Here is a 42,797-nt window from a genome sequence, read left to right as displayed (position 1 = left end):
AGCACGTGCTCTCGATCTGGAAGGACGAGCTCGACGAGATCCGCGACTGGGGCGCGATGGTCACCACCGTGCTGCATCCGCAATGCAGCGGACGTCCCATGCGACTTCGTCTGTTGCGCGAATTTTTGACCTACGCAAAATCCTGTCCGGACCTCTGGATCACGACCGGCGAGGCCATCGCCGCCAACTTCCAGCGCCATGAGGCTGCCAAGCGTTGAGCCAAGCATGACCCGCCGTCGCATCCTCACGATCAACCCGAACTCGTCCGCGGCGGTCACGGCGGCGATCGACGAAGCCGTCGCGCCACTGCGGATTCCCGGCGGGCCCGAGATCGTGGTGGTGGGCTTGCCCGAAGGCCCGCCCAGCATCACCTCGCAGCGCGACGCCGACAGTGTCGTGATGCCGCTCGTCAATCGCGTCGCGCGCGAGGATGCCGATGCCTTCGTGCTTGCCTGCTTCAGCGATCCCGGCCTGCACGCGGTGCGCGAGGCGGCCGGCGGCCGCCCGGTGATGGGCATTGCCGAATGGGGCATCTTGCGCGCGCTGACGCTCGGCGAGCGCTTTGGCATCATCGCGCTATCGCCGCAAAGCATTCGCCGCCAGCAGCGCATGGTGCGGCAGATGGGGGTGGACGGTCGCTATGCCGGAAGCTGGTCGGTCGGCGCGAGCGCGGCGGAAACGGCGAGCGCCGATATCCGTGGACGCCTGATCGAGGCGGGCCGCGCGCTTGTCACGCAAGTCCGCGCCGATGTCGTCGTGATGGGTTGCGCAGGCATGGCCTCGCATCGCGCCGCGATCGAGGACGCGATCGGCGTTCCCGTGGTCGAGCCGGCGCAGCAGGCGGTCGCTGCGGCGATCGGCGCGGTGTTGTTGAAAGCATGAAGGGCGAACGATGCATTTTGATCTCCTGATCCGGAACGGCACCTGCGTCACGCCCTGGGGCGAGGACGCAGCCCACGTCGGCATCTCCGGCGGGCGCATTGCGACGCTATCCGCGACTCCGGCCGACACGGCCGATCAGGCCATCGACGCCAGCGGCCTTCACGTCCTGCCCGGCCTGATCGACAGCCACGTCCATCTGCGCGATCCTGGCGACGCGACGGTGGAAACGCTCGGCACCGGCACGCGTGCCGCCGTGCTCGGCGGCATCGCCACGCTGTTCGACATGCCCAACACCAATCCGCCGATCGTAGATCAGGAGCGGCTCGACTGGAAACGCGGTTACGCGGAAGCGCAGAGTTATTGCGACATCGGCCTCTACATCGCCGGCGCCAAGACCAATATCGGCGAGCTCGCGCATCTCGAAAGCGAGACCGGCGTATGCGCCATCAAGGTGTTCGCCGGCTCGTCCACGGCGTCGCTGCTGGTCGAGGACGACGAGCATCTGGAAAAGTTGATGCGAGCAGGGCGTCGCCGCATCGCCTATCACAGCGAGGACGAGTATCGCCTCCAGGCGCGCAAGCCGATGTTTTCGCGCGGCATGCCGCATCGCTCGCACATGGAGTGGCGCGACGAGGAATGCGCCTTCCTCGGCACCCGCCGCCTGATGGCGCTGGCGCGCAAGACCGGTCGTCCGGCGCACATCCTCCATGTCTCCACGGCGGAGGAGCTGAACTATTTGCGCGACTATCGCGATGTCGCGACCGTGGAGGTGCTGGTCAACCATCTGACGCAGGTGGCGCCGGAATGCTACGATACGCTGAAGGGATTTGGCGTGATGAACCCGCCGATCCGCGGCGAGCGGCATCGAGAGGCGAGTTGGGCCGCCGTGCGCGACGGCATCGCCGACACCATCGGCAGCGATCACGCGCCGCATTCGCGCGCCGCCAAGGAATTGCCCTGGCCGGATTGCCCGGCGGGACTGACCGGTGTGCAGACACTCGTTCCAGTCATGCTCGATCACGTCAATGCCGGCCGGCTCTCGCTGTCGCGGATGGTCGATCTGATGGCCGCCGGGCCTGCGCGGGTCTACGGCCTCGTCGGGAAGGGACGGCTGGCTGCAGGTTACGACGCCGATTTCACGCTGGTCGACATGAAGGCGAAGCGCACCATCGAGGATTCCTGGATCGTCTCTCCCTGTGGCTGGACACCGTTCGCGGGCAAGAAGATCACGGGCTGGCCCGTTGCCACCATCGTGCGCGGCCACGCCGTCATGCGCGACGATGAGGTGCAGGGTGCGCCGATCGGCCGTCTCGCGCGCTTTGCGTCATAGGAGTCTTGTTCGATGCCGATCTCTCGCCGCTCCCTGCTCAAGGCCGCAGCCGCAGCGCCGGCACTGTCGCTGCCGGGGATCTTGCGCGCCGAGGAGCAGACCACGCTGCGCTTCATCCCGGTGATCGATCTCGCCTTCGTCGACCCGATCTATTCGACCGCGCAGGTGTCGCGCAACCACGGCTTCATGGTCTACGACACGCTCTACGGCATGAGCGCCTCGCTCCAGGTCTCGCCGCAGATGCTGTCGGGTCATGTCATCTCCAATGACGGGCTCCAGTGGGACCTGACTTTGCGCGACGGCCTGCTCTGGCACGATGGCGAGCGCGTGCTGGCGCGCGATTGCGTCGCGAGCATCCGCCGGTGGGCGGCGCGTGACGGCTTTGGCGGCGAGCTGATGGAGGCGACCGAGGAGCTGTCGGCTGCCGACGACCGTACCATCTGCTTCCGTTTCAAGCATCCGTTTCCGCTATTGCCGCAAGCGCTCGGCAAGGCCGCGATCAACGCCTGCTTCATGATGCCGGAGCGTCTGGCGAGCCAGGATCCGTTCAAGCCGTTGACGGAGGTGATCGGCAGTGGGCCGTTCCGCTATCTCGCCGACGAGCGCGTACAGGGCGCGCGCAACGCCTATGCCCGGTTCGACCGCTACCAGCCGCGCAGCGACGGCAAGCCGGATTGGACCGCCGGCCCCAAGATCGTGCACTACGACCGCGTGGTCTGGACCACGACGCCGGACGCCGGCACCGGCGTCGCGGCGCTCCAGACCGGCGAGCAGGATTGGCAGGAAACGACGCCGCACGATCTGTTGCCGGTGATCAAGGCGGCGGGCGACATCGAAACGCGCGTGCTTGATCCGCGTGGCTACACCTGCATGCTGCGGCTCAATCATCTCCAGCCGCCGTTCGACAATCCCGCGGTTCGCCGCGCATTGCTGGGCGCGATCGACCAGTCGTCGTTCATGACGGCGGTTGCGGGTATCGATCCGGCCTATCAGGTGTCGCCGATCGGCTTCTTTGCTCCTGGCACGCCGATGGCGAGCGAGGTCGGGCTCGACGTCTTCCGCGGTCCGCGCGACTACGCCAAGGTCAAGGCGGAGCTGAAGGCCGCCGGCTACAATGGCGAGAAGATCGTGCTGCTTGTGCCAACCAATTCGCTCGCGCAGCGTCCCCTCGGTGAGATCGCCGCCGACACGTTGCGCAAGGCTGGCATGAACGTCGAATACGCTGCGCTCGATTTCGCAGTCGTGCTGCAACGGCAGTTGAAGAAGGAGCCGCTTCCGCAGGGCGGCTGGAGTGCTGCGGTTGGCAACTGGCAAGGCATCGACTGGCTCAATCCGGCGGGGAATACCAATTTGCGCGGCGAAGGCAAGGTCGCCGGCTGGTACAAGAGCGAGAAGATGGGCGCTCTTCGCAGCGCGTGGCTTGCTGCCTCTGAGCTCGCCGAGCAGCAGCGCATCTGCCGCCAGATCCAGGCGCTGGCCTTCGAGGAAATCCCTTATTTGCCGATCGGCCTGTACAAGCAGCCGACCGCCTACCGCAAGAACATCACCGGCATTCTCGACGGCACCGCCGTCTTCTGGAACGTACGCCCCGCATGAGTACGATCGCGATCTTCGGCAGCTATGTCTTGGCACGCAAGGACGGCGCGCAAGATGTCTTGCGCGATCATTGGGTCCTGGTCGAGGGCAAGAGGATCGCCACGGTCACGCGCGACAAGCCGAGCGCCGATCAGGTCTATGACCGTCCCGGTCGTTTCATCCTGCCGGGCCTGTTGAACCTGCATAATCACTGCTTCAGTGAGGCGGTGGCGCGCAGCCACACCGAGGACGGCAACGGCCGTCGCAACAATCAGAGCATCGTCTACACCGTGCTCCTGCCGCTAACCAAGCGCGGCGCCGACCTGTTGTCGCCGGAAGAGCGTCTGGCCGTCGCGCGGCTCGGCATTCTCCAGCTCCTGAAGGGCGGCGCCACCACCGTGATGGAGCCGTTCCGCAACTCCATTCCGGAGATGTTCGATGCCGCCGAGGAGATGGGCATCCGTTTCTACGGCGCGCCCTACCTGTTTTCGACATCGGACGCCAAGGCCGGTCCCGACGGTGTGGTCCGTTATGCCGGCGACGACGGGGCGGCTGATATGGCGACCTGGGACGCGCTCTATCAGCGCTGGAACGGCCGTGGCGAGGGGCGCATTGGCCTTGCGATGAGCCCGCACGCGACCGACACCTGCGGGCCCGATCTGTTGAAAGCCTGTGCTGCAAGGGCGCGCGAGCTTGGTGTTCCCATCACGACCCACCTGGCCCAGAGCCGCGCCGAGGTCGAGACCATCGGCAAGCGCTATGGCGGTCGCACGCCGGCGGAATATCTGGACTGGTTGGGGCTGCTCGCGCCCGATCTTTTGGCCGCGCACTGCATCGCCAGCACCGATGACGACCTCAAGCTGATGGCCGCGCGCGGCGCGACCGTGCTGAACTGCCCGCGCGTGTTCGCGCGCGCCGGCGTGACTGCGGCATTCAGCCGCTTCGCCAGCCATGGCGTCCGCACCGTGGTCGGCACCGACGGCTATAACATGGACCTGCTCGGCGAGCTCAACGCCGCCTCGCTCATCTCCAAGACGTCGTCGCAACGCGCCGATGTCGCGAATTCTCCCGAGCTGATCGAGTCGATCACGACAACCGCTGCCGACATCATCAAGCGGCCCGATCTCGGCCGGATTGCGCCGGACGCGACCGCCGATCTCACCGTCGTCGATCTCACCCACCCGCATTTGCAGCCGCTCTTCGATGTCAGGCGCGCATTGGTCGCGCTCGCCAACCGCGCCAATATCGACCAGGTCGTGATCGACGGTCGCGTGCTCATCGATGCTGGCCGCTACGTTCATGGCAATGAGGCCGCGATCACCGCGCAAGGCGCAGCCGCGATCGGGAAGATCTGGGATCTGCCGGAGGCGCAGGCGGCATTCAACGGCTGAGCCGCGCGCATCCTTGGCTATCGCATAGGTGTCCGGCAAAATCGCAGAGCGCATTGCCATCGGTCGAGTCGATGGCATACAAATTGCTCAACACTTGAGCCTGTCGATCAGCACGGAGACATCTGGAATGCGTGAGGGAGCCGAAGTGCGGCTTGCCGTCGATATCGGAGGAACGTTCACCGACATCGTGCTGGATGTGGGACAGGATCGCAGGACGCGAAAAGTGCTGACGACGCCGACGCGTCCCGAGCAGGCGGTGCTCGACGGCATCCGTCTCATTCTCACCGACGCGCATGCGCATATCAGCGATATCGACGTGTTCATTCACGGCACGACGCTGGCGACCAATGCCATTATCGAGCGCCGTGGCGCCAAGACCGCGCTGATCGCGACCGACGGCTTTCGCGACGTGCTCGATATCGGCACCGAGAGCCGCTATGATCAATACGATCTCACCATCGACAAGCCGAAACCGCTGGCGCCGCGTTCGCTGCGCTTCACCGTTCCCGAACGCGTCGATGCGCATGGCGCGGTGCGGCTGCCGCTGGATGAGGCTGCGGTGCGTGCGCTGGTGCCGCAATTGCGTGCGCTGAAGGTCGAGAGCGTCGCGATCGCCTTCCTGCACTCCTACGCCAATCCCGAGCATGAGCGGCGCACGGCCGCGATTCTCGAGCAGGAAATGCCCGGCATCTCCGTGACGATGTCTTCGGCGGTCTGCCCCGAGATCCGCGAGTATGAGCGCACCTCGACCGCGGTCGCCAATGCCTATGTGCAGCCTTTGATCGACGGCTACCTCGCGCGCATGGCCGAGGCGCTGGCGGTCGAGCAGTTTCGCGGCGCGATCTATCTCGTGACCTCCGGCGGCGGCGTCACCTCGATCGAGACGGCGCGGCGCTTTCCGGTGCGTCTCGTCGAATCCGGTCCCGCGGGCGGCGCGATCTTCGCAGCGCAGATCGCGGCACGACTTGGCGAGAGCAGGGTGCTCTCCTTCGACATGGGTGGCACCACGGCAAAAATCTGCCTGATCGAGAAGTATCAGCCGGAGACCTCGCGGGTGTTCGAGGTCGATCGCGCCGCGCGCTTTTTGAAAGGTTCGGGCCTGCCGGTGCGCATTCCCGTGATCGAGATGGTCGAGATTGGCGCCGGCGGCGGCTCGATCGCGCGGATCGATGCCATGAAGCGCGTCACCGTCGGTCCCGAGAGCGCATCATCTGAGCCGGGCCCGGCCTGCTATGGCCGCGGCGGCACGCGTCCCGCGGTGACCGATGCGGACGTCGCGCTCGGCATGATCGATCCCGACGCCTTTGCCGGCGGCACGATCAAGCTCGATCCCGAGCTATCGAAACAGGCGTTGCTGCACGACGTCGGCGAGGCCTTGGGCCTGTCAGCGGAGAATGCCGCCTACGCAGTGCACGAGGTCGTCTGCGAGAACATGGCGAGCGCGGCGCGCGTGCATGCGGTCGAGCGTGGCGCCGTGGTCGGCCAGCATACGCTGATCGCCTTCGGCGGCGCCGCGCCGCTGCATGCGGCGCGCGTTGCCGAGAAGATCGGTGTCTCCCGGGTGATCGTGCCGTCCAACGCCGGCGTCGGCTCGGCCGTCGGATTTCTGGCCGCACCCATTGCCTATGAGCTGGTGCGCAGCCGACATGTCCGGCTCGACGATTTCGATATCGCGGCGGTCTCGAGCCTCATGCAGGAGATGGCGACCGAGGCGCGGGCGCTGGTCGAGCCCGGCGCTGCCGGCGCGCCGGTGCGCGAGCGCCGCGCCGCCTTCATGCGCTATGTCGGCCAGGGCCACGAGATCACGGTCGAGCTGCCGAACCGGCCGTTGACCGCGGCCGATCTCGCCGGCTTGCGAAAAACCTTCGAGGCGGATTATGCCGCGATGTTCGAGCGCCCGATCCCGGGCGCTGCGATCGAGGTGCTGAGCTGGTCGGTGCTTGCGACCACCGAGCCGCGCAATCCACCAGTCGTCGATGGCGTCGCGCGCAAGCCGGCCGGCAAAGCATCCGGGAGCCGCAAATTCTACGACGGAAGGGCGGGGCGCCTGGTCGAAATTCCCTTGTACCGCCGCGAGGACATGGAGCTAGGGGCGACCATCGCCGGCCCTGCCGTGATCGCGGAAGACGAGACCTCGACATTCGTCTCGACGAGCTTTGACGCCCACATCGACGGTGCCGGCAGCATCGTCATGGAACGAAAGGCGGCGTGATCATGGATAATGCAAGCACAAGCCTGATTGATCTTCAGATCATGTGGCACCGATTGATCGCGGTGGTCGAGGAGCAGGCGCAGGTGCTGCTGCGCACCGCCTTCAGCCCGATCGTGCGCGAATGCGGCGATCTCTCCGCCGGCGTGTTCGATCTTAGCGGCCGCATGCTGGCGCAGGCCGTGACGGGCACGCCGGGTCACGTCAACTCGATGGCGGAATCGGTCAAGCACTTCATCGCGCATTTCCCGCTGGAGACGATGAAGGAGGGCGACGCCTACATCACCAACGATCCCTGGATGGGCACCGGCCACCTCAACGACTTCGTCGTCACCACGCCCTGCTTCAAGAACGGCAAGCTGGTCGCGCTGTTCTCCTGCACCAGCCATCTGATGGACATCGGAGGCATCGGCTTCGGGCCTGACGCGACCGACGTCTTCATGGAGGGGCTGTACATCCCCATGCTGAAGCTGATCGACCAGGGCGTCGTCAACGAGACGCTGATGGCGATGATCCGCACCAACACGCGGCTGCCGATCGACACTGAGGGCGACACCTATTCGCTCGCCGGCTGCAACGATGTCGGCTGCGAGCGCCTGGTCGAGATGATGACCGAGTTCGGCATCGACACGCTCGATGAACTTGGCGACTACATCTGCGAGCGCTCACGCGAGGCCGTGCTCGCCGAGATCGCAAAGCTGCCGAAGGGAAGCTGGCGCAACACCATGATCGTCGACGGCTATGATGCGCCGGTGGCGCTATCGGCAATGCTGACGATCTCGGAGAACGGCATTCATGTCGATTTCACCGGCACTTCGCCGGCCTCGAAGTTCGGCATCAACGTGCCGCTCTCCTACACCACCGCCTACACTGTGTTCGGCCTTGGCTGCGTCGTCGCCTCGGAGATCCCCAACAATGCCGGATCGCTCTCGCCGCTGACTGTGTCGGCGCCATCAGGCGCGATCCTCAATGCGCCAAAACCTGCGCCGGTGGCTTCGCGCCACGTGATCGGCCAGATGCTGCCCGACGTCGTGTTCGGTTGCCTGCGCCAGATCATCCCGGAGCGCGTGCCGGCCGAAGGCACCTCATGCCTGTGGAATCTCAACGTGCGCGGACAGACGCGTTCCGGCGCTGGCGGAAATTACGGGTTCTCGATGGCGGTGACCAGCAATGGCGGCACTGGCGCGCGTTTCGCCAAGGACGGGCTGTCGGCGACCGCCTATCCCAGCGGCGTGCGCGGCACGCCGGTCGAGATTGCAGAGACGCAGACGCCGCTGATCTTCTGGCGCAAGGAGCTGCGCCCGGATTCCGGCGGCGCGGGCCGCACCCGTGGCGGTCTCGGCCAGATCATCGAGGTCGGCAGCGGCGTTGACGCGCCGTTCGACATTCTGGCGGCATTCGACCGCATTGATCATCCGCCGCGCGGCCGCGATGGCGGCCGTGACGGCGAGGCGGGCTATGTCGGATTGAAGTCCGGCAAGAGGATGCGCGGCAAGGGCTTTCAGCAGGTGCCGCCGGAGGATCGCCTCGTCGTGCTGACGCCGGGCGGTGCCGGCATCGGCGATCCTCGGGAGCGCGAACGCGCGGCCGTCAAGGACGACGTTGAAAGCGGTCTTGTGTCTGCCGAGAACGCGGCTGCGATCTACGGGCTCGCCGAAATCACATCGTGATCTGGGTCTCAGGCCCCGCCACCAGGCTCCAGCGCTTCGCCCATCTCCAGCGGATGGGCCATGGTCTCGTGCAGCGCGGTGCGATCGAGTTCGCCCTCGGACATGCTGATCACGACGCAGGCGACACCGTTGCCAATCAGATTGGTCAGCGCGCGGCACTCGCTCATGAATTTGTCGATGCCGACCAGGATCGCGATCGACTGCACAGGGATATCGGGCACGATGGAGAGCGTCGCCGCCAGCGTGATGAAGCCGGCGCCGGTCACGCCCGAGGCGCCCTTGGATGTGATCATGGCGATGCCCAAAATGCCGAGCTCCTGCCAGATCGTGAGGTTGGTGTTGGTCGCCTGGGCCAGGAACAGCGTCGCCAGCGTCATGTAGATGTTGGTGCCGTCGAGGTTGAAGCTGTAACCGGTCGGAATGACGAGTCCGACCACCGAGCGCGAAGCGCCGAGGTGCTCCATCTTCTGGATCATCTGCGGCAGCACCGTTTCCGATGACGAGGTGCCGAGCACGATCAAGAGCTCGTCCTTGATGTAGGCGATGAAACGCAGGATCGAGAAGCCTGCGACCCGCGCGATCGCGCCGAGCACGATCAGCACGAACAGGATGCTGGTGAGATAGAACGTACCGATCAGCGCCACGAGGTTGAGCAGCGATCCGAGGCCATAGGCCCCCACGGTGAATGCCATCGCGCCGAACGCGCCGATCGGGGCGACGCGCACGACGATGCGGATGATGCCGAAGAACATCTTTGCGGCCTTGTCGATGGCGTCGACGATCGGCTCGCCGGCCTTGCCGAGGAACGCGATGGAAAACCCCGACAGGATCGAGATCAGCAGCACCTGGAGGATGTCGCCGCGCGCGATCGCGCCGACATAGCTGTCCGGGATGATCGCCATCAGATGGGCGACGATGCCCTCTTCCTTGGCCTTGGTGACGTAGGTCGCCACTGACTTCGGATCGATCGTGGAGGGATCGATGTTGAATCCGTGCCCCGGCTGGAGCACCTCGCCGACGAGCAGGCCGACCGCGAGCGCCACGGTGGAGACGGTCTCGAAATAGATCAGCGCCTTCAGCCCGACCCGGCCGACCCGCTTGAGGTCGCCCATCGAGGAGATGCCATGCACCACGGTGCAGAAGATCACCGGCGCGATCATCATCTTGATCAGCGCGATGAAGCCGTCACCGAGCGGCTTCAACTCCTTGCCGAGGTCGGGATTGAAATAGCCGACCAGGATTCCCAGCGCGATCGCGATCAGCACCTGGACGTAGAGGATCTTGTACCAGGGTTGATGACGACGATGGGCGGCGGGCGGAATCGCAACGGGTGTCATGGGTACCCCGGATTGCATTGCAGGTCGGCGCCCTTTCATCATGGGCCGTCCGGGGCAGGGCCGACAATCACAATTTCGTCGGCGCGGGGGCCGCAGCGCAGCATCGTCATGCGCAGCTCCATCTGGCAAAGGCGATCGAAGCAGACTACATCCTCAGGCATGGCAAAACGTCCGCTCGAAGATTTCGTCGGCCGGCACCAGCGTCTTTTCGTTCTGACCGGGGCAGGCTGCAGCACCAATTCCGGCATTCCCGATTATCGCGACAAGCAGGGCAACTGGAAGCGAACCCAACCGGTCAACTACCAGGCCTTCATGGGCGAAGAGGGCACGCGGCAGCGATACTGGGCACGCAGCCTGATCGGCTGGCGGCGCTTCGGCCAAGCCATGCCGAACGACGCGCATCATGCGCTGGCTCGCCTCGAGGCGAACGGGCAGTGCGAGATGCTGCTGACCCAGAATGTCGACCGGCTGCATCAGTCGGCGGGCCATCGCCAGGTGATCGATCTTCACGGCCGGCTCGATCTCGTGCGGTGCATGGGCTGTGGCGAGAAGACGCCGCGCAACGCATTCCAGCGCTCCCTCGGCCGCGCGAATGCCGCATGGCTCTCGCTCGATGCCGCGGATGCGCCCGATGGCGATGCCGATCTCGAGCACGAGGATTTCTCATCGTTCAGCGTGCCGGCTTGCCGATCCTGCGGCGGCATCCTCAAGCCCGACGTCGTGTTCTTCGGCGAGAGCGTGCCGCGCGAGGTCGTGGCAACAGCGCAAGAACATCTGGAGCAGGCCGACGCCATGCTGATCGTGGGCTCATCGCTGATGGTCTATTCCGGCTTTCGCTTCGTGCAGATGGCGGCGCGCAGGAACATTCCGATTGCCGCCGTCAATCTCGGACGCACCCGCGCGGATGAACTCCTCACGCTAAAGGTCGAAGAGCGCTGTGAAGCAGCGCTCAAGTTCCTGTTGTGAGCGCGGGGTGGGATCGCTGAAATAGTCAGCGCAACTGACATTCCATCTCATCGTTCGCGCGCATTCCTTGGTTGCACTCCTCGCGATCCGGCGTACTCTATCTCTGCGAGCGAGAGGGGACAGTACCCAATACAAATGATCCCGCCTCATTTGGCGATACGCGCCGAACGAGCGGGAACACTGTTGCCGGCTCATCCTGCGATGGAGACGAACCGACAGATATTGGGCTGCAAATGTCCCTCGCGGCGGCGTTCGCATAACGCGGTCAACAAGCACAAAAGCGGGAGGAACTGCACATGAAGACGTGGTGGTGCTATTCTGGTCTGCCTCTTGTCGTTGGTGCGACACTCACCGTGTCGTCGGCCCTGGCTCAAACCGTGGACACTGCGCGCATCGAGGCTGCCGGCCAGAACGACTGGCTGACCTATCACGGTTCCTACAAATCCTATCACTACAGCCCGCTTTCACAGATCAACGCGGGCAATGTCGGCAATCTCGGTGTGGCCTGGATCCATATTCCCGGCCGCTCCACGCGTGGCCTGCAGTCCATGCCGGTCGCCGCCGACGGCGTGCTCTACTACACGGGGTCCTACAGTCGGGTATTCGCGCTCAATGGCGCTACCGGCGAGGTGATCTGGTCCTATTTCCCCGAGCTCGACGAGGCGCTGATCGCGCGCCAGACCCATTCTCCCTATAATCGCGGCGTCGCGCTCGGCGAGGGCAAGGTCTTCGTCGGAACGATGGACGGTCGCCTGTTCGGGCTCGATGCGAAGTCAGGCAAGGTCCTCTGGGAAACCAAGCTGATAGACTCGCAGAAGCTGACGGTCGGCTTCACCGGTGCGCCGCTCTATGCCAAGGGCACCGTGATCATCGGCTCGCAGGGCGGTGAGTGGCCCGGCCGCGGCCCGATCTTCGCCGTGGACGCCACGACGGGCAAGAAGAAGTGGGAGTTCCTCACGGTCGCCGGCACCGACGATGCCATGAAGACGTGGGGCAATGATGCCTGGCGCACCGGCGGCGGTGGCGGCTGGATGCCGGGGACCTACGATTCCGAAACCAACACCGTCCTGTGGGGCACCGCCAATCCGGCGCCGCTCTATGACTGGTCGGGCGCCGACTTCAAGACGCAGGGCGCACGGCCCGGCGACAATCTCTATACGAGCTCGGTGATCGGTCTCGATCTCGATAGTGGCAAGCTGAAGTTCTATCATCAGGAACTGCCGCACGACGCCTGGGACTTCGACAGTGCCGTCGGTGAGTTCGTGATGCTCGAGCGTGATGGCCAGAAATACGTGGTTCATCCGAACAAGAGCGGTTTCGTCTTCGTCTATGACCGCAATCTCGGCCTCAAGAACGTCTGGCCGCTCGTCCAGAACATCAATTTCGTCAAGAGCATCGATCCGAAGACGGGCGAGCTGATCGGCCGTCGCGACTTCGCCGTCGGGAAAGTCACCGAACCGCCGCTGTGCCCATACATCGGCGGCGGCGTCAGCTGGAACGCCGGCTCGTACAACCCGAAGACGGGCCTCTACTACAAGCTTGGCCAGGAATGGTGCATGACGCTGGAAGTCCAGAAGACGACTCCGGTCACCACGCCCCAGGCCCAGCTCAACATCGGCGCCGATTTCAAGATGGCGCCTCCTCCGGGCGGCGAGATCTATGGACACCTCGACGCGCGCGATCCCATCACGGGAGCAAAGAAATGGGAAATCCGCTATCCCGAGCCTCCGCTCGGCAGCGTGCTGTCGACCGCAGGGAATCTCGTCTTCGTGCCTGACTCCCGCGGCATGCTTCACGCCTACGATGCCGAGAGCGGGGCCGAGTTGTGGAACCACTCCGACGGCACCGGTCACCAGGGCGGCATCATCAGCTACACCGCGGGCGGCAAGCAATACATCGCAGTGACGGCCGGCTTTGGCGGCATGTTGTCGGACGACTATGCGCCGAACTTCGGCGGTGTCTACAAGAGCATGCCGCGCGACGACGGCGCGCTGATCGTCTACAGCCTGAAATAGGCTCAGTGCAAACGAACTGCCGGGGAGCGGGCGCAAGCCTGCTCCCCGGCCTGTCGAAGTGCCGATGTAAGGAACTGGAGCGCGACGCCTTGCCGTGTGCCAACAGGATCGCCGCATTGCCCGTCGTAGTACTGGCCGCTTCATTGTCGTGTGCCGCGGTGCAGGCGCAATCTCCCACACCTGCACCGGACAGCGAGACATTGGACGTCGAACAGTTGTTCGCGGGCACTTGCGGCTTTTGTCACTCCGACGGCGGCCGGGCCGCCGGCAAGGGACCGCAGCTCATGAACACGCAGCGCGACGACGACTTCATTCGCAACCGCATCAAGCACGGCAAGCAAGGTGCGATGCCGGCCTTCGACGGCGCCCTGACTGACGTGCAGATCGATCAGATCGTCACGTACATTCGCGGCCTTAAACCGCGCGCGGGCTGAGCCGTGACGAGCCCGATCCATCCACAGGGGCCTTCGGAATGAAGATGATCCTCTCGCTCATCATCGGTGCTGCCGTCGCGCTCTCGGCAGCGGCGCAGGCGCGAACCCTGGAGGCCATCCGCTCCTCCGGCGCGCTCGGGCTGTGCGCCCATCCCAACTCGCTTCCCTTCGCGAGCAAGGCCGGCGATCCGCCGGGATTTCAGGTCGAGCTGGGACAGGCACTGGCGCGAGAGCTCGGCGTCTCGCTCAGGCTCGACTGGATCATCACGCAGTATCAGATGCGTAGCGCCACCTGCGATGTTCTTCTCGACGTCATCGCCGACCGCGAGGCGCAAGGCGAAACCCGCTTGAGAATCTCGAAACCGTACTACCGCACGGGCGTTGCGCTGGCGGTGCCATCCTCGAGCACGCTGAGCTCGTTCAAGAGCCTGAACGAGCATACCAAAGTTGGTGTGCAGGTCGGCTCCGTCGCCGCCATGATCATCGGCCAGCGGCGCGTGCCGACTTCGACTTTCGGCTTCGAGAGTGACAGCCTCGACGCCCTGTCGAACAATGAACTGGACGCCGCGGCGGTCACGCCGACGGCGGCGAGCTATTTCAACTTGACGCATCCGGAGAAGCCGCTTCGGATCCTCGCTCGCGACGAAAGCGTGACCGACTTGAACTGGAACGTCGCCGTCGGCATGGTTCGCCCGGACGACGCGTTGCGCGATGCGGTCGATGGAGCGATCGAGCGCTTGCGTGCCGACGGCACGATCGATCGGATCTATCGTCGTTACGGTATCGTCCTCGAGGCGCCGAAATAGCCATGCGTCGCCGCCTCGGCAACCCGCCGGTCAGCAGGCGCGACGTCCTTCGAGGCCTCGCTGCCGCGGCGGCGCTGGGAGCTGCCCCGGCATCCGGCGGCGAGGGGCGCAAGATTGGTCTCCAGCTCTATACAGTCCGCGACCTCCTGAAGAGCGATTTCGAGGGCACCCTCCGCAAGGTTGCTCGCCTTGGCTACCGCGAGGTGGAGTTCGCTGGCATTCTCGGCCCTGACGTGGGTCGCACCCGGGAACTCTTGCGCAGCCTCGATCTCACCGCACCGTCGCTGCATCTCGACTACACCGGCCTGCGGGATAAGACCGCGTCATCCTTCGAGACCGCCCATTCGCTCGACAGCCGCTTCGTCGTCTGCCCGTGGCTGGACCCACCGGTGCGACAGACGATCGACGACTGGAAGCGGATCTGCGACGATCTGAACAGGATCGGCGAACTTGCGGCGGGTTCCGGCTTGACGCTCGCCTATCACAATCATGATTTCGAGTTTCGAGCGCTCGCTGGCGGCATCCAGCCCTACGACGTTCTGCTCAGCCGCACCGACGAGCGTGTCGTCACGCTCGAGCTTGACGTCTACTGGGCGACCAGGGGAGGCCGCAATGCCGCCGACGTGCTGAACGCCTATCCATCGCGATTTCGCCTGGTTCATCTCAAGGACATGGCGAAGGACGGATCGACCACCGAGCTTGGTCAGGGCACGATCGACTTCGCGGGGATATTCGCGGCCATGTCCGCAAGCGGCGTGCAGCACGCCTTCGTCGAGCAGGACGTCTCTGCCGATCCACTGCGCAGCATCGAGACCAGCATCGCCTTCCTTCGCAACCGGCGCTATTTTTCCCGCGGCACGTGATCGTCCCGGCCGTGGTCGGGACGATATGTCGATCGACGCGACTTACGCCGCCGCCTTCCGTCGCGCCTGCTCAGCCCTGTACAGCTCGAACTCCTCCGCGATCGCCTTTGCGATCGACGGGCGTTGCTTGAGGCGCTCGTAATAGGCCTTCACGTTCGGCCATTTGGCGAGGTCGATCGGCGGTGTCGCCATCGTCCAGTTGATCACCGTCACGAGATAGGCATCTGCGACGGTGAAGTGATTGAGCAGGTAGTCGCGGCCCTCCAGGTAATTGTCGAGATAGTCGAGCCGCGACAGGTTCTTCTCCAGCGCATAGGCCTTGCTTTCCTGCGGCGCTTTGCGGTCGAGCACGGGGATGAACAGTCCCTTGTGCAACTCGGTGCCGATGAAGCAGAGCCATTGATGCAGCCGCGTGCGATCGATGCCGGACGCGGTGCCGAGGCCAGACTGCGGAAAGCGGTCGGCGACATATTGCAGGATCGCCGCGTTCTCCGTCAGCACCACGCCCTCGTCGGTGCGTAGCGTCGGCACGAGGCCGATCGGATTCACGGCGCGGAAGTCGGAACCGTCCTTCAGCACGGTCTTGGTCGGTGAATCGACTTCGAGATAATTCGCCTCAGCGCCGGCTTCATACAGCGCGACCCGGGTCGCCATCGAGCAGGCGAGCGGCGAGAAATAGAGATCCATGGGGTACCTCCTTGGGCGTGGTATCGTTTGACCTTGCGTTTGCAACCCGGCCGGATTGATTTTTGTACTGTTCCGCATAATATGAAGGCGGTCAAGGATTATTTGCGAGATGGTACAAAAATCGAAAGGTCCGTCTGTCGGTCCCCCCGAGCCACAGAAGCGCCGCGGCCGGCCGCGCGCCTACGAGCCCGATGTCGCGCTCGGCAAGGCGCTCGACCTGTTCCGCACCCAGGGCTTTGCCGCGACCTCGCTCGACGATCTCAGCGAGGCTACCGGCATGAATCGGCCGAGCCTCTACGGCGCCTTCGGCGACAAGCGTGAGCTCTACATCAAAAGCTATCAGCGCTACCGCGAGCAGGCCCGCGCAGTGATGGTGGAGATCTTTCGTGCGGATCTGCCGCTGCGCGAACGGCTGGAGCGCATCTTCTCCTCCGCGCTCGCCATCTATCTCTCGGGCGAGACCGGTCCGCGCGGTTGCTTCACCGTGGTGACCGCGGCATCCGAAGCTGTCGGCGATCCCGAGATCCGCGCCATGGTGCTGGACGGCCTCGCCGAGCTCGACAAGGCTTTTGCCAATTGCTTCCGCCGCGCCAAGGAGAAGGGCGAGCTGCCCGACAGCGCCGATCCGGTCGTGCTGGCGCAGCTCGCCTCGGCCACCATCCACACCGTCGCCATCCGTTCGCGCGCCCGCGTCCCGCGCAAGGAGCTCGATGCGATCGTGAAGGGTGCGATCGATGTGATGGTGGGAGTGAAAGGCTAATCGTTCGCCCTGATAAGGGCGAGAGCGCGGCTACCCCGCGTCCCGCGCGAGTGCCGGTGCCCCTGTCGCGGCTTCCCGGAAGGCATCGCGAATGGAGCCGAGCAGGGTCTGCACACGCGCGAGATTGGAGCGCGTCGCCGGGACCAGCGCCTTGAGCCAGAGATCAGGGACCTGGAGTTGCGGGAGCAGCTCGATGAGCGCGCCGGACTTGAGGCGCTCCGCCGCCGCGGTGCGCGAGACGATCGCAATTCCGCTGCCCGCGCACAGGCTGTCGATCACGAGCGCGCCGTTGTTGGTCACGAGGTGGGGCCGAACCGCCACCGTCGTCACGCCGTTGCGGCCTTCGAAGGTCCAGGCCGGCCCGATCGGCGAAAACACGATGCAATCATGATTGACGAGATCGCGGGCATGCCGGGGATGGCCGCGCCGCGCCAGATAGGAAGGCGCGGCACAAAGCACGCGTTCGAAGACGTGCAGGGGTTCCTCGAGCACGCCGTCGAAGGACGACGGCATCATGGTGAGCACGATGTCAAAGCCCTCTTCGACTGGATTGACCGTGCGGTCCACCAGCACCGCGTCGAGAGTCACGCGCGGATACTTGATCTGAAACGACGACAGCAGTTGGGCGAGGTCGATGACCATCGGTGATGCCGGCGCCTTTATCCGCAACTGGCCCTCGAGTTCGTTCGGCGATCGCATGATCCCCTTGGCCATCTCGTCGTATTCGCGGACGATCTGGCGGATGACATCGAGGTAGCGTTCACCGACCTCGGTGAGCGCCAGGCGCCGCGTGCTCCGTCGCAGCAGCGTAGCCTTTAGCGACCATTCCAGTTGACCGACCCGCTTGGTGATGACGGACGGCGCGACCCCGAGCTGCCGGCCCGCCTCGGAGAAGCTGCCGGCCCGCGCGGTCGCCAGAAACGCCTTCATATTCAAAAGGCTATCCGCCATTTAATCCGATCCGGAAAAGATCATCGCGCGAAATAGCTTATTCTCCCTCGTTCTCGAAGGAAATAGGCTCCTTGGCGCGATAAGCCGTCACCAAAACAAGCGAACGGCAACGCGGAGGAACGAGCATGAGCGCACCCGACGTCATCGATGTCACCGACGTCATCGAGCGCCAGCGCCGCAACGGCCTGGTCCTCACCGTCCTGATCCTGTCGACGACGATCATGTTCCTGGACGGTTACGATCTTCAGGCGATGGCCTTCGCCGCGCCGTCAATTATCCGCTCCTGGGGCATCGAGCGGGCAGCGCTCGGCGTCGTCTTCAGCGCCGGCATTTTCGGCATCCTCGTCGGCGGCCTCGTGTTCGGATCGCTCGGCGATCGCATCGGCCGGCGGCTCTCGATCGTGGCATCGATGCTGGTGTTCGGCGGCTTCACGCTCGCGACGGTGTGGGCCAGCGACATTACCAGCCTCATCGTGCTTCGCTTCCTCGCGGGTATCGGCATCGGCGGATTGTCGCCGCTGTGCTACGCGCTGAACCTGGAATATGCGCCGAGCCGGTACCGCGGCACGGCGGTCGCGATCATCATGGTCGGCTATGTCGCGGGCAGCAGCATCGGTGGCTTCATCGCCGCCGGTCTCGTGCCGCAGTTCGGCTGGACCATCGTGTTCTGGATCGGCGGCGTGCTGCCTCTCCTCGGCGCAGCGCTGTGCTATTTCGCGCTTCCGGAATCGATCAAGTTCCTCGTGGTGCGCAATCGCGAGCCTGCAGAAATCGCCCGCATCCTGAACCGGATCGAGCCCGCACTCCAGGCGCAGGCAACGACGCGCTTCATACTTCGTGATGAAGCTACGCCCGGTACGGCCGACACGGGTCTCCTGTCGAAACTCGCGACACTGTTCGACGGGCGGCTTGCGGTCATCACGCCGTTCCTGTGGGTGGCCTATATCGCAAGCTCGATCACGATGTTCTTCCTCAATAGCTGGACGCCGATCCTGGCGGAGGCGTCCGGGCATACGCCCGCGCAAGCCGCCATGGGGTTGACTGTGTTCAGCCTGGGCGGCGCAGTCGGCGGCCTCACCATCGGCCGCGTGCTCGATCGTTTCGGCGTCATCGCCATTGCGATCGTGCCGCTGATTGCCTCACCCTTGGTCGCTTCGCTCGGCTGGGCCGGTCTTGGCGACAGCACCTACCTTGCGACGATGGCGTGTGTCGGCTTCTTCGTGGTTGGCGGTCACCAGGGCCTGAACAGCTCGGTCGGCCAGTTCTATTCCAGCGCCAACCGCACGACGGCCGTCGGCTGGGCGTTGTCGGTCGCCAAGATCGGCTCGATCAGCGGACCGCTGGTCGCCGGGATCCTGATCGCGCAGCACCTGCCGTTCTCGAGCCTGTTCCTGCTCGCCGCGCTGCCGCCGCTGGTGGTGGCGGCTTGCGTCCTGGTGCTGGGAATATCGCAGCGCAAGCACACTGCAGCGGCGCGCAAGATTGACCAGACGGCAACAGCCTAGCCGCATTCGCGCGCAGCAACGGAGGCCGAAGATGAGAATACCGTTTGCAGGGGCGATCGATTGCGATCTGCATCCGCCGATGCCGAGCATGGCGCAGTTGCTGCCTTATCTCGACGACTACTGGCGCGATCAGATCACCAACCGCGCGATCGACCGCATGCAGTTCGCCATGATGAGCTATCCGCCGAACGCCCCGATCAGCGCACGGGCCGACTGGCGCGTGCCGCAGGCCGGGCGAAGCGATCTCGATACGCTGCGCGCCCAAGTTCTCGACGCCTTCGATCTCGGCTTCGGGATCGCCAATGTGATCCACGGTGCGATCGCGCTCTACAATGATGATCTGGCGGCGGCAATCTGCCGCGCAGTGAACGACTGGCTCCGCGCCGAATGGCTCGATCGCGAACCGCGGCTGCGTGGCTCGATCCTGGTGGCTCCGCAGGATCCGGCACAGGCCGTCGCCGAGATCGAGCGTGTTGCGCCGGATCAGCGCTTCGTGCAGGTGCTGTTGCCCGTGATGGGCGAGAAGCTGCTCGGGCGCCGCGAGTTCTTCCCGCTCTACGAGGCGGCTGAGCGGCATGGGCTCGTCATTGCCGTGCATGCGGGCAGCACCTACCGCTACGCGCCGACGATCGTGGGCTGGCCGTCCTACCAGTTCGAGGACTACGTGGCGCAGGCCCAGGCCTTCGCCAACCAGACCATCAGCCTCGTCGCCGAGGGCGTATTCCGCCGCTTTCCGCGGCTCAAGGTGGTGATGCTCGAGTCCGGCGTGAGCTGGCTGCCGATGACGGTGTGGCGCACCGACAAGACCTGGCGCGGCGCGCGACCGGAAGTCCCCTGGATCGACCGCTGGCCCTCGGACATCATCCGCGAGCATCTGCGCTTTACCATCCAGCCGTTCGATGCGCCCGACGCGACGGCGGTTGCGCAAACGATCGACCGCATCGGTACCGATCAGGTGTTGCTGTTCTCCACCGACTATCCGCACTGGCAGTTCGACGGCGATGACGTGCTGCCGGACGGGCTGTCGGCGCACTCGCTCATCAAAATCCTCGTCGAGAATGCGCTTCAGACCTATCCCCGTCTGGCGCAGGTCGCGACTGCACCCGCTGCCGAGCAGACGAAGGAGAACGTCAGATGAATGCACCTTTCATCGAACAGAAGTCTCGCCAGACGCTCGCGATCGTCGATTGCGATATCCATCCGGCGCACCGTACGCCCACCGAACTCTTGCCCTATCTCGCGCCGCGCTGGCGCGAGCACTACCAGACCCATGGCGTGCATGTGCGGCAGGCGCTGCCGAACGGGTTGATGTATCCGCGCATGATGGCTGCCGGCATGCGCGCGGATTCGCTTCCTGAAGGCGGTGGCCCTGCGGGATCCGATCTCGATCTCCTTCGCAAGCAGCATCTGGATCCCGTCAATGTCGAGTTCGGCCTGTTGATGGCGCTCAGCAAGGGCGGCATGGAGGAGCGCAATCCCGGTCTTGCGGCGGCGCTGTCGCGCGCCACCAATGACTGGCAGATCGATCGCTGGGTGCGCGAGGAGCCGCGGCTTCGCGCCGGCATCGTCGTGCCGCAGGAGTTTCCCGAGGCGGCGGTCGCAGAGATCGAACGTTGCGCCGGCGATCGCCGCTACGTGCAGATCATGCTGTCGTCGCGGCCGTCGGATCCGCTGGGCCATCGGCGCTATTGGCCGATCTATGAGGCGGCGGAGCGTGCCGGCCTGCCGATCGGCCTGCATCCGGTCGGCTACAATGGCGGCCATCCTTCCACTGGCTCCGGCTGGCCGACGTTCTATTTGCAGGAGCACTACGTCTTCGTGGCCTGCATGGAAGCGCTGGCCAGCAGCCTGATCATCGAGGGCGTGTTCGAGCGTTTCCCGAAACTGAAGGTCGTGCTGGTCGAGGGCGGCTTCGGCTGGGCGCCGGCGCTGGCCTGGCGCATGGACAAGCACTTCGAGAAATTCCGCAAGGAGGTCGCGCATCTCAAGCGGCGTCCCTCGGAATATCTGCGCGAACACATCTGGTGGACGACGCAGCCGATCGAGGAGCCGGCGCAGTCGCGCCACATCGTCGAGATCATCGACTGGATCGGTTGGGACCGGCTGCTCTATTCATCGGACTATCCGCACTGGGACTATGACAATCCGTCCTTCGCGTTCAAATTCCCGATGACAGAAGAGCAGCGCCGCAAGATCTTCAGGGACAATGCGATGGCATTGTATCGCCTCGCATGAGCCGCCATGTGGTCTGCCCCGCAGCCGAGCTGCCGCCCGGCGCGCGCAAGGTCGTCGTCGTCGACGGGCGCGAGATCGGCGTGTTCAATGTCGAGGGGCGCCTGTATGCACTGCTCAACCGCTGTCCGCACGGTGGAGCTGCGATCTGCTCGGGCGCGGTGACCGGCCTCAGCCAGTCTTCCGGCCCCGGCGACTACCGCCTTGAGCGTCGTGGCGAGTTTCTGCGCTGCCCTTGGCACGGCTGGGAGTTCGACATGGCGACCGGCCAATCCTGGTGCGATCCGCGCCGCACCAAGTTGCGAAGCTTCGAGGTCATGCGCGAGGCGGGCGGCGATCTCGTGATGGGCCCCTATGTAGCCGAGCGATATCCCGTGACGGTCGAAGACACCTATATCGTCGTCGATCTCTGACCACGCCGCGGCGGTTCTGGCGTTCCTGACATCTGGCGCATATACTTTCAGGATATCTGAAGGTCCCACGGATGTTAATCTTCACACGCGGTTCGGCCCTTGCATTGATCCTGGTGGCGCTCTGTCTGGGCGGGCGAACGGCCCATGCCCAGGCTGCCCCTGTGCCCTACATGAACTCGGGCTGGCCGATGGGCTGGGGCGACAATCCGGCTTTCGATGCGGGCGATCCGCAGTCCAAGCTCCCGCGCGGCTGGTTTCTCAGCAGCTCACGCGACAGCACGGCGTGGAGCATGAATGGCTTCAATCAGGCGAGGGCGTTCGGCAATTACGGCTCGCTTTCGTCCGACGGCGTGAAGTTCGGCTATAACTTCGCGAATGCACCCGTCACGGTTTACACTGGCTTCGACACATTGAAATACAATCTCGGGACCGGCGGTCCGATCTCGCCCTTCGACACCACCTCGCCGACGCTGCCGGGCGGCTATCGCGCAAGTGCCGGGATCGAATTCCGTCCGACGTCGAATCTCAGCCTGTCGTTCGGCGCGAGCTTCACCCAGCAGTCGTCCGGACTCGTCGACAGCGACATCAATTCGCCACTGCCGCCCGGCGCCTCGCCGCTGGCTTTCGGCGCTCGTCGCTAAGGCCAATACGCTCGTCAGCCGGCGCTTCAGTACCCGCGCGCCCGGTCCACCACATTTTCCAGTGCGGCGCCGGCCTCGAAACGCGCGATCTGCTCCGCGACATATGCCGAGATCGCATCCGCATCGGTGTCGGCCGCATTGTGCGGCGTCACGACCACCTTCGGATGGCTCCAGAGGCGGCTTGCCGCCGGCAGCGGCTCCTCGACGAACACGTCGAGCGAGGCAGCACCGAGCGTGCCGTCATCGAGGCAGACGAGGATGTCGTCCTCGTTCTGCAAGGCGCCGCGGCCGGCATTGATCAAGACCGGCGCGCCGAGCGGGCTGCTGCGGTTGAGTTTCGTGAAGACCTCGCGGTTGAGGATGCCGTGCGTCTGCGGCGTCAGTGGCAACAGGCTGACCAGAATGTCGGTCGCGCGCAGGAACGCGTCCATCTGGCCTGCGCCGTGAAATGACTCCACGCCATCGACGCTCCGCGGACTGCGGCTCCAGCCCACCACGCGGAAGCCGAGCCGGCGCAGCACCTCGGCGGCGTCCGCGCCCAGCGTGCCGAGCCCCATGATGCCGACCGTGACTGCACTCGCCGGCCATTGGTATTTCGGCTCCCAGGCCTTCTCGCGCTGCGACTGCCGCAGGTAAAGCTCCTGCCGATGATGCATCAGCACGTGAAGCACGACATATTCGGTCATACGTCCGGTGAGATCGGGCACGGCGACGCGGACCAACGGCACGTCCGGCAGGCTGTTGTCCGCCATCAGCGCGTCGACGCCGGCGCCGAGATTGAAGATCGCGCGCAGATTCGGGAAAGCCTTGAGATCACCGGGAACCGGCTTCCACACCGCGGCATAGTGCACCTTGGCCAGGTCGAGGTCCGGATCAGGCAGCAGCACCACGCGCCGGTCGCCGCAGACCGCCTCAAAACGCGCTTTCCAGCGCTCCGGCAGCCAGTTCTGCGAGCGACTGTTGATCAGGAGTGCCAGCGCGCCTTTAGTCATTCGTCATGTCCCATCGAGTTCCCGGTTCACGGCCCTCCTTGGCACGAACGCGTGGACATTTCTTGCAAAAAATTTCCGCAAGTCGTGTCGGGGCGGGGCATAGTGCGTCGTCTTCATAATGAGAGAAAACAGGACCTGCTCATGCTCTATGCCATCCTTTGCTACCACGATGAGGATTTTGTCGGCTCCTGGAGCAAGGAGCAGGACGAAGCCGTGATGAAAAAGCTCGCCGTGGTGCAGGACAAGCTCACCAAGCAGGGCCGGCTCGGTCCCGTCGCGCGGCTCCTGCCCACCACGGCGGCCGCAACGCTGCGGAAGGAAGACCCGCCGCTGGTGCTCGACGGTCCCTATGCCGAGACCAAGGAGCAGTTGCTCGGCTTCTACATCGTCGATTGCAAGAACCTCGACGACGCGCTCGACGTCGCGCGCGATCTCGGCGCGGCCAATCCCGGCGGTGCCTATGAGGTGCGTCCCGTCGGCGTGTTCAGGCCGGGAGGGAGTTTGACGTGAGCGAGACCGACGCCGCCTGGATCGAGACCGCGCTGACCTCGGCGCGGCCCCAGGCGGTGGGCGCGCTGCTGCGCTATTTCCGCGATCTCGATACCGCGGAGGAGGCGTTCCAGAATGCGTCCTTGCGCGCGCTGAAGAATTGGCCGCAGAACGGGCCGCCGCGCGATCCAGCGGCCTGGCTGATCATGGTCGGCCGCAACGTCGCGATCGACGAGGTGCGCCGCGCGCGCAAGCAGGAGCCGCTGCCGGAGGACGACCAGGCGATCTCAGATCTCGACGATGCCGAAGGGAAGCTTGCCGAGCGGCTCGACGGCTCGCACTATCGCGACGATATCCTGCGGCTGATGTTCATCTGCTGCCATCCGGATCTGCCGGCGACGCAGCAGATCGCACTCGCGCTGCGTATCGTCTCCGGCCTGACCGTGAAGCAGATCGCGCGCGCCTTCCTGGTCTCGGAAGCGGCGATGGAGCAGCGCATCACCCGCGCCAAGGCGAAGATCGCCGATGCCGGCGTGCCGTTCGAGGCGCCCGGCGCCGCCGAGCGCGGCGAGCGGCTCGCGGTCGTCGCCGCGATGATCTACCTGATCTTCAACGAAGGTTATTCGGCGAGCGGCGACACTGCCGAGATACGCAAGCCGCTATGCGAGGAGGCGATCCGGCTGGCGCGGCTCTTGTTGCGGCTGTTTCCAGGCGAGCCGGAGATCATGGGGCTCACCGCGCTATTGCTGTTGCAGCATGCGCGTAGTGCGGCGCGGTTTGCAGCCGATGGGTCGCTGATCCTGCTCGAGGATCAGGACCGCTCACTGTGGAGTGGCACCATGATCGCGGAGGGGCTCGCGCTGATCGACAAGGCAATGCGCCATCGCAGGAGCGGCCCCTATCAGATCCAGGCGGCGATCGCGGCGTTGCACGCCCGTGCGGCAACGCCCGAGGAAACCGATTGGACCCAGATCGACCTGCTCTATGGTGCGCTCGAGCTCGTGCAGCCCTCTCCGGTGGTGACGCTCAACCGAGCGGTTGCGGTCTCCAAGGTGCGCGGGGCCGAGGCCGCCCTCGCGCTGATCGAGCCGCTCGCCCCCAAGCTCGCCAACTACTTCCATTTCTACGGCGTGCGCGGCGCCTTCCTGATGCAGCTCGGCCGCAACGACGAGGCCCGCGTCGCTTTCGACCGCGCGATCGCACTCGCCAACACCTCGGCCGAGGCGGCCCACATTCGCATGCATCTCGATCGCCTGATCAGGGACAGCCAGCCGAAGGCGTCCAAAGAGGGCGCGAAAGCGAAATAGAACGAGACGCTCTCCGGATCGTCATGCCCGGGCAAAAGCGCGAAGCGCGTCTTCGCGCTAGATGTCCCGGGCATCCACGTCTTTCCGTCAGCACTCAAGAACATGGATGGCCGGGACGAGCCCGGCCATGACGCCGGGTGGATGGTGTGGCGAAAAAAAACGTCCGCGCCTGTCGGTCTCGCACTCTCTCCTTCGTCCTTGGGCCAATCGAAGGGAGCCCGTCATGCTGAAAGCTGTTGCCGTTATCGCAATCGTGATTGCCGCCGGCATCGCCGGCCTTCTCGTCTTCGCCGCCACCAAGCCGGACATGTTTCGCGTCGAACGCACGCTCGCCGTCATGGCGCCTGCCGATGCCATCTACCCCCTCATCGCCGATTTCCAGCGCTGGACGAGCTGGTCGCCCTACGAAGGGCGCGATCCCGGCCTGAAGCGCACGTTCGGCGGTAGCACGCAGGGCAAAGGCGCGATCTATGCCTGGGACGGGAACAAGGACATCGGTGCTGGTCGCATGGAAATTCTCGAAGCGAGCACACCGCCGAAACTTCGCATCAAGCTTGATTTCGAGCGCCCCTTCGAAGGTCACAACATTGCCGAGTTCACGTTTGTGCCGCAAGGCAGTGCAACACTGGTCACATGGGCGATGTACGGTCCGGCCCCGTTCCTGTCCAAGCTGATGCAGGTGTTCGTCAACATGGATAACATGATCGGCAAGGATTTCGAGACCGGCCTCGCCAATCTGAAGAAGCTCACCGAGAAGTAGAAGCCTCACGTCAAGGAGAGAACCATGCTCAATCCATACCTGTTCTACCAGGACAAGTGCGAAGCCGCGTTCAACTATTATGCGCGCGTGCTCGATGGAAAGGTCGAGGCGATGCTGCGCGCCTCCGACGCTCCGCCGGAGATGCCCGCTGCACCCGGCCGCGAAAAGACCATCATGCATGCGCGCATGTCGCTTCCCGATGGCAGCGTGCTGATGGCCTCGGACGCGCCGCCCGAGCACTCGCAGAAGCCGCAGGGCTTCTCGATCTCGCTGACGATCACCAACGCGGCCGATGCCGAACGCAAGTTCAACGCGCTCGCCGATGGCGGCACCGTCACCATGCCCTTCAGCAAGACGTTCTGGGCCAAGGGCTTTGGCATGTGCGTCGACCAGTTCGGCATCCCCTGGATGGTGAACTGCCCGGCGGAAGGGATGTGAGAAAGAATTGAAGCGCTGCCGCGCGCGCTGCACCTTCTCCCATTGCGGGAGAAGGTGGACATCGATTGTTACCTGCATCGCGGATAGATTGCGGCGAGCTCGCGGCCCTTCAGCAGCAACAGCCGCGACGTCAGTCCGCCGCGGCTTCTGATCCAGTCGCGCACGGGCGCCGGATAGGCCGCCAAGACCGCTTCGGAGGCTTCCGGCTCGGCATAGAAGCGGCCCTGCCGGTCGACCGAGCGGGCGGCATGGAAGCCGAGCACCGCACGCTTGGTGACGCAGATGCGCTCGCCGGGCACCAGACTCAGCACCAGCGTGCAGGCGGACAGACATGGCCCGTCGATTACCACGCGTTGGCCGGAGTCGCGCACCCGCTCGAACAGTTCGAGAAATGGTCCGACCCGTCCGCCTGGAGATTGGACGATGCGGATCTCGGCGGACGCGGGCAAGGCTGCGAACAATGCGGCGGCGACCGTCACGGCCTTGACCAATGCAACGCGTCGCATAGCACTCTCCACACATCCAATCTCGCAGGGTGGGCAAAAGGCGCGCAAGCGCCGTGCCCACCAATGCAGCCGCAACCCGGACAGATGGTGGGCACGCTTCGCTTTGCCCACCCTACGAACTACAAATGTCTACGCATTCCTCCGCTGTCCGCGCAGCGTCGGCAGGCCGATGCCTGCTGCATCGAAGCCGCCATCGACGGCCAAAATTTGGCCGGTGATGTAGCTCGATCGATCCGAGCACAGGAAAAAGATCGCCTCCGCGAGTTCCTCTTCGAGGCCATAGCGGTTGAGCGGGATGGCATCGTGATAGTCGGCGCGGATCTCCGGCGTGTGCACCTCCTTGGCCATCGCGGTGTCGACCGGTCCGGGCGCGACGGCGTTGACGCGGATGTTGAGTACCGCCAGCTCGACAGCGAGCTGCTTCGTCAGATGCGCCAGTCCCGCCTTGCTCGTGCCGTAGGCCGAGCGCAGCGTCGAGGCGCGCACCGCCGAGATCGAGGTGATGTTGACGATGGCGCCGCCGGCGGACTCGCGCATCAGGGGCACCGCGGCCTTGGTGCTGACGAAGGGCCCGGTGAGGTTGACCTCGAGTATGCGGCTCCAGTCCTTATCCGACGTCTCCATCAGCGGTGCAAACACTGCAATGCCGGCATTGTTGACCAGTGCGTCGAGCCGGCCGAACCGCTGCGCGATCCCTTTCATTGCGGCGCCGACCGCTGCGGCGTCGGAGACGTCGCAGCTCAAGGCCAACGTCTCATCGGGCCGGTCGATTGCGGCGACGGCGCGCGCGAGCAAATCGTCCTCGATGTCGAGCAGCGCCACGCGCCAGCCCTCTGCGAGGAACTTCCTGGCTGTCGCAAGTCCGATGCCGCGCGCAGCGCCGGTAATGAGGGCAACCTTTGGCTGGCCTGAAGTCATCTGCTAATCTGTCCCGTGCCCGAAACGCCGGCCACCAAGGCGGACGGCCTTCGCATCTTTTACCGTGCTTTCTTCCCCGCAAGAAAGGCCTCCGCATGCAGCCCTCCGATCCATCCGCGCTGGAAGAGTGGCGGCCGGGCGTCAAGACCCGCATGTTGGCCTCGGCCCGCACCGGCGCCACCGCGCTTTGCATCTTCGAGCAGTGGGTCGCCCCCGGCGCCGGCGCGCCGACGCACAGCCATCCCGTCGAGGAGGTGTTGACGGTGCGCGAAGGCGAGGCGGAGATCTGGCTCGAGGAGACGCAGGCAAGGGTCGCCGCCGGACAGTCGGTGCTGGTGCCGGCCGGGCGCAAGCACGGCTTCCGCAACGCGGGAACCGTCACGCTGCACGTCCACGCCGTGCTGGCGTCAGCGATCTTCGAAATGCTGCCGGAAGGCGCGAGCGAGATGACGCGGCGCTGGGATCGTTGAGCCAGCGAGCGATTCACCGGACCTTACCTCCGAAATAATTTTCACCGGCATGTCGGGACTGCAGGATGCGGTTCGTCTTATCCGTGAGAGCCGGTGATCTCGGCCCCAAAGCGAAAGCGGACTGACATGACCCAGAGGATGCCACCATGCGATTCATGATGCTGATGATCCCGCTCGGCTACGAGACCGCGCCCAAGGACGTTCAACTCGATCCCGAGCGTGTCGCCGCGATGATGCGCTACAACGAGGCGCTCCAGAATGCCGGCATTCTGATCACGCTCGAAGGTTTGCATCCGCCCTCGACGGGCGCGCGGGTCTCGTTTGCGACCGGCAAGCCCATCGTGACTGACGGACCCTTTGCCGAGTCCAAGGAAGTTTTGGGCGGCTACTGGATGATCGAGGTCGCTTCGCGCGATGAGGCGATCGCCTGGGCCAAGAAGTGCCCGGCCTCGCCGAACGAGATCATCGAGATCCGCCAGGTGCAGGAGATGGCCGACTTTTCGCCTGATGTGCGGGAAGCGGCCGCCGGCTTCACCGAGCTGCGGAAAGGCGGCCAGTCCGGCCGCTAGCCTGCACGATTGCCTTTCGTCAAAGCGTCAACGCAACAGAGGAGTGAAGCCCATGAACACCAACGACACCTATCTCGCCGTCTTCCTCGGTAGCAAGGAGAGCGCGAAGATGGCCGCCTGGACTGCGCTGCCGGAAGCCGAACGCAAGGCAAAGGAGAAGGAAGGCATGGCGGCGTGGCACGCCTGGGTCCAGCAGCACCAGGACGCGATCCAGGCCATGGGCGGCCCGCTAGGCAAGACCAAGAAGGTCGATACCAAAGGCGTCGCCGACATCGCCAACGAGATGGGCGCCTTCACCGTGGTCAAGGCTGCCTCGCACGAGGCCGCGGCAAAAATGTTCGAGAACCATCCGCATTTCGCGATCTTCCCGGGCGAGCGGGTCGAGATCATGCCGGTGCTGCCGATTCCCGGCGGCTAGCTCCCATTCCGGGGAAGTACGGGTTAATCAATCCCCGCCCGCGCTAGTGACCTTCGCGCACGGCTCATGTAAAAGTCATTCACATGAGCTGGCGCAAGGACGAGCAGCGCCGCGCCGAGCGCGGCTATCATCACGGCAATCTGAAGGAGGCGTTGCTCCAGGCAGCGCTGGGGCTGATCGCCGAGAAAGGCGCGGCCGGCTTCACCTTTGCGGATGCCGCGAGGATGGCAGGCGTCAGCCCGGCCGCTCCATACCGCCACTTTCGCGACCGCGACGAACTGCTCTCCTCGATCGCCCAGCGCGGCTTCGAACAGTTCGAGGCGCGTCTGACCGCGGCCTGGGATGATGGCCGCCCGGACACCCTCACGGCGTTCGAGCGCGTCGGCAGAGCCTATCTCGCCTTCGCGCGCGAAGAGCCCGCTTTCTATTCCGCGATGTTCGAATCCGGCCTGCCGGCCGACGCCAATCCGGCGCTGATGGCTGCCGGCGAACGCGCCTTCGGCGTCATCCGTGCGGCCGCCGAGCGCCTCGCGGCCTTGACGCCGCCAGGCACGCCGCGGCCGCCGGCGATGATGATGGCGCTGCACATCTGGTCGATGTCGCACGGCGTGGCCTCGCTGTTCTCCCGCGGCGATGGTGCGCGCCGCAAGCTGCCGATGTCGCCGGATGAGCTGCTCGAAGCCGAAGTGCTGATCTATCTGCGCGGCCTCGGCTTCCCGATCGACCGTCGTCCCACGGCGAAAAGCGCCGAGCCGCCGCCGGTGCCACCGGAGGCATCCTCCGGTTCGACCGGCTCTCCCAACAGCCCCTGGGGCAAGCTGAAATAAAGTTGCGCAAATAAATCGGCGGGCCTGTCTGGTGGCCAGCTTGACAAAACCGAGGGATCGGCTACCTATGTAAATGTTATTTACATTCACAACGGCGTGACAGCCGTGATGGAGATGGGAAATGGCCTACACCGCTGATGTCAATCGATGGCGCGGCCCCTCGGAAGACCCCTACTACCGCCCCCACATGCTCGATACGCCCTGGCACCCCGGCTGGATTGCCGTGACCGTCCTGGGCTTCATCATCTGGTGGCCGATCGGGCTTGCCCTTCTCTTTTTCACACTCGGGAGCAGAAGAATGTCGTGCTGGAGCGGCCACGATCGCTGGCAGAACAAGATGGAGAAGATGCAGTACAAGATGGACCGCATGCGCGACCGCATGGAGCGCCGCGGCTTCGGCTTTGGCTTCGGGCCGCCGTCCTCCGGCAACCGCGCGTTCGACGAGTACCGCACCGAGACCCTTCAGCGGCTCGAGGAAGAGCAGCGCGAGTTCAAGGATTTCCTGACGCGGCTTCGTCACGCCAAGGACAAGGAAGAGTTCGACCAGTTCATGGCGCAGCACAAGACCCGTCCGACGCCGCCGAACGAGCCGCCGCCGCAGGGTTGATCCGATCCGCAAAGCCTTCAGGCGCACGCCCCCAAAAGTCCTGATGGCCCCGAGCCGCCCGCCTGCGAGCCCCGCAGGCGGGCGGTTTGGTTTTGCTAGCCTGGTGCCACACCGCCGCGGACATCCTATATTCAGTGGCGAAACCAGGCGGCGAAGGACCGGGGTCGGCGATGGCGGAGGCTGCAAGCATATCGAGCGCCAGTCTCTGGCAGGCGATCCGCGGCGAGGCAGAACACGCGGCCGCAGCCGATCCCGTCTTCGGCACGGTCTCGGCGGCAACTGTTCTCGCACATGACGATCTCGCCGCCGCTCTGTCAGATCTGATCGGCCGCCGTCTTGGCGGCAGCAATACCACTGTGGGTGCGCGCTTCACCGCGTTCGCCAACGACGCTTTCCGTCAGCAGCCCGACCTGATTGAGACGGCAAGCCTCGACTTGCGCGCCATCGCGATCCGGGACCCTGCCATCGCGGGCCTGCTGTGCCACTGCTGCATTTCAAGGGCTATGTCGCGCTCGAGGCATGGCGCGTCTCGAACTGGCTCTGGAGCCGCGGCCATATCGATGCCGCGCTGCTCTTTCAGAACGAAGCATCCAACGCCTTGCAGGTCAGCATCCATCCCGCGGCGCACATTGGCTCGTCGGTGTATCTCGACCACGCCAGCGGCATCGTGATCGGTGCTAACGCCGTGATCGGCGACGCCGTGACGATTCTCCAGAATGTCAGCATTGGCCGGAATGGCGAACTGCCGACCCGCTCGCCTCGGATCGGAAACCGTGTCTTCATCGGCGCCAGCGCGACCATTCTTGGTGACATTCGCATCGGCGACTTCGCCAAGATCGGCGCCGCGTCGGTTGTGATCTCCGACGTGCCGGACGGCTGCACCGCTGTCGGCAATCCCGCGCGGTTGACCAACTGTCCGGAAGAAGTCGCCTGATCGTCGCCGCGATCGGCCCTATTGCGCGAGGCAACTCCGTGACGCGCCCCCGCGGGCCGTGAGCCCGAGACGTGCAGTGTCCTTCAAGCGAGCACGATGAAATCCGCACAGCCTGAGGGCGAGGTCGCGTGAAACGCGCTTATGCGATCGCCTTGCAACACGCCTCGAAAGCAGTTACTGTACCAGACGTACGGTATAAAAATGTCGGGGTGCCCGGCACGCGACCGCTTCGAGCGATGCGATTGCTTGCCATGTGGAACAATCAGGAGGAGCTCATGTCTTTCGACCACTCTTCTTCGCGCCAGAGAATGGCCTTTCATTCCCGTCGAGACGTCTTGTCGGGAGCGATTGGGGGGTCGCTGCCCTGGTCATGGCAAGCAGCGCCAGGGCAGTTCCGCAGGGATTCAAGACGGTGGTGCCGGGGGCGCTGACGGTCGCGATGAACGGGGACATGCCGATGACCAGCATCAAGGACGGTCAGATCCTTGGCGCCGATGGCGAGATGATCACGGCAATCGCGACGAGGATGGGTCTCAAGACGGTGCCAGCCTTGATGGACTGGTCAGCGACGATCGAGTCGATCCGGGGAGGCCGCGCCGACGTCATGCTTGGCAATATGGGGTGGACGAAAGCGCGCTCGCAGGTGCTGCTTCTGACCGACGCGATCTACTACACCGGCAAGTACACCTTGACGCGAAAGGACATGAAGGTCGGCCCGCGCCTGGTCGTCGACGACATGAAGGCCGCAGCATCGGCACGGTCAGCGGATTCACGATCGTCCCCGAACTGAAGAGAATTCCCGGAACGAGCGAGCTCAAGCTCTACGATACGACCGATGCGTGCGTGCGTGACGTGCAGGCCGGGCGTCTCGATTTCGCGTTCCTGGACGCGCCGACGGTCGCCTACATGATCCAGCAGAATCCCAACTGGAGCCTCAAGCTGGTGCCGACCGATTCGTTGCCGGACTTCGACGTGCTGGGCCAGAAGCAGACCACCGTCATCGGCATGAACGTCGAAAACTTCGATCTTTTCGACGCCGTGAACGCCGGTGTCCGCTGGCTCTGGCGATCCGGCACCAACGGCAAGCTGCTGAAGAAATACGGCATGGAGGCCGACGACTACCTCGCAGCTCTTTCCAACGAAAGCAATCCGCGTCTCGGCGTCGACCGCGACGAGAACGGCAACGTCATTGGAAAATGGGCGCACCAGCCAAAGGACTACTCGGCCTTGTTCGGCTGAACGATCCCAGGCGAGCAGGCAGGCGGCATGAATCACGTTGCAGCGAACTCATCCCTTGTGAAGGTGTCGGGCCTTTGCAAGACCTTCGGAAATTACAGGGCGCTCGACCATGTCAGCCTGAACGTCGCAGGCGGCGAACGGGTGGCAATCATCGGCTCGAGCGGCTCCGGCAAGACGACGCTTCTCCGATGCATTGCGCATCTGGAGAAGCCGAATTCCGGTGAAGTCATCGTCGCCGGCAGATACATCGGTGACAGGTTCGTCGATGGCCAGCGGACTTCGATGTCCGACCGCGAGATCGCCGACATTCGAACCGGCATCGGCATGGTCTTCCAGCGGTTCAATCTCTTCCCGCATCTGACGGCGCTCGAAAATATCATGCTCGGGCCGCTCAAGGTCCTGAGGCGCCCGCGCGACGAGGTCGAACCCGAAGCGCGCGGCCTTCTCGAAAAGGTGGGCCTCCCGCAAAAGGCGAACGCCTATCCCGACCACTTGTCGGGCGGACAACAGCAGAGAATAGCGATCGCGCGTTCGCTGGCGATGAAGCCGAAATTGATGCTGTTCGACGAGGCGACGTCTGCGCTGGATCCAGAGCTCGTCGGTGAGGTGCTGGATGTCATGCAGCAGCTTGCCAATGAGGGCATGACGATGCTGATCGTCACTCACGAAATGTCGTTCGCCGAGGAGGTTGCCGACCGCATCATCGTGATGGATCACGGAGCCGTCGTCGACGAAGGAGCGCCGCGGGATCTTCTGAGCAAGCCGGCTCATCCGCGGACGATGGCACTGCTGCGCCCACAACGTGACCGACGTAGCGCTTCCCCAACGGGGCTCGCGTCGTGAACGAGTGGTCGCGTGCACTGCCGTTGCTGCCTGAATTCACGGCGGTCTTGCTTTCGGGGGCGGTAACAACCGTCAAGATCACGGTCGGCGCCTTCATCGTTGCGGTTCTGATTGGACTCGTTTTGGGGTTGCTCCAGACGTTTCCGTCACGCCTCGCCAAACTGGGCATCAGGACCTACGTCGAGATATTCCGCGGCGTCCCGATCCTCACCCAGCTGTTCGTGTTGTATTTCGGCCTGGCGCAGGTCGGTGTGAAACTGGATCCGATTCCCGTGGCGGTACTCGGCTTCGGCTTGAACGGCGGCGCTTATCTGACGGAAGTTTTCCGTGCGGGCCTGCAGTCGGTCCATGCAGGTCAGCTCGAGGCGGCTTTCATGATCGGCATGACGCGCCCAAAGGCGCTTCGTTACGTGATCTTGCCGCAGGCGATGCGGGTGGTCCTGCCGCCGCTGGCGAATTTTGCCGTGGGTCTACTCAAGGAGACTTCGCTCGCATCGGCCGTTGCCGCGCCCGAACTCAGTTTCTACGCCCGCAACCTCGTTACGAAGAGCTATCTCAGCGGACCGATCTACATCCTGGTCGCGGTCATCTACATCGCGATGAGCTTTCCGCTGTCGCGGCTCGCCCAGTGGCTCGAAAACCGGCTCCGCCGCGGGAGGCTGACATGATCGGCTTCTTTTCGCTGTTTCTGGAATGGCTGCCCCAGCTCCTGCGCGGCGCCGTCTGGACGCTGCGACTCATGTCGCTGGCCTTCATCCTCGCCGCTGTGCTCGCGTTGCCGCTGGCGCTGGCCCGGTTGTCCTCGCGGGCCTGGCTGCGGGCGATTGCATATGGCTACGTAGAGATCGTCCGCGGCATGCCGTCGTTGACGCTGCTGTTTGTCATCTATTTCGGACTGCCCTCGATCGGAATCACGCTCAATTCGTTCAATGCGGCCGTGCTCGGCCTTGGCTTGAACGGTGCTGCCTACGTTGCCGAAGTCTATCGGTCCGGCATCCAGGCGATCGACAAGGGGCAGCGCGAGGCCGCGCAGATGCTGGGCATGCGCAACATTCAGGTCCTTCGCTACGTCGTGTTGCCGCAGGCTCTTCGCATCGTCCTGCCGCCGATGGGCAACTACGGTATCGCGCTGCTCAAGGATACGTCGGTTGCGTCACTTATTGCGGCACCGGAGATGATGCTGCAGGCACGGGATCTCACCAGCGAATACTTCATGCCGCTGCAGATCTATATCGCGGTTGGTCTCATGTACCTGATCATGGCGTTGCCGCTGTCCTATCTCGCCAAGTTGATGGAAGCACGCCTGAGCCCGCAATCATCGGAAGAAAGGAAAGCCGGTTATGGACAAGTTTGATGCAATCGTCATTGGTTCGGGCGCGCTGGGCTCGAGCACAGCTTTCCATCTCGCCAAGGCAGGACGCGATGTTGCGGTGCTGGATCAGGCCGAGATCGCCTCGCAGACCTCGGCGCGCGCCGCCGGGCTGAGCGGTCAGGTCCGCTCGACCGAGGTCATGACCAGGCTTGCGGTTCGTGCGGTCGAGAAGATCGAGCGCCTGGCCGAGGATACGGGCGAGCCGATCGAATTCTTCCAGCCCGGCAGCATGTCGGTTGCACGTCGACCGGAACATCTCAAGCTGTTGGCGGAGCGGGTCGCCGCTGCGAAGAAGCTCGGGCTCGAAGTCGACATGATTACGGCCGAGGAGGCGTGCGAACGCAACCCCTTTCTGCAGAACAAGGGAATCGTCGGTTCGACGCTGATGCGGCGGGACGTCTTCCTGGAGCCGGTGCAGGTCCCGCGCGCCTACGCGAAGGGCGCGGTGCGGCTGGGGGCTACGATGGTGCCTCATACGAAGGTCTCCGAGCTGGTTGTCGAACACGGCGCTGTCACGCGGGTCGTCACCGATCGCGGTGAATTCTCTGCGCCCGTCATTGTGGATGCCGCCGGCGGATGGCTTCGTTTCGTCGCCTCCCTGGCTGGCACCAAGGTCCCAGCCGTTGCCATGCGCCACCAGTTGATGATCACCAATCCGCTGCCGGGGGTGAGCAATCAGCAGCCGATTACGCGCATCATCGATGCCAATGTGTATGTGCGGCCGGATCGCGGCGGGCTGATGTTCGGAGGATACGAGAGCGATCCCATGCCGGTCGATCTCTCCAAACTGCCGGGCTCGTTCCGGATCGAAAATCTCGAGCTCGATCTGGCCGTGCTGAAGCGACTTGCGGGTCTCGTCAAGGATCAGTTTCCCATCTTCCAGACGGAGCTTTCGCTGCGTGAGCACCGTGGGGGATTGCCGACGATGACCATGGACGGCCACCACATCATCGGACAGGCGCCCGGTGTCAGAAATCTTTATGTAATTGGCGGCTGCAACGTCGGGGGGTTGTCAACCGCGCCGGCTTTGAGTGAGCAACTGGTGGAGCTCATCGTCAACGGTCGTACGACCTACGATCTGTCCCTCATGAGTCCGGCGCGGTTCGCGGAGGACCTGTCCGAGGCGGAGCTACAGGAGAAGTGCCGGGATCGCTACGTGCACTACTATATTTATGCGTCGCCGACGAGTGCGCGGCCGGCCGCCTGATCGTCAACTTCAATCGCGACGCGCGGCGGTGGTCCGCCGCGCTTCTGTGGATGTTTTGAGATGTCGCGGAGCGGCGGGCAGTCTCGGCTCCGGCTGAATCTTATGCCGACAGAACGATCTCGCGCGTGAGACCGCGGCAGTCCATTTCAAAGTCGATCTTCTGAACGGGCGGCCGGCAGGGATACCAGGTCAAGCCGCTGCAAGCGGCGCCGCGCGCTGTGATCTCATCCAGAAAGAAGGGGTGCAGATCGAAAACGGTATAGACCTGGACGGCAGTGGTATCGGCCCAGCCAAACCCGAAGGCCGCCAGTCGCTTCTCCATCTCGCCGAGGGTCTGCTGGGCCTTTGCGCGCAATCCGGCGGGCGAGGTGTCTCCAAAAGCGACGATCCGATCCTGTGGCACCGTGGCGCTGCGTGTCTCGGCGCCGCCCGAGATCAGGAATGTTGGAGCCGCGGACGTGTCCGGAACGGTGTAGGTGAAGGCGTAGAATCCGGACTCCGTCGGCGGATCGAGTTCGGGACATACATTGCTTCGTGCAACCGGATTATCCTCGCCCTTCATGATGCCCCACTCTCGCAACACCTGGGCATAGCCCAGATTGAACTCGCGAAAGCCGTCCGCGGTGAAAGGCAGCGTCGAGCGCAATTCACATGCGGCAAATGCGGTGAGCGGCCGTCCAAGCGAGCCGAGATGCGCCTTGATCCGCGCGAAGCCTTCGGCCATTGGCACCAGCCGGTTGAAGCGTGCCCGCTCCAGCCGGAAGCCGGGAAGCGCCGCGACGCCGGACGAGTATTGAAACTCGAAGGGAATGTAGGAGTAGCCGCCGGAGGCAGTGGGTTTGGTTGCGGGGTGAGAGGCCGACATGGTCGCGTGTCCTTTCGAACGTGGGAGGAGAAGAAGCATAGTCTCAGCGCCGGCGCCGCCGGGTCGGCGACTAGAAATAGGTCCTGATGGCCGAGATGCAGTTGTACGCGTCGTCGACCATCTGCATGACGCGCCACTTGTCGAAGGTCAGGCAGGGATGAGAAATGCCGAACGCAACCATGTCGCCGACGGCCAGAGGAGAGTCAGGCGGAATGGCGAAATGGCAGTGCTGGTCATTCAGATGGGTCACGCGGTGGCCGGGCGGGATCGTTGCCGGAGCCGTCATCGTGTTGCCCGGACGGAACCATTTCAGCGCCAGCGGCGGATCGTCATAGGACGCGTCGCGCTTGCCGAAGCCGAGAATCGCCTTTTCGGGCTCGGGCCGCGACTGGACATAGGCCCAGATCTCCAGCGCCGGTCGCAGTCCGCCGCCCATGGCTGCCAGTTCGGGGTCCCGGAGACGCAGGGCTTCGAACGCGCGCCTGTACAGGATGTCGTCATGCGTGATGTAGCAGCCGCTCCGCAGCACCACCTTGGTTGGCTGGCCGATCTCGATGGATCGCAGCTTTGCCGCGACGAGATCATAGTAGATCGAACCGCCCGCGCTCAGCAGCACCTCGCCTGGCGCAAACAGTCTCTCCTTTGCGCAAGCCCTGGCGAGGGACGCCATCCGCTCGAGGAAACCGTCAACCAGGACAGTGCTCTCTGCCGGAGTGCCGCCGTGCATAAGACCCTCGAAACCTTCAATCCCCGCCAAGGCAAGAACGGGTGAGCCTGCCGCGATCGCGCGCGCAACTGCGAGTGCGGACTCGAGATCGCGGCAGCCGGTGCGGCCGCCGCGATAGCCGATCTCGACCAGGAGACGCAGCGGCCGGTCTGCGTTGATGCGGCGCGCCGCATCTGCGAGGCGCTCAACATTGGCGATCGAATCGGCGAGGCAGCAGAATTCGAAACCGGGGGAGCGCTTCAGTTCTTCCAATACGTAGTCGATATTGCGACGACCGACGAGCTGGTTCGCCATCACGATACGGGAATAGCCGAACCGGCGCGCCACCTGAAGCTGATGCACGGTGGCAACCGTGATGCCCCAGGCGCCCGCCGCGAGTTGCAGATCGAAGAGTGCTGGGCTCATCGTCGTCTTGCCATGCGGCGCGATCGCCACGCCGCTCTGCGCAATGAAGCGCTGCATCCAGCGGACGTTGTGCCACACGGCGTCCTCCTTCAGCACGGCGACCGGCAGCGGCAAGTCTTCCTTCAGCAGGTTCCACCCCTGCATACGCAAAGCATCGATGGGGATGACGCCAACGTGGCCGGGGATTCCCTTTTCGGTATCGTCGAGCGGACGTTCGTCGTTGCGAGGAATGTGTCTGGTCATTCTTTTGCGTCTCGTCCTGCGCACAATGCGCCAAATACTATACCGTCTGTACTGTAAATAAATATTCCAGTGAACGACCCTGTCAAATGGTAAATCCAAGCAGAATCGGGATTCCTCTTATTCGCTATAGAAACCGTCCATACGGTGCAGTAATTAAGCTTGACAGCCAGAGATGCTTCTGAAAATAGTCGCCGTATGAGCAAGAAGGCAGCCAAGTCGAAGTCGGCCACCGAGCGCAGTGTTGGCCGTCCAAGCGCGCGGCCGATGCTGCTCGATGCTGCCCTCGATCTGATTGCCGAGGAGGGCGTGGCGGCGTTGACCTACGAAGCGCTCGCGGCGCGCACCGGCGTCAGCAAAGGCGGTCTGCTCTACCACTTCCTCAGCAAGGAAGCCCTGATCGATGCGCTCGCCGAGCGGCTCGTCGAGCGCTATGCCGAAGCTCGCCAGAGGACGACCGAGAGCTTGCCGGACACGCCATCGCGCGAGCTCAAGGGCTATGCGATCGCCTCGATGCACAACCGCTCAAAGGCGGACAAGGCCAGTGCGCGGCTGCGCATGTCCGGGCTATGGAATAACCGAGCCGGTAAAGCCTACTACGCGGAGCGTTTCCGCGAGATCAGCGCGGGCATCGACTTCGACCGCGCGGCGATCGTGCACCTCGCGGTGGAAGGGCTTTGGTACATGGAGCTGGCCGGCGTCTCGCCCTTCACGGATATGGAGCGCCGAAAGATCGTCATGAAGCTGCTGGGCTTGGCTGACGGTGGCGAACTGGGCAGCGGTGACGCTACCGTGCCCTCCCGGGCGCGTAAATCCTGACTCAAGCGGTGCGTCGCGCGGTTTGGGCGTGCCGCTATTTCGCGCGGGCAGTCAATGCAGCCTCGCGCGTTGCGATCTCCTCGGCCGCGCCTTCGGCTGCGCCGGGGCCTGCGTGCACGTGGACCTCTTTTGCGATGATCGGCTCGCCGCATTCGGAGCAGACCAGCACCGGATCGAACATCTTGCCACAACGCTTGTGTTCGTGAAGCAGGGGGCGGCCGCGCTCATCCACCATGTGAGTGTCGCCCCAATGCACGATCGCCATCACCACGGGATAGAGATCCAGCCCTTTCTGGGTGAGGATGTATTCATAACGTGTCGGATTCTCCTGATAGGGCGAGCGCCTGAGCACGCCGAACCGGACGAGCTTCTTCAGGCGATCGGCGAGGACGTGCCGGGTCACCCCGAGCCGCGACTGAAACTCCTCGAACCGGCGCACGCGCAGAAAGCAGTCGCGCAGGATCAGCAGGCTCCAACGATCGCCGATCACGGCCACCGTCCTGGCGACCGAGCACTGCTCCTGCTCAAGCAAATCCCATCGCATTCGTCTAACTCCGAAAAGGCCGCATTTTCCAACGCGTTCGTACTGCAACAATACAAAATTCCAAAATGGAATGAAATAACCCGAAGGACAATGCTTACCCTTCCGCCAGCCTGGATGGCGCGAGATGTTTGACAGTTCTGTTTTAGAACTATATGGTGCCGCCGAAGATGGGCCCTTTGCGGCCCTGCGAGTCAATCGGCGGGAGGATGCAAAACATGTCGAGCGCGCCAGCGGTGCGGGTGCAGTTCCTGTTCGATTTCGGCAGCCCGAACGCCTATCTCGCCGACCGCGTTATTCCTGAGATCGAGGCCCGCACCGGCGTGACGTTCGACTACGTACCGGTGCTGCTCGGCGGCATCTTCAAGCTCACCGGCAATTCCTCGCCGGCCGATTCCCTGAAGGGCATCAGAAACAAGCGTGAATACATGGAGGTCGAGACGGCGCGTTTCCTGCGCCGGCACGGCATCACGACCTTCCGCCCCAATCCGTTCTTCCCTGTCAATACGCTGCAACTGATGCGCGGTGCCGTCGCGGCACAGGAGCTGGGGCTGTTCGCGGCGTATTTCCGCGCGGTCAATCACCATATGTGGGAGGAGCCCAAGAAGATGGACGACCCCGAGGTGATGCGTCAGGCGCTGACCGCCTCCGGGATCGATGTTGCCCTCATCGCAGCGAAATCGCAGGACCAGACGGTCAAGAACCGCCTGATGGAGCTGACGCAGAACGCGGTTACCCGCGGCGCGTTCGGCTCGCCGACCTTTTTCGTCAATGACGAGATGTTCTTCGGCAAGGACCAGCTCCGCGACGTCGAAGAGGAAATCCTGACACAACTCTCCGACACGAGGCGGCTCGTCGCCTCGTCCTGATTCGCTTCGTTCGACTGCACGCGCATAGAGCCCGGCAAGGGCCGGCGCCTGTCCACCAGGGAGGACTGTATGACCAGCGTCAACGACGTCGACATGGTCGATCTCATCGCGCGGCTGCCGTGCAGGGTTCATGAGGTCTATGCCCCCTTCGCCCGGACCTCGCCCGATCTGCCCGCCTTTATCGAAGCCGGACGCGTCTGGACCTACCGGCAATTTTCCGATGCCGTCACTGCGGCCGCGAAAGATTTCGCCGATCTCGCGATCAGGCCCGGCGATCGGGTCATGGTGGTGAGCGAGAACAGCGTTGCGCTCGGGGCCATGCTGTTTGCGGCAAGTCAAATCGATGCCTGGGCGATTCCCGTCAATCCGCGTCTCTCTGCTCGCGAGCTCGATCTCATCGCTACCCACAGCGGCGCGCGCCGCGTGCTGTTCAATGCGGCGCTGTCGAAGGAGGCCGCCGAGCACGCGAACCGCATTTGCGCAAGCTTGCGCGCCGTCGGCCCGTTCGGCAGCATCGGCGTCGGCGCGCTGAATGATGCGGCGCAGGCCGAGCCGGTCGAAGCGGGCAGCGACCGGCAGGTTGCCACGCTGATGTACACGTCCGGGACGACGGGGGCGCCGAAGGGCGTGATGCTCAGCCATCGCAATCTGCTCGTCGCGGCAAGGGTATCGGGCAATCTCCGCCGGACCGCGCCCGGCGATCGCATCTATGGTGTGCTGCCGATGTCGCACATCGTCGGCTATTCGATCCTCTTGATCTCGACACTGATGCACGGCGCCGCGTTGCATGTCGTGTCAAAGGCGGATCCTGTGGCGCTCGCGCGCGCGCTCGCGGAGGAAGGGATCACCACGCTGTTCGGTGTGCCTGCAACCTATCAACGCCTGCTCGAATACAAGACCGTCAACGGCATCGCGAAGCTCAAGTGCGAAAAGCTCCGCCTGATGGGCGTGGCCGGCGCGCCGCTCGACCTAGACCTCAAGCGCCGCATGGAGGCCGAGTTCGGCATTCCACTACTCAACGGCTACGGCATCACCGAATGCTCGCCGGGCCTTGCCGCCGTGCGCGAGGAGGATCCCGCGGCAGACGAGAGCGTGGGACCGTTCCTGCCCGGGGTCGAGCACAGGATCGTCGCTCGCGACGGGCGCCAGGTCGGCATCGGCGAAGTCGGCGAGCTGCATGTACGTGGCGCCAATATCATGCTCGGCTACTATCGCGCGCCCGATCTGACGGCGGCCGCGATCGATCGCGACGGCTGGTTCAATACCGGCGATCTCGGCCGGGTGAACGAGCGGGGGCAGCTCTACATCGTCGGACGCACCAAGGAGATGATCATCCGTTCCGGCTTCAACGTCTATCCGGCGGAGATCGAGGCGGTCCTGAATGCGCATCAAGAGATCGTGCAGTCGGCCGTGGTCGGGCGTCCCGTGGACGGCAACGAGGAGGTCGTCGCCTTCGTCCAGCTGTTGCCCGGAGCAAGCGTCGATGCGGAGGCGCTGAAGGCTTACGCTGCGGGCGAGCTTACGCCCTACAAGCGGCCGACCGAGCTGATCGTGCTCGATGCGCTGCCGGCGGCCTCGACCGGAAAAATCCTCAAGCACAGGCTTCGCGAGCTCGCGATTGCGGGCACGAGGACGAACGATCTGGCGACGACGGGTTGAGCGGCGTGCAGCGCGTGCATGATCTCACGGGGAAGAGGAGCTTTCGATGTTCAAGAGACTTTTAGCCACTGCCGTTCTGTTTGCCGCGACCACCGGCGCCGTGTTGTGC

General features: G+C 64.2%; 45 protein-coding genes and 2 pseudogenes (1 of these 47 cut by a window edge). 38 read left to right on the top strand and 9 right to left on the bottom strand.

The window, feature by feature from the left end:
* From SO139_RS05645 to SO139_RS05615, 7 genes and pseudogenes are all read left to right on the top strand, one after another.
* A pseudogene (locus tag SO139_RS05645) lies at positions 1-218 on the top strand (polysaccharide deacetylase family protein); the annotation flags it as partial.
* A 7-nt stretch (positions 219-225) separates the two neighbouring features.
* Positions 226-882: an aspartate/glutamate racemase family protein gene (locus SO139_RS05640; RefSeq protein WP_498539768.1), complete on the top strand. Its 657-nt coding sequence runs from the start codon at positions 226-228 to the stop codon at positions 880-882.
* A gap of 10 nt (positions 883-892) precedes the next feature.
* Positions 893-2,212, top strand: a complete 1,320-nt coding sequence (locus tag SO139_RS05635; RefSeq protein ID WP_498539767.1) for a dihydroorotase — start codon at positions 893-895, stop codon at positions 2,210-2,212.
* A gap of 12 nt (positions 2,213-2,224) precedes the next feature.
* Positions 2,225-3,808, top strand: a complete 1,584-nt coding sequence (locus SO139_RS05630; RefSeq protein WP_498539766.1) for an ABC transporter substrate-binding protein — start codon at positions 2,225-2,227, stop codon at positions 3,806-3,808.
* A complete protein-coding gene (locus SO139_RS05625; protein ID WP_498539765.1) occupies positions 3,805-5,178 on the top strand; it encodes an amidohydrolase family protein in 1,374 nt (457 codons plus the stop codon). The genes SO139_RS05630 and SO139_RS05625 overlap by 4 nt, the downstream gene beginning before the upstream one ends.
* A 127-nt stretch (positions 5,179-5,305) precedes the next feature.
* Positions 5,306-7,390: a hydantoinase/oxoprolinase family protein gene (locus tag SO139_RS05620; RefSeq protein ID WP_498539764.1), complete on the top strand. Its 2,085-nt coding sequence runs from the start codon at positions 5,306-5,308 to the stop codon at positions 7,388-7,390.
* A gap of 2 nt (positions 7,391-7,392) precedes the next feature.
* Complete coding sequence (locus tag SO139_RS05615) at positions 7,393-9,057, top strand: hydantoinase B/oxoprolinase family protein (protein ID WP_498539763.1); 1,665 nt, start codon at positions 7,393-7,395, stop codon at positions 9,055-9,057.
* Between the two features lie 8 nt (positions 9,058-9,065).
* On the opposite strand, the gene SO139_RS05610 is transcribed toward SO139_RS05615, so the two are convergent.
* Positions 9,066-10,394 (bottom strand): dicarboxylate/amino acid:cation symporter, encoded by a 1,329-nt coding sequence (locus tag SO139_RS05610; RefSeq protein WP_498539762.1) that lies wholly within the window; start codon positions 10,392-10,394, stop codon positions 9,066-9,068.
* A gap of 108 nt (positions 10,395-10,502) precedes the next feature.
* Here SO139_RS05610 and SO139_RS05605 point away from each other — a divergent pair, with 108 nt between their 5' ends.
* From SO139_RS05605 to SO139_RS05585, 5 genes are all read left to right on the top strand, one after another.
* Positions 10,503-11,360 carry an NAD-dependent protein deacetylase gene (locus SO139_RS05605; protein WP_498539761.1) on the top strand — a complete coding sequence of 286 codons (858 nt, stop codon included), beginning with the start codon at positions 10,503-10,505 and terminating at the stop codon, positions 11,358-11,360.
* Positions 11,361-11,656: 296 nt separating this feature from the next.
* Entirely contained in the window at positions 11,657-13,375 is a 1,719-nt protein-coding gene (locus tag SO139_RS05600) for a pyrroloquinoline quinone-dependent dehydrogenase (protein ID WP_498539760.1), read from the top strand.
* Positions 13,376-13,575: 200 nt separating this feature from the next.
* Positions 13,576-13,809, top strand: a complete 234-nt coding sequence (locus tag SO139_RS05595) for a c-type cytochrome (protein WP_449376922.1) — start codon at positions 13,576-13,578, stop codon at positions 13,807-13,809.
* Between the two features lie 38 nt (positions 13,810-13,847).
* Positions 13,848-14,615: a substrate-binding periplasmic protein gene (locus SO139_RS05590; protein ID WP_498539759.1), complete on the top strand. Its 768-nt coding sequence runs from the start codon at positions 13,848-13,850 to the stop codon at positions 14,613-14,615.
* A gap of 2 nt (positions 14,616-14,617) precedes the next feature.
* Entirely contained in the window at positions 14,618-15,478 is an 861-nt protein-coding gene (locus tag SO139_RS05585; RefSeq protein WP_498539758.1) for a sugar phosphate isomerase/epimerase family protein, read from the top strand.
* Positions 15,479-15,520: 42 nt separating this feature from the next.
* Here SO139_RS05585 and SO139_RS05580 read toward each other — a convergent pair whose 3' ends face one another.
* The gene (locus SO139_RS05580; RefSeq protein ID WP_498539757.1) at positions 15,521-16,165 is read right to left on the bottom strand and encodes a glutathione binding-like protein; all 645 of its coding nucleotides are present in this window, start codon (positions 16,163-16,165) and stop codon (positions 15,521-15,523) included.
* Positions 16,166-16,274: 109 nt separating this feature from the next.
* Here SO139_RS05580 and SO139_RS05575 point away from each other — a divergent pair, with 109 nt between their 5' ends.
* On the top strand, positions 16,275-16,925 hold the full coding sequence (locus SO139_RS05575) for a TetR/AcrR family transcriptional regulator (protein WP_498539756.1): 651 nt from the start codon (positions 16,275-16,277) through the stop codon (positions 16,923-16,925).
* Between the two features lie 30 nt (positions 16,926-16,955).
* Here the strand turns inward: SO139_RS05575 and SO139_RS05570 are convergent, their stop codons facing one another.
* Positions 16,956-17,876 carry a LysR family transcriptional regulator gene (locus SO139_RS05570; protein WP_498539755.1) on the bottom strand — a complete coding sequence of 307 codons (921 nt, stop codon included), beginning with the start codon at positions 17,874-17,876 and terminating at the stop codon, positions 16,956-16,958.
* A 125-nt stretch (positions 17,877-18,001) separates the two neighbouring features.
* On the opposite strand from SO139_RS05570, the gene SO139_RS05565 reads away from it, so the two are divergent.
* The 5 genes from SO139_RS05565 to SO139_RS05545 all read left to right on the top strand — a co-directional run bounded on the left by SO139_RS05565 (position 18,002) and on the right by SO139_RS05545 (position 22,667).
* Positions 18,002-19,381, top strand: coding sequence for an MFS transporter (locus SO139_RS05565; RefSeq protein WP_449376916.1), 1,380 nt, complete (start codon positions 18,002-18,004; stop codon positions 19,379-19,381).
* Between the two features lie 31 nt (positions 19,382-19,412).
* Complete coding sequence (locus SO139_RS05560; protein ID WP_449376915.1) at positions 19,413-20,519, top strand: amidohydrolase family protein; 1,107 nt, start codon at positions 19,413-19,415, stop codon at positions 20,517-20,519.
* On the top strand, positions 20,516-21,616 hold the full coding sequence (locus SO139_RS05555; protein ID WP_449376914.1) for an amidohydrolase family protein: 1,101 nt from the start codon (positions 20,516-20,518) through the stop codon (positions 21,614-21,616). The genes SO139_RS05560 and SO139_RS05555 overlap by 4 nt, the downstream gene beginning before the upstream one ends.
* Positions 21,613-22,026 (top strand): Rieske (2Fe-2S) protein, encoded by a 414-nt coding sequence (locus tag SO139_RS05550; protein WP_449376913.1) that lies wholly within the window; start codon positions 21,613-21,615, stop codon positions 22,024-22,026. Before SO139_RS05555 ends, SO139_RS05550 begins: the two co-directional genes overlap by 4 nt.
* Before the next feature lie 71 nt (positions 22,027-22,097).
* Positions 22,098-22,667 (top strand): hypothetical protein, encoded by a 570-nt coding sequence (locus SO139_RS05545; RefSeq protein ID WP_449376912.1) that lies wholly within the window; start codon positions 22,098-22,100, stop codon positions 22,665-22,667.
* Positions 22,668-22,693: 26 nt separating this feature from the next.
* Here the strand turns inward: SO139_RS05545 and SO139_RS05540 are convergent, their stop codons facing one another.
* Positions 22,694-23,659 (bottom strand): 2-hydroxyacid dehydrogenase, encoded by a 966-nt coding sequence (locus SO139_RS05540; protein ID WP_449376911.1) that lies wholly within the window; start codon positions 23,657-23,659, stop codon positions 22,694-22,696.
* Positions 23,660-23,800: 141 nt separating this feature from the next.
* On the opposite strand from SO139_RS05540, the gene SO139_RS05535 reads away from it, so the two are divergent.
* From SO139_RS05535 to SO139_RS05520, 4 genes are all read left to right on the top strand, one after another.
* Positions 23,801-24,169 carry a YciI family protein gene (locus SO139_RS05535; protein WP_449376910.1) on the top strand — a complete coding sequence of 123 codons (369 nt, stop codon included), beginning with the start codon at positions 23,801-23,803 and terminating at the stop codon, positions 24,167-24,169.
* Complete coding sequence (locus SO139_RS05530; protein WP_449376909.1) at positions 24,166-25,455, top strand: RNA polymerase sigma factor; 1,290 nt, start codon at positions 24,166-24,168, stop codon at positions 25,453-25,455. The genes SO139_RS05535 and SO139_RS05530 overlap by 4 nt, the downstream gene beginning before the upstream one ends.
* 223 nt (positions 25,456-25,678) lie before the next feature.
* Positions 25,679-26,215 (top strand): SRPBCC family protein, encoded by a 537-nt coding sequence (locus SO139_RS05525; protein WP_449376908.1) that lies wholly within the window; start codon positions 25,679-25,681, stop codon positions 26,213-26,215.
* 24 nt (positions 26,216-26,239) lie between these two features.
* Entirely contained in the window at positions 26,240-26,653 is a 414-nt protein-coding gene (locus SO139_RS05520) for a VOC family protein (protein ID WP_449376907.1), read from the top strand.
* Positions 26,654-26,721: 68 nt separating this feature from the next.
* On the opposite strand, the gene SO139_RS05515 is transcribed toward SO139_RS05520, so the two are convergent.
* Complete coding sequence (locus SO139_RS05515; protein ID WP_449376906.1) at positions 26,722-27,159, bottom strand: hypothetical protein; 438 nt, start codon at positions 27,157-27,159, stop codon at positions 26,722-26,724.
* 129 nt (positions 27,160-27,288) lie between these two features.
* Complete coding sequence (locus SO139_RS05510; protein WP_449376905.1) at positions 27,289-28,077, bottom strand: SDR family NAD(P)-dependent oxidoreductase; 789 nt, start codon at positions 28,075-28,077, stop codon at positions 27,289-27,291.
* A gap of 95 nt (positions 28,078-28,172) precedes the next feature.
* Here SO139_RS05510 and SO139_RS05505 point away from each other — a divergent pair, with 95 nt between their 5' ends.
* From SO139_RS05505 to SO139_RS05450, 12 genes and pseudogenes are all read left to right on the top strand, one after another.
* Positions 28,173-28,547 carry a cupin domain-containing protein gene (locus SO139_RS05505; protein WP_449376904.1) on the top strand — a complete coding sequence of 125 codons (375 nt, stop codon included), beginning with the start codon at positions 28,173-28,175 and terminating at the stop codon, positions 28,545-28,547.
* 146 nt (positions 28,548-28,693) lie between these two features.
* The gene (locus SO139_RS05500; RefSeq protein ID WP_449376903.1) at positions 28,694-29,116 is read left to right on the top strand and encodes a YciI family protein; all 423 of its coding nucleotides are present in this window, start codon (positions 28,694-28,696) and stop codon (positions 29,114-29,116) included.
* Positions 29,117-29,168: 52 nt separating this feature from the next.
* Positions 29,169-29,534 (top strand): hypothetical protein, encoded by a 366-nt coding sequence (locus tag SO139_RS05495; protein ID WP_449376902.1) that lies wholly within the window; start codon positions 29,169-29,171, stop codon positions 29,532-29,534.
* 83 nt (positions 29,535-29,617) lie between these two features.
* Positions 29,618-30,361 carry a TetR/AcrR family transcriptional regulator gene (locus SO139_RS05490; protein ID WP_449376901.1) on the top strand — a complete coding sequence of 248 codons (744 nt, stop codon included), beginning with the start codon at positions 29,618-29,620 and terminating at the stop codon, positions 30,359-30,361.
* A gap of 121 nt (positions 30,362-30,482) precedes the next feature.
* Positions 30,483-30,968: a DUF2852 domain-containing protein gene (locus SO139_RS05485; RefSeq protein WP_449376900.1), complete on the top strand. Its 486-nt coding sequence runs from the start codon at positions 30,483-30,485 to the stop codon at positions 30,966-30,968.
* Positions 30,969-31,138: 170 nt separating this feature from the next.
* A pseudogene (locus tag SO139_RS05480) lies at positions 31,139-31,902 on the top strand (serine acetyltransferase domain-containing protein).
* 370 nt (positions 31,903-32,272) lie between these two features.
* Positions 32,273-32,692, top strand: a complete 420-nt coding sequence (locus SO139_RS05475) for a transporter substrate-binding domain-containing protein (protein WP_498539754.1) — start codon at positions 32,273-32,275, stop codon at positions 32,690-32,692.
* A 53-nt stretch (positions 32,693-32,745) separates the two neighbouring features.
* Positions 32,746-33,141, top strand: coding sequence for a type 2 periplasmic-binding domain-containing protein (locus tag SO139_RS05470; RefSeq protein WP_498539753.1), 396 nt, complete (start codon positions 32,746-32,748; stop codon positions 33,139-33,141).
* Positions 33,142-33,168: 27 nt separating this feature from the next.
* Positions 33,169-33,984, top strand: coding sequence for an amino acid ABC transporter ATP-binding protein (locus tag SO139_RS05465; protein WP_449376898.1), 816 nt, complete (start codon positions 33,169-33,171; stop codon positions 33,982-33,984).
* Entirely contained in the window at positions 33,981-34,652 is a 672-nt protein-coding gene (locus SO139_RS05460) for an amino acid ABC transporter permease (protein ID WP_449376897.1), read from the top strand. Before SO139_RS05465 ends, SO139_RS05460 begins: the two co-directional genes overlap by 4 nt.
* Complete coding sequence (locus SO139_RS05455) at positions 34,649-35,338, top strand: amino acid ABC transporter permease (RefSeq protein ID WP_449376896.1); 690 nt, start codon at positions 34,649-34,651, stop codon at positions 35,336-35,338. Before SO139_RS05460 ends, SO139_RS05455 begins: the two co-directional genes overlap by 4 nt.
* Entirely contained in the window at positions 35,325-36,563 is a 1,239-nt protein-coding gene (locus SO139_RS05450) for an NAD(P)/FAD-dependent oxidoreductase (RefSeq protein WP_449376895.1), read from the top strand. Before SO139_RS05455 ends, SO139_RS05450 begins: the two co-directional genes overlap by 14 nt.
* 100 nt (positions 36,564-36,663) lie before the next feature.
* Here the strand turns inward: SO139_RS05450 and cnbZ are convergent, their stop codons facing one another.
* Both cnbZ and SO139_RS05440 read right to left on the bottom strand, forming a co-directional pair.
* Positions 36,664-37,428 carry a 2-amino-5-chloromuconate deaminase CnbZ gene (gene cnbZ / locus SO139_RS05445; protein WP_449376894.1) on the bottom strand — a complete coding sequence of 255 codons (765 nt, stop codon included), beginning with the start codon at positions 37,426-37,428 and terminating at the stop codon, positions 36,664-36,666.
* 70 nt (positions 37,429-37,498) lie between these two features.
* Positions 37,499-38,803 (bottom strand): amino acid deaminase, encoded by a 1,305-nt coding sequence (locus SO139_RS05440; protein WP_449376893.1) that lies wholly within the window; start codon positions 38,801-38,803, stop codon positions 37,499-37,501.
* Between the two features lie 264 nt (positions 38,804-39,067).
* Between SO139_RS05440 and SO139_RS05435 the strand changes: the two genes are divergently transcribed.
* A complete protein-coding gene (locus tag SO139_RS05435; RefSeq protein ID WP_473118347.1) occupies positions 39,068-39,619 on the top strand; it encodes a TetR/AcrR family transcriptional regulator in 552 nt (183 codons plus the stop codon).
* Positions 39,620-39,653: 34 nt separating this feature from the next.
* Here SO139_RS05435 and SO139_RS05430 read toward each other — a convergent pair whose 3' ends face one another.
* Positions 39,654-40,163: a winged helix-turn-helix transcriptional regulator gene (locus SO139_RS05430; protein ID WP_449376891.1), complete on the bottom strand. Its 510-nt coding sequence runs from the start codon at positions 40,161-40,163 to the stop codon at positions 39,654-39,656.
* Positions 40,164-40,378: 215 nt separating this feature from the next.
* Between SO139_RS05430 and SO139_RS05425 the strand changes: the two genes are divergently transcribed.
* The 3 genes from SO139_RS05425 to SO139_RS05415 form a co-directional block, all read left to right on the top strand.
* Complete coding sequence (locus tag SO139_RS05425) at positions 40,379-41,029, top strand: 2-hydroxychromene-2-carboxylate isomerase (RefSeq protein WP_449376890.1); 651 nt, start codon at positions 40,379-40,381, stop codon at positions 41,027-41,029.
* A gap of 69 nt (positions 41,030-41,098) precedes the next feature.
* A complete protein-coding gene (locus SO139_RS05420) occupies positions 41,099-42,688 on the top strand; it encodes a class I adenylate-forming enzyme family protein (RefSeq protein WP_449376889.1) in 1,590 nt (529 codons plus the stop codon).
* Between the two features lie 46 nt (positions 42,689-42,734).
* Positions 42,735-42,797, top strand: partial view of an ABC transporter substrate-binding protein gene (locus tag SO139_RS05415; RefSeq protein WP_449376888.1) — the 5' portion only. 1,134 nt of this gene lie beyond the right edge of the window; only the first 63 of its 1,197 coding nucleotides appear in the window; its start codon is at positions 42,735-42,737; its stop codon lies beyond the right edge, outside the window.

It is taken from the genome of Bradyrhizobium sp. UFLA05-89 (assembly GCF_059803475.1).
Note: the sequence above shows the minus strand (reverse complement) of the source record. Positions and strands in the feature narration are given on the sequence as shown.

Bases quoted from the DNA above. Each gene is read 5' to 3' on its own strand.
- SO139_RS05640 (WP_498539768.1), top strand. From the start codon at position 226: ATGACCCGCCGTCGCATCCTCACGATCAACCCGAACTCGTCCGCGGCG.
- SO139_RS05635 (WP_498539767.1), top strand. From the start codon at position 893: ATGCATTTTGATCTCCTGATCCGGAACGGCACCTGCGTCACGCCCTGG.
- SO139_RS05630 (WP_498539766.1), top strand. From the start codon at position 2,225: ATGCCGATCTCTCGCCGCTCCCTGCTCAAGGCCGCAGCCGCAGCGCCG.
- SO139_RS05625 (WP_498539765.1), top strand. From the start codon at position 3,805: ATGAGTACGATCGCGATCTTCGGCAGCTATGTCTTGGCACGCAAGGAC.
- SO139_RS05620 (WP_498539764.1), top strand. From the start codon at position 5,306: ATGCGTGAGGGAGCCGAAGTGCGGCTTGCCGTCGATATCGGAGGAACG.
- SO139_RS05615 (WP_498539763.1), top strand. From the start codon at position 7,393: ATGGATAATGCAAGCACAAGCCTGATTGATCTTCAGATCATGTGGCAC.
- SO139_RS05610 (WP_498539762.1), bottom strand. From the start codon at position 10,394: ATGACACCCGTTGCGATTCCGCCCGCCGCCCATCGTCGTCATCAACCC.
- SO139_RS05605 (WP_498539761.1), top strand. From the start codon at position 10,503: ATGCGCAGCTCCATCTGGCAAAGGCGATCGAAGCAGACTACATCCTCA.
- SO139_RS05600 (WP_498539760.1), top strand. From the start codon at position 11,657: ATGAAGACGTGGTGGTGCTATTCTGGTCTGCCTCTTGTCGTTGGTGCG.
- SO139_RS05590 (WP_498539759.1), top strand. From the start codon at position 13,848: ATGAAGATGATCCTCTCGCTCATCATCGGTGCTGCCGTCGCGCTCTCG.
- SO139_RS05585 (WP_498539758.1), top strand. From the start codon at position 14,618: ATGCGTCGCCGCCTCGGCAACCCGCCGGTCAGCAGGCGCGACGTCCTT.
- SO139_RS05580 (WP_498539757.1), bottom strand. From the start codon at position 16,165: ATGGATCTCTATTTCTCGCCGCTCGCCTGCTCGATGGCGACCCGGGTC.
- SO139_RS05575 (WP_498539756.1), top strand. From the start codon at position 16,275: ATGGTACAAAAATCGAAAGGTCCGTCTGTCGGTCCCCCCGAGCCACAG.
- SO139_RS05570 (WP_498539755.1), bottom strand. From the start codon at position 17,876: ATGGCGGATAGCCTTTTGAATATGAAGGCGTTTCTGGCGACCGCGCGG.
- SO139_RS05565 (WP_449376916.1), top strand. From the start codon at position 18,002: ATGAGCGCACCCGACGTCATCGATGTCACCGACGTCATCGAGCGCCAG.
- SO139_RS05560 (WP_449376915.1), top strand. From the start codon at position 19,413: ATGAGAATACCGTTTGCAGGGGCGATCGATTGCGATCTGCATCCGCCG.
- SO139_RS05555 (WP_449376914.1), top strand. From the start codon at position 20,516: ATGAATGCACCTTTCATCGAACAGAAGTCTCGCCAGACGCTCGCGATC.
- SO139_RS05550 (WP_449376913.1), top strand. From the start codon at position 21,613: ATGAGCCGCCATGTGGTCTGCCCCGCAGCCGAGCTGCCGCCCGGCGCG.
- SO139_RS05545 (WP_449376912.1), top strand. From the start codon at position 22,098: ATGTTAATCTTCACACGCGGTTCGGCCCTTGCATTGATCCTGGTGGCG.
- SO139_RS05540 (WP_449376911.1), bottom strand. From the start codon at position 23,659: ATGACTAAAGGCGCGCTGGCACTCCTGATCAACAGTCGCTCGCAGAAC.
- SO139_RS05535 (WP_449376910.1), top strand. From the start codon at position 23,801: ATGCTCTATGCCATCCTTTGCTACCACGATGAGGATTTTGTCGGCTCC.
- SO139_RS05525 (WP_449376908.1), top strand. From the start codon at position 25,679: ATGCTGAAAGCTGTTGCCGTTATCGCAATCGTGATTGCCGCCGGCATC.
- SO139_RS05520 (WP_449376907.1), top strand. From the start codon at position 26,240: ATGCTCAATCCATACCTGTTCTACCAGGACAAGTGCGAAGCCGCGTTC.
- SO139_RS05515 (WP_449376906.1), bottom strand. From the start codon at position 27,159: ATGCGACGCGTTGCATTGGTCAAGGCCGTGACGGTCGCCGCCGCATTG.
- SO139_RS05510 (WP_449376905.1), bottom strand. From the start codon at position 28,077: ATGACTTCAGGCCAGCCAAAGGTTGCCCTCATTACCGGCGCTGCGCGC.
- SO139_RS05505 (WP_449376904.1), top strand. From the start codon at position 28,173: ATGCAGCCCTCCGATCCATCCGCGCTGGAAGAGTGGCGGCCGGGCGTC.
- SO139_RS05500 (WP_449376903.1), top strand. From the start codon at position 28,694: ATGCGATTCATGATGCTGATGATCCCGCTCGGCTACGAGACCGCGCCC.
- SO139_RS05495 (WP_449376902.1), top strand. From the start codon at position 29,169: ATGAACACCAACGACACCTATCTCGCCGTCTTCCTCGGTAGCAAGGAG.
- SO139_RS05490 (WP_449376901.1), top strand. From the start codon at position 29,618: ATGAGCTGGCGCAAGGACGAGCAGCGCCGCGCCGAGCGCGGCTATCAT.
- SO139_RS05485 (WP_449376900.1), top strand. From the start codon at position 30,483: ATGGCCTACACCGCTGATGTCAATCGATGGCGCGGCCCCTCGGAAGAC.
- SO139_RS05475 (WP_498539754.1), top strand. From the start codon at position 32,273: ATGGCAAGCAGCGCCAGGGCAGTTCCGCAGGGATTCAAGACGGTGGTG.
- SO139_RS05465 (WP_449376898.1), top strand. From the start codon at position 33,169: ATGAATCACGTTGCAGCGAACTCATCCCTTGTGAAGGTGTCGGGCCTT.
- SO139_RS05455 (WP_449376896.1), top strand. From the start codon at position 34,649: ATGATCGGCTTCTTTTCGCTGTTTCTGGAATGGCTGCCCCAGCTCCTG.
- SO139_RS05450 (WP_449376895.1), top strand. From the start codon at position 35,325: ATGGACAAGTTTGATGCAATCGTCATTGGTTCGGGCGCGCTGGGCTCG.
- cnbZ (WP_449376894.1), bottom strand. From the start codon at position 37,428: ATGTCGGCCTCTCACCCCGCAACCAAACCCACTGCCTCCGGCGGCTAC.
- SO139_RS05440 (WP_449376893.1), bottom strand. From the start codon at position 38,803: ATGACCAGACACATTCCTCGCAACGACGAACGTCCGCTCGACGATACC.
- SO139_RS05435 (WP_473118347.1), top strand. From the start codon at position 39,068: ATGCTGCTCGATGCTGCCCTCGATCTGATTGCCGAGGAGGGCGTGGCG.
- SO139_RS05430 (WP_449376891.1), bottom strand. From the start codon at position 40,163: ATGCGATGGGATTTGCTTGAGCAGGAGCAGTGCTCGGTCGCCAGGACG.
- SO139_RS05425 (WP_449376890.1), top strand. From the start codon at position 40,379: ATGTCGAGCGCGCCAGCGGTGCGGGTGCAGTTCCTGTTCGATTTCGGC.
- SO139_RS05420 (WP_449376889.1), top strand. From the start codon at position 41,099: ATGACCAGCGTCAACGACGTCGACATGGTCGATCTCATCGCGCGGCTG.